The following is a 55,962-nucleotide window of genomic DNA, read 5'->3' as shown; positions in this document are numbered from 1 at the left end:
GGTAGATGATAACCCCTTCTCCTTCCCGTATGGCCATATCATGATAGCCGTCGGCCACAGGAACGCCGCGCATCTTGCTTACCTCGATCCGGCGACGGACCCCGCCATATTCCTCGAGCGATTTGTCGAAGCGGATGACACCATGGGCAATCCCCTCGACCTCCTCGCCGCTGCGCTCAACTGAGCCGTTCGTCTGTGTATCCAGTAGCAAGGCCACCACCTGCCGCTGCGCCAGGAAAGATTTAAAACCCAACAGTTCGCGTCTAAAGCGCGGGGAATCTCCTGTGATGAGGCGGATTTCCAGAAGCGAGTCATAGACAAGCCTGTGGGGCTTGTGATCTTCAATTGCCTGCTCAACGGCTTTCCGGGTTTCGTCGAGCCGGAGCTCCGTGGTTTGAAAGATCGTTTGATCCGAAGCGCCATTCACAGCATCGGACGCCGACAACTCCTCAACTCTGATACCCTTGAGGCTCCAGCCGTGAGAAATGGCGATCGATTCAAGCTCTGCCGCGGTCTGGGAGAGACTGACGTAAAGGCAGCGTTCCCCGGCCTCGACGCCGGCGAGCAGAAACTGTAGCGCTGCTGTTGTCTTGCCCGATCCGGGAGCACCTTGCAGGATGTAAAAATTGGAAGAAGGCAAGCCGCCCCGGAGGATTTCATCCAGCCCGGCAATGCCGGTTTTCACGACAGATTGTTTCTTATGCGTGACCATGTCGATCGAATCCATTCCGTTGAAATCGAGTAGGGGGAGACGCCAGACGGCTGACTGCAAACGCTTCCCGCTTTATATTCCACATTGACCATCGTCAACATCGCGATCGACGGCATCCGCATTCATATGACCTCGAGCCGCTATCGAGCCACCTCCATTAATTCACCATTCCCATCTCTCGTACGGCCTCTATGATGTGTTTGTGGTGGTAAGGCTTTCCAAAAAAGCGGCCCTCGACCGGAAGTGTGTCGTCGGACATGTACCTATGTCCCGATGTAACGATGATCTTTATCGGTGGCCACCTGTCCCGCACCGCGGCCGCCAGTTTCAATCCATCCATGCTTCCGGGCATGTCGATATCGGTGAACAGCACCCGGATATCATCGCGTTCACTCAGGATAGCGATTGCCTCGTCGGCATCGCCCGCTTCCAACACGCTAAAGCCGGCGGCTTCCAAAGCGTGGGCGATGTCCATGCGGACGATGACCTCGTCTTCTACAACGAGGATTGTGATCGAGTTCTTCTTCATACGAAGTCCCTTTCGTAGCGCTGTCCGTCTCATCGTGGGCTGCTTTCCAACGCGTGCGCTCTCAAATCGATCCGAAGAAAATAAATAGTGGACCAAAGCACGGTAGCGGACGACCACGGCCGCAAGCGCGGAATGGGCGCAAACGCTTGCGAAGAACGAATATTTTCACCTGTCCTGTCCTGTCCTGTCCTGCCCTGCTCGCCTGCAAATTCAGTGCACCGACCCTGCAAACGCGCTCCTGAAAATCCTGGGACGACAAAGATGCAAAAGCGAAGCATCGGTTCGCCTTGAACGATGCGCTTCTTCGCGACCGTCGTGCGCGCGGGAAAGGGCGACCATCCCCCAACCTTATGATGCTGACAGCGACACCGCGACCGGAGGGGGCGCCGCATTGACATCTTGGTGTGTGGAGGGGTACACGTCTAGCGTCGATGTTTGCTAGTTTGACTTTTGTTATCGCGCGCTGGCAACGTGCCCTGGACGAACTTCCCCTTCAAAGATCGAGATCATCATCCGCCAAGTTCTATGTCGGCGGGTCGTTGCAATTGCTATGAAAGGGTTCGTTATGACCACTGGCACAGTTAAATGGTTCAATTCCACCAAAGGCTTCGGCTTTATCCAGCCTGACAACGGCGGCACCGATGCGTTCGTTCATATCTCTGCGGTCGAGCGCGCCGGTATGCGCGAAATTGTCGAGGGTCAGAAGATCGGCTACGAGCTGGAGCGCGACAGTAAGTCGGGTAAAATGTCGGCCTGTAATCTGCAGGCTATGTAATCGGTAACCGCTTTGCCTTGGCCACGGCTATATTGATACTGTCGAAGGCAAGTTAACCAAGTGGGTCAGGCATCTGCCTGGCCTTTTTTTATGTTCATGAACTGTCGGAAGCCTCCGAGCCGGATAGCATTGCTCCGCGGCCAGCCGGCGCATATTCGGAGATTTGAATGACAGAGCAGAGCAATGAGCTCCAGGCGATCAACACGGCCTGGCAGATTGCCATTCAGGAAATCCTACGGATGGTCGTGCGGGATATGTACAAAACGGGCGATGAAACTGTGTTCAAGTCGCATATCAAGCGCATCGAGGAGGCAGCGGTCGACAGCATTTACTCGGGTCTCATGCTGCGAGGGACAAACGAATGGACAGAGGTGCTGGTCAAAGAAAAAGCGAGTAACTTCGTCACCACTCTGCTTACCTCCTTTACCTTCGATCGTGCATAGCCTGCGGCTAACGTGTGTACCCGGCGTGCCGCCGCATACGAATGCAGGGACCATGATGAACCTAGATCGATACCACTGTGTCTTTTCTCGGCGGCATGGATGGCGCGACCGTCGCTGCCGCAAAAGCCATCGGCGCCTCTAGTGCCGGCTTTTCAACGCTATGAACGCACCCGAAATCCGACGAACTCCTGGCTCTGTCGTAGCGCCATAGGGAAGGCTCACTCCTAGACTAAATCGCTTTATCCGAGCGTCCAGCAAGTCAATCTCGATGTTTGTAACGGGCAGACATCGCGCCAAAAGCTGTGGCGCGATGTCATGGTACCGGGAACCAGAATTTAGTATCCGGTACTTCTTGCGTCATTCATTTCGAGCGCTGCCGATGGTGAAATGTCGGCGATCATGGCTTCCGCTGTGATCAATAGCCCGGCAATCGAGCCGGCATCCTGAAGGGCTGTGCGGACCACTTTGGCCGGATCGACGATGCCAGCCGCAATCATATCGACATAAAGTTCGGTCTGCGCGTTGAACCCCTGATTGGGTTTCTTGCTGTCCAAAAGATTGCCGACAACGATCGAACCTTCGACACCGGAATTTTCGGCTATCTGTCGGATCGGAGCTTCAAGGGCTTGCAGCACAATCGAAATACCGGCGGTCACGTCGGCATTTGCTCCGGTAAGGAGAGCCAATGATGCCTTGGCACGCAACAGCGCGACACCGCCGCCCGGAACAACGCCCTCTTCCACCGCAGCACGCGTGGCGTTCAGCGCATCGTCAATACGGTCTTTCTTTTCCTTGACCTCGGTTTCGGTTGCACCACCCACACGGATCACCGCAACGCCACCGGCAAGTTTTGCCAGTCGCTCCTGCATCTTTTCCTTGTCATAGTCTGAAGTGGTTTCCTCGATCTGCGCTTTGATCTGCTGGACCCGCGCTGCGATGGCGGCCTTGTCGCCTCCTCCCTCGACGATCGTGGTGGCTTCCTTGTCGATGAGGAGGCGTTTTGCCCGTCCGAGCATGTCGATCGTGACATTCTCCAGCTTGATGCCGAGATCTTCGGAGATCAGCTGACCACCGGTAAGGATCGCAATATCCTCCAGCATGGCCTTGCGACGATCACCAAACCCCGGGGCCTTGACCGCAGCCACTTTGAGACCGCCGCGCAACTTGTTGACGACAAGGGTCGCCAAAGCTTCGCCTTCCACATCCTCGGAGACAATCAAAAGCGGCTTTCCGCTCTGGACCACGGCTTCGAGGATCGGCAGCAACGCCTGCAGATTGCCGAGCTTCTTTTCGTGAAGCAGGATGTGGGCGTCCTCCAGTTCCACCCGCATCTTGTCGGTATTGGTGACGAAATAGGGCGAGAGATATCCGCGATCGAACTGCATCCCCTCGACAACTTCGAGTTCGGTGTCGGCGGTCTTTGCCTCTTCAACGGTAATAACACCCTCATTGCCCACCTTCTTCATTGCCTTGGCAATCATCTCACCAACGGTGGCATCGCCATTGGCGGCGATGGTTCCGACCTGGGCAATTTCTTCCGAAGTCTTGACCTTCTTTGCCCGCGCCTGAATGTCGGTGACGACAGCGGCCACGGCAAGGTCGATACCGCGCTTTAGATCCATTGGATTCATCCCGGCTGCAACGAGTTTTGCCCCCTCGCGCAAAATCGAGGCGGCCAACACCGTCGCCGTGGTGGTTCCATCCCCGGCGAGGTCATTGGTCTTTGATGCGACCTCGCGGATCATCTGTGCGCCCATATTCTCGAACTTGTCGGCAAGTTCGATTTCCTTGGCGACAGTGACGCCATCTTTGGTTATGCGCGGCGCACCAAAAGAGCGGTCGATGATGACATTGCGCCCCTTTGGGCCCAGAGTCACCCTGACGGCGTTGTTCAGTATTTCGACACCGCGAAGGATCCGGTCGCGGGCATCGGTGGAAAATTTGATTTCTTTGGCAGACATGTTTATTCGTCCAGTTCGTTCTTGAAATTGAGAAGTGCGGCAATTGCCCATAGGGCATTCTTCGTTCCGCCTACTGGGTCTCGACGATGCCCAGGATGTCCGTCTCCTTCATGATCAGGAGATCGTCGCCGTCAATCTTGACGTCGGCACCGGACCATTTGCCGAACAGAACGGCATCGCCTGCCTTGACATCGAGTGCGATCAGGGCGCCGCTTTCATCACGGGCTCCCGGTCCCACCGCAATCACTGTGCCTTCCTGGGGCTTTTCCTTGGCAGTGTCGGGAATAATGATCCCGCCCTTGGATTTGATATCGCCTTCAGCGCGTCGAATGACGACGCGGTCGTGAAGTGGCCGGAATTTCATGAGGAACTCTTTCTGCAGCCAGACAATGTGGCTCACATGCCTTCATACCCTCATTGGCACTCGAATGATAGGAGTGCTAGCTGGCAGCGCCCAAATCGGAACCTGCAAATACCCTCGGCGGTTGCTTTCGCCTACGCGGGCGGTAGTGGATCACTCGTTGCCATCTGCGCAATCAGGGCCGCGAGATCTCTGAGCAAGTCCGAGACGGTTTCGCCAGCCTGTCAGGCTGCACCCGGCCAGTTGCAGTCAGTTATGACGGGCATTGATCGCGATGCGCTTGGTCTTCGCCTGTGCCAACGCGACGAAGCGGAAGATCGGGGGCATTGAGCTCCGGTCAGTTTTGCCGAATCTCTGGCTCATTGCATCGGGTCCAACCGGCATGACCAAGCGGCCGCCAATGGCCAGGCGCTCCTTGATGCTCGGGTGGCTCCGGAGCCGCTTCTGGCCCTTCCCGCGTGCCGGCGCCAGTGCGCAGGTCGATATCGTCGCTGTTTCCGAACAGATGTTTTCTGCTGCCCGCCACGACAGGAATGCGACAATTTGCATAGACTGTTATGCATGATTAAGGATTGCCTCAAATTTGACCTAAGGTAGTCTGGCGTCGTTGGGTTCTTCTCCTCCCGGAAACCCAGCTCAAGTGTGCTGCACCTCCTCCCGCGGTACATTTACAATCAGGACCGCTGCACCTCCTCCCGCAGCGGTCCTTTTTTGTTCATGACGCTCCGTACCCGATCGCCGGAGGTTGACATATTCCTGCGGCGGCGCCGGCGGCCGTCGCTGTCAGCCGAGAACCTATCTTGCTCTATTGGAGCATCGGCAGCGGGAAATTAGCCCGCCAGAGCAGCGCAGGATGGGTGTCCGCGTGATCGACAGGCCCGGTCCTTTTGCCTCGAAATCTCAAATATATGCGTGCCTTGGCGCAGGTGTTTCCCGACGAGGAGATCGTGCAACAACTTGCTGCAAGGTTGCCTTGGGGCCAAAGCGTCAAACGCATTGAAGCTTTGAAGAGTACTGAAGAGCAACTTTGGTATGTCCGTCATGCGAAGAAACATGGGTGGAGCCGCAACCTCCTCGCATATCAGATCGAAAGCGGCCTTTATCGACGGCAAGGCAAAGTACTTACCACTTCGCACGGACCCTCCCTGCTCCACAGTCTGCCTTGGAGGAGCAAAAGCTTTTTGCGAAGACTAGCAAATTCGAGTTCGTGTCCTGGCGCGATTTGGCGGCCGGGATGGGGCCGAAGGCATGGTTCTGCGATCCGCAAGCCCGCTGGCAGAAAGGCTCTGTCGAGAACATGAACAAAAGAGTGCGCCGCTACCTGCCGCGTGACACGGATCTCTCCTGTCGCTGCCGCAGCAAACCGTGCGATCAATCAGCGAGCGTCTCAACACGACCCCGGGAAAGTGTCTCGACGACAGGACCCGACCGAAGTGTTCAGAGAACAGCTTGTTGAAATCGTATCGCTGCCGGACTGACCTGCCCCAGACCGCCGTTGCATTTGAATTAGAACCCACACCCGCTTGCATTGTGCCGTTATCTCAAATTGGGATAGTTGCCGAGGTTAAATCGGCGTCGATGAACAGTGTAGACAAGATTTTTTCTACAATGCCCAGAATTGCACCAAGGTTGAGGTCATCAACCTGGTTCAACGTTTGACCGCATAGAGAGCCCGCGAGCGCTCGATATGAACAACCATAGCCCGTTCCGCCGCGTCGGCATCACCACCTTTGATGCAATTCAGGATTGCCGCATGCTCCTGAAGTGTCACGTTTTCCTGACCGGTCCAGATCAACATCTCGATGTGATACTCGAACAGCCATTTTAGCAGCGACTCGCTCAATGCCTCGAGGATGGGATTACCGGAAATCGAAGCGATTTTACGGTGGAAAGCAATATCATCCGCGATGAAGCGCTCAGAATTGCCGTAGTGGCGTTTCTGGCTGGCCAAGATTGACTCGAGCGCGTCGATGTCACCGGGCGTCGCCCGCTCGGCCGCTATGCGGACCAAACCGCGCTCATAGAACAGCCGGGTGCCTTTGAGATGTTCAAGCGATTCCGGGGAAGTCAGCATCAACATGCGTGCCACCACATCGATCTGCTTGAACATCTTCCGCGGCGTCAAAGCGCTAACCCTTGCCCGCTCGCCGTGGGAAATGGATATCAACCCCATAGTGTGCAGCGATTGCATCGCCTCGCGGATCGCGGGCCTGCCCACGCCAAATCGCTCCATGAGATCCCGCTCGGAGGGCATCTCATCTCCGGGACCGATTTCGCCGCTGGCGATAAGGTCGTGCAACCGATCGAAAACCTCATCGGACAGCTTTCTTCGGACGATTCGATCATCGAGATTTTTCATAGGCCAAAAGGACTCCCGAACCTTCATTGCAAATCAGTGTGGTGCGGACGAAGTCAGCACTGTCAAACGTTATAACGCAGGAGTGCTACCGCATAGGGCTTCAATAAAAGCTCGATCTGATCTTCGCCAAAGGGCAATCTCCTCCTCGCCGCTCCTGGGAAACTATCCTCGTCCAATATGGCGACCGACAGCCTGGACGGGCGGGCGGACAGATCAAGGGTGGCCGTATGTACTTCCCCCGTGATATTGGAGATCAAAACGCTTACATGTCCTGCATCGTCCTTAAAGGCTGCGAGCAGTATTGAGGCCTCTTCCTCCGAGCTGCTCTCGAGCACAGATTGCCCGGCGAGGCAGCATAGCCACTTGGCGACAGTGCACGCCGGATAAGGGGTCTCGGCGTCGCCGACAAGGCCGGCGGCGCCGAACAGGCCAGCGGGAACGAAGGAAGCAATGTTATGTTCGGCAACGCGCGCGGCGTACCCGGCCATGAATGAAGCAGCAAATACACCGCCCTGTCGCGGGTCGGCTTTCGCCATCGCCTTGCGTTCGCCCAAATCGTTCTCGAAGGCGCGCGAACCATAGGGGTTCTGGCGCATCGGAATGAAGGATGGCCCCAGGCGATACGTCTGGACGTCGCCCATGATCTTCCTTGCAGAACGAAAGATGAAGGGCAGCGCCTCAAGCGTCTGCATCACACTTTCGTCGTCGGCTGCATGAACGATTGGATTGGTGCCATGCGTGACGAAATCCAGTTTTTCAACAGGCGGCCGCTTGCGATTGAGTTCGGTAAAGTAGCTTACCATTCCACCGCCAATGGCAAGACCCGCAAAGTTCTCGTGCGCCGCGTCGTAAAGAGCGGACAATGGCGGGCATTCAGGCCAGCGGCTTCCTGGCGGCGTAGACTGCCTGTCCACCAACGGGCAAACGGTCAGCCCGGCAAGCCGAAGCGCGGATCGCTCGATCTGCGCTGCCAGCGCCCGAAACTCGCCATCGAGGTCGGTGCCAGCAAGGGCGACATACTCCAGCAGGATCGGGCAGTTTGTACGATTGCGGAGTTGGGCATAGCCGGTCAATTCAGCTTCGCCGTGGCCGGCTGATGGGTCGAGATGACAAAGGAGAAAGCCGGGACCAATCTCTTTGACTGCCGACGCACCGTCGAGTGCCTGCTGCAACGTGTCGGGCATGACGAGCAGTCCCGTTTCCGCCAGCCTATGGCCCGAAGGCTTCCCGGAAACCGTCACGCGGACGGTGTTTCCGTTCCTCCTGCGCGTCGCCGCCGATGGTGCTACCCGCAGCGACAGCTCAACCTCCTGCATGTTCGCGGTGCCGGCGGGCATGATGTAGGGCCATGGCAAGGCGAGCGGGCGCACATAAGTCTTATAGGAGGCATCCGACCAGTTGCGCTGATCCTCCATCTCGAACGCAGCGCCAAGCAGGCGGCAGGTCGCTTCTATCCCCTCAGCCGGATTATGGCTCAGGGAACGGATCGATTTGAAGGGCTGCCAGGGCGCGATCAGATCCGGGAATATTGCCTCTTCTGTCGCCCCGTCGCAGTGTTCGACAGTGACGGGCTTCCCGGCGACCCCGACGATTGGATGCAGTACGCAGAACCCGCACCGATTGGTCTCGAAGTCCCGGTCCGGCGTTGCCGTGACGGAGAATTTCAGCGTTCCGTCGGCGTCGCCGCCGATTATCGCCGTATAGCGCAATCGACCGCCGCAGCTGGCGAAATAGCGCACTTCAAAACGTTTCGGCTGCATATCGACAACGAGATCGCTGATAGCCGGATCGAACGTGCCCCAGTCGCGATCCCGCACGACATAGGCGATGGCGCGGAGTATTTCGTGCCCCTTGAAGCGGATCGCGCGCAGGTTCCCCTGTACCAACTCCGCCTCCAGATCCCCCGCCCTCAACAGTTGCGCGTCGGCCGGGGGAATGTCCGTTCCAAAGAGCCTGAGCGAACGAGGTGACGGAGCCGTCATGTCAATGTCGCGACATCGACTGGCGCAAGGTTCCCCGCCGCCGATTGATAGGCGGCGGCCACGAGCGTCATGGTTTTAAGATTATCGTCTCCTGAGGTTTCCGGGACGGTCCCGCCGGCAAGGCAATCCACCCAGTGTTTCTGTATGGCGTAGACACTTTCCTGGATATTGTGCCAGGGCCGGCATGCCCAGTGGTGAAGGACCGGGGCGACCGTCTGCCTCTCGGTCACGCCATTGCTGTGCACGATCAATTCGTAGTTGGCATTGAGCCGGATCGAGCCCCGACTGCCATCGATTTCCAGCAGTGTCTGCGGGAAAAGCTCTTCTGCCAATGCTGTCGCGTAACTGCAATCACAGATACTGTTCACGCCGCTTTCGTGGAGCATGAGCACGGTCGCAACGTCCTCGCCCCTGATCTTGGGATTGACCCGATTGATGACCGCAGACAAGCGGCTTACATCGCCAAAAAGGAAGCGGGCAATGTCGAGGATGTGGATGCCGAGGTCCTCGAGGATGAACCGCTGCGATGTCGCAAGATAGGGTTGGCCCGAGAAGACGTCATAGGCCGATCGAAACGACACTCTTGCCCAAAAGACGGTTCCGATCCGGCCGCTGTCCAGGACAGCGCGGACGGCGCGTATCGGCGCCTGCCAACGGAAATTCTCATGCACCATCAATGGCACACCTGCCCGGGCACAGGCATCGACCATCGCGCGGGCGTCGCTGAGACTTTCGGCGAAGGGCTTTTGGCAAATGACAGGCAGACCTGCGCCAGCGGCCGACTCGACCAGCGGGCGGTGCGTCGCGACAGTTGTTGCGATGTCGACGAAGTCGAGGGACTCGCGGGCCATCATTTCTGCCGCATCGGTATAAAGATTGCTGATCCCGAACTTCTGGCCGGCATCCCGCAATCTCTCCTCGTCACGATCGCACAGGGCCGTAATCGCGCTATCACCTATTTCTTGCCAGGCATGGAGGTGGTTATGGGCAAAGAAGCCACAACCGATCAGTCCGCCTCTCACCATTGTCAGCCTCCGATCGCTGCCTGCTGTTGCAGCGCAAGTCTTTGTTGAAGCCTTCTCTGAAACTGGTCAACGACAACGGCCGCGATAATCACGACACCCTTGATGACAATCTGCCAGAACGAGCTGACGCCCATCATCACCAGGCCATCGGAAAGGATACCGATCACAAACGCGCCGACGATGGTGCCGCCGATCTTGCCGCGGCCGCCCGACATCGATGTGCCGCCAAGGACGGCAGCAGCGATCGCATTGAGTTCAAAACTTTCGCCCGTGGCGGGATGGGACGCCACCAATTCGGATGAAATGATCAGGCCAACGATCGCGGCACAGAAGCCAGAGAACATATAGACGAACATCTTCACGCGATTGACACGCACGCCGGACAGCGCCGCCGCCCGTTCATTGCCGCCGACGGCATAGATAAAACGGCCAAGTGGCGTGCGTCCGGCGATATAGGCAGCACCACAGCCGATGATGACCAGCAGCCAGATCGATACGGGGATGCCCAAAATCACGCCCGACCCGAGAAACGGAAACCCGGTCGTGCCGAGTTCAGCGTTACCGACGAGGTTCGGGAACGTCCGTCCGTCCGACGAAAGGAGGGCAAAGCCCCGGGCCACGTAGAGGGTGCCGAGCGTCGCAATGAATGGCGCTACATTCAATCGCGTTATCAGAAATCCGTTGAGGGCCCCGATCAGGATGCCGACGGCCAGGGTAACGAGAACGACCTCGACCACATTGAAATAGATCGTGTAGCCTATTGGTCCGAGATTGAGCCCGTTCATGATCAGTCCGCCTGCAACCATACCCGACAGGCCGACGATCGATCCGACCGAAAGATCGATGCCTCCGGTGATGATGACGAAGGTCATGCCTACGGCAAGGAACGCGTTGAGCGCCACATGTTTCGACATGATCATCATGTTCGCCGTGCTGAGGAAGTTCGGCGCGGCAAAGGAGAAGAAGATCAGGACCAGGAACAGGGCGATGAAGGTCCGCATGTGCAGGAGCGCCATCACTGCCGAACTGGAGGTCAATCCGGGCGCCTGCTTGGTAATCGTAGCGCTCATGATCGAGCCTCCATGGTTTGGCCGGTAATGTCGTGGCCGACGCTCGATGCGGCGACCACGGCTTGTTCCGTTGCCCCAACGCGTTGAAAATCGCCGGTGATGCGGCCTTTGGACATGACGATGATGCGGTCTGACAGCGCCATGACCTCTTCGAGGTCGGACGTCACAAAGAGAATGCCAAGGCCGTCCGCCGCAAGCCTGCGCATGGTGCGGAACACTTCCGCCTTGGCACCGATATCGATGCCACGGCTCGGTTCGTCCATAAGCAGGACTTTCGGATCCGTCATGAGCGCCTTGCCGATGACCACCTTCTGCTGGTTTCCGCCTGAAAGCGATGCGACCTCATTATCCGGATTGGCGATCTTGATCGCGAGTTTGCGAACGTATTGCGCGACTGTCGCGCGCTCCTTCTTGCCGTCGATCTGCACGCCGCGCACATAGTTCCAGAGGCTCGCCAGGGTCATGTTGTCGCTGATCGACATGATCTGGATCAGCCCCTCGGCCTTCCGGTCCTCCGGGATCAGGGCAAGCCCACCATTGATACGCTCAAGGACATCCGCCTTGGGCAATGGCCTTCCGCCAACGAGGATCGTCCCCCCGGCATGCTTGTGCCGCCCCATGATACAGTCGAACAACTCGGTTCGGCCCGCCCCCATCAGGCCGTAGATGCCGATGATTTCCCCTGCCCGCAACGACAGTGAGACATGGTCAACCATATAACCGCCGCCTTGCCTCGGCAGCGTAATATCCTCGATTTGCAAAATCTCGTTGCCGTATTTGTGCTCTGCGGTCTTGGCATAGTCCTTTGACGACGCGCCGATCATGCTTCGCACGATCCAAGGCACATCGATGTCCTTCATCGAACTCGAGCCGGTTATGCTGCCGTCTCTGAGGACAGTGATGAAATCGCCGATGCGCACGAGTTCCTCGAGACGATGGGAAATATAGACGATTGCCACCCCCTGCGCCTTCAGCTCGGCAATCACGCGGAACAGAATTTCGACCTCGGTGGCGCTCAATGCCGAGGTCGGTTCGTCCATGATCAGAATCCTTGCGTCCTGTGACAGGGCCTTGGCAATCTCGACAATCTGCTGCTGGCCAATGCGCAATTCTCCGACCGGCCGGTCGACCGCAATATCATGTTCAAGACGCCGCATGAGTGCCCGGGACTTCTCTTCCTGCGTCGTGCGGTCAATATCGATGCCGAAACGGCATTGTTCGCGCGTAATGAAGATGTTCTCGGCGACGGTCATGTTTGGGAACAGGTTGAGTTCCTGAAACACAATACCGATGCCATTGCGGATAGCATCCTGCGTACTGGTCATGCGAATGGGCTCGCCATGCAGCAGTATGGTGCCCTCGGTTGGCTGTTCGACGCCGCTGATAATCTTCATAAGGGTCGATTTGCCGGCGCCATTCTCCCCGACAAGCACATTAACGGCGCCTTTGCGGACATCGAAGTCCACGGATTTCAAGGCGATCGTCCCCGGATAGACCTTGGTAGCACCGCGCACGCTGAGGATGACTTCCTGATCGGCGTTCATGGCTGGCCGCCTGCGATGGTGACGTCGGACGGCGCAATCAGGATTTCAGCTCCCGCACTCGGGGCCACGAAAGCCCCCGTTACACTCACATGTTTTCCAACAAGGTTGTCCCGGTCGAGTTTGGAGAGTTTGGCCTCGTAGACATGCGCATTCAGCGCACGGCCAACATTGGCATATTCAATCTGGTTCTTGAAGGCGCTGAAAGGGATGAAAGGCAGGACGTCACGCAGCGCCGTGCCACGGATGACCGGGCCAAGCTGCACCTTGGCATCGCTCTTGCCGTCGCCATTCGTATCCACCGCGATATAGGCGGCCCTGGACTTGGTGTTCGAGTCGACCACCTGGCCGTCAAGCCTGACTATGAAACTATAGGGGTTCTGGGCAGGATTCTCGCTATATCCATACTGCGGCCCGGCACTCCTGGCGTCCTTTGCCAACGCCGATTGGACCTCGGCAAATCGATTAGCCTTGTCGCGCATGAAAGGCTCGACCTTCGGCGTCCATATATCGGCAACCACCTTCTCGGCATTGAAGTCCGAGGAATCAAAGAATATTTCGAGCTGGCCGGAGGCCTTGGCGCTGGCGGCTTCATTCTTCTTGATCTTGCAGCCCGAAACGCCGAGCACCACGACGGCGACCGAGACGGCAACAAGGACGTTTACTTTGATTGTCATCCATTTCACTCGCGAGCATAAGGATCAGGGCATCGAAGAAGGCATGGCGGATCTTGCGTGATCCGCCATGCGCCTCTTGTGCTCATTCCTTCATGGCAAAGGTCTCGAGCTTTTTGGCATTGTCGGCAGTGATCAGGACGCAATCCATCAGCTGCTTTTCCTCTACGCCGGTGGAGCCGGTTTTCAGATATTTGTCCGCCTGCTCGACGGCCATTTCCGCTTGCCGGTAGGCCGGCTGCAGGACAGTGCCCTTGATGCCACCCTCGCTGATCGAATCGCGCACGTCATTGCTGCCGTCAAAGCCCACGAGGATGACGTCGGTGCGGTTGGCGGCCTTCAACGCGGCCCATGCCCCCATGGCCATGGTGTCATTGCCGGAGATTACACCCTTGATATCCGGATTGGCTTGCAGGATGGATTGCATCTTGGCGAAGGCCTCGGTCTGGCTCCAGTTCGCCGACTGGCGCGAAACCATCTTCATGTCCGGATACTGATCGATGACGTCATGGTAGCCCTTGGAGCGGATGCCGGCATTGATGTCCGCCTCGCGTCCGACGAGCTCGACATAGGTCCCCTTCTCGCCCATCTGTTCGACAAAGAATTCAGCGCCCAAAGTTGCGCCCTGATAATTGTTGGAGACGATCTGCGACACAGCGATACCGGTCGCATTGATCTCGCGGTCGATGAGGAAGGACGGGATCTTTGCATCCTTCGCCTTCTGTACCGCAGCGACCGAGGCATCGGAACCTGCGTTGTCGAGTATAATCGCCTTGGCACCCCTTGCGATGGCGGTATCGATCAACTCATTCTGCTTGTTGGCATCGTCATCATGCACAAGCACGATCGTTTCGTAGCCCAAGGCCTCAGCGCGAGCCTTTGCACCCTCCGCTTCCGATTTGAAGAAGGGATTGTCGTGGGACGGCGTGATAATTGCCAGCAGATCAGCGGCACTGGCAAAGCCAGGCGAAGCTGCCAGAAGCGCGGTTGTTGCTGTTGCAAGCAAGAGCTTTTTCAAGAATGTCATGGTTTCTCCTCCCGAGTGACACTTTTATCGATCGCTTTTCAATGGTGTATCGCTGTCCTCCAACAGGGATGGATCACCGTCGGATCAGGTGATCCGCCGGATGCTCTCCGTGATCTCGTCGTGATTGAAGACGTTCAGCCAGTCCGGCTGCATTATCCGCGGCTTGCCGTTTTCGATTGCCTTGTTGCAGGCATCCGAGAATACGCCGTCGACCTCCCCCATGATGACGGCACCCAGAATGTTCATGTGCCCGAGCAGGAAGTCGCGGGCCGCGACCGGGTCAACGCCCCGGCGAACGACCTCGTCCAGGGCATCCTTCATGGCCGCCAGCAGTGACGCACAGACAGTCTCCGAAAGGCCGGGTTCGAGCAGCGCCATCTGCTCGACAGTAACCCTGTGCGAGCGCAGGATGGGCTTGTAAATGAGTTTCGCCACCTCTTCGCCCTGGGCGAAGTGTTCCTCGGGCCCTTGCATCAGCGCGCTGACGATTGACTGCGCCGCAGCGACGCCGCCGAAGAAATCCCGTTTTGCGGACATTTCTGTCTCGTCATTGAAGATCGGCGGATGACAAGGGTGCGTGACGAAATAGGTGATGTCCTTGCGTTCCGGCAGGTGGCCGGCAAATGGTGCGGCCGCATCGAGGATGACAACCATCGTGCCGGGCTGGAGCCTGTCGACGATCTGATGAGACACTGCCCGGATCGCTGTATCGGGAACCGCCATAACAACGATGTGCGCCCCTTCGAGGCCTTCCTCCGGAGTGACGCAGTCGACACCCAGCACATCCTTCAGGCGGGCTTTTGCCGCCTCATTGACCTCTACATGAGCCACTTGGAATCGCGACCCCGTAAGGTTCTTCGCGAGCCGCGTCCCCATTTTTCCGCCAGCACCGAGCAGCGCGATTTTCATGAAGAATGCCCTCCCTTGAATTCCTCGCCGCAATGTGTCGGCAAGATATCATGTTGTCAACTGGTATAATGAGTTGATCAGTTAATAATGCGCCTGTATGTATGCTGGCAATCAACGGGAGGTGAACGTGAACCGAATTTACGCTGATTACGATCTGGAGACGCCCGGAAACCTTGCCGATACGGCGGCCATCATCGCCGGGGAACAATCCTCAGGCACGTTCATGCAGCTCGAAGGCGAGACCGACGAGCTGAAAGAGGCCTATGGGGCGCGCATTGAGTCGATCGTCGAGACTGGTGCGGCCAGCAAGCCTTCCCTGCCATGCAGGGTAGCCGGCAGGAAATTTACGCGCGGGCGAATTCGCCTTTCCTGGTCACTGGCGAACATGGGACCGTCGCTTCCCAATGTGCTGGCAACAGTTGCAGGCAACCTTTTCGAATTGCGCGAGGTCTCTGCGCTTCGTCTGCTTGACGTCGAGCTTCCACCGGAGTTTGCGGCCGCCTATCCCGGCCCGCGGGCAGGCATAGGCGGAACGCGCAAGTTGGCCGGTGTACCTGTCGGTCCATTGATTGGTACGATCATCAAGCCGAGCGTCGGACTTGATCCTCTACAGACTGCCAGCCTCGTCTCGCGACTGGCGGAAGGCGGAATTGACTTCCTGAAGGATGATGAGTTGCAGGCCAATGGCCCGCACTGCCCGTTTGCTGAACGTGTCAAGGCCGTAATGAAGGTGCTCCGCGACTTTGCTGACAGAACCGGCAAGAAGCCGATGTATGCTTTCAACATCACCGGCGGGATGGATGAAATGAAGCGTAACGCCGACCTCGTACGCGATGCGGGTGGAACGTGTGTCATGGTCGGGATCCACAGCGTCGGGCTTCCCGCTGTCACAGCGCTGCGACAGCATACGGATTTACCGATACATGGCCATCGGAACGGCTGGGGCCTGTTCTCACGCTCGCCCGATATCGGGATCAGTTTCATCGCGTGGCAGAAATTCTGGCGGATTGCCGGGGTTGATCATCTTCATGTCAATGGGCTGCGCAACAAGTTCAGCGAGGATGGCACGTCGTCGATCGCGTCGGCAGGCCAGTGCCTCACCCCCCTGTTTGACGGTGACAGGGATTTCAGGGTGATGCCGGTATTTTCTTCGGGGCAGTCGGCAGAACAGGTGGAAGACACCTACAAGGCGCTCGGCTCGACTGACCTCATTTATTGCGCTGGCGGCGGCATAATGGGGCATCCGCATGGTCCGGCGGGCGGGATAAGGAGTTTGCGCGAAGCCTGGCAGGCCGCAGTGGAGGGCATCAGTCTCGAAACCTACGCAGTCACGCACCCCGACCTTCGTGCGGCAGTTGAAACCTTCCGGTCGAGGTTGTCATGACGGAAAAAACGCAGATCGCATTTTACGGCGATGACTTCACCGGGTCTACCGATGCGATGGAAGCCTTGAGCTCGAACGGCATCGAGACCGTCCTTTTTACCGAGATTCCGGATGATGCGCGCCTCAAAGCCTTCAACAACGCTGCGGCGGTCGGCCTGGCGGGAACCAGCCGCAGCCAAACACCTGAATGGATGGACCGCGAATTGCCGAGGATCTTTGCATGGCTGCGATCGTTGCGGGCTCCCATCTGTCACTACAAGGTCTGCTCGACATTCGACAGTTCGCCCGCGCAAGGCTCAATCGGCCGGGCAATCGATATTGGCCTTGAAACCTTCAAACAAGAGGCCGCGCTGCTGATTGTCGGGGTCCCCCAACTCGGACGCTACACCATGTTTGGTGAACTCTTTGCCCGGTTTCGCGGCGAGGTCTTCCGGATCGACAGGCATCCGGTGATGAGCCGGCACCCCAGCACACCGATGCATGAAGCCGATCTGCGCAGGCATCTGGCGCAGCAGACGCGCACTTCGATAGGCCTCGTCGAGCTTCCGGCACTCCTCGCTGGCGACGGATCGATGGCTTTGCGCAAGGCGTTGGACGAAGACCACAAAATCATCATGATCGATGTCGCCGATTTGTTGAGCTTGCGCTGCGCAGGTGCCCTCATTGACGCGAACCTTGGCAGCGCTGCCCCGCTCATATTCGGATCGTCGGGTGTCGAATATGCGTATATTGAAACCCTGCGCGCCGGGGGCAATCTTGCACCAGCGGCCTCGTCATCGCCGCTGTTACCCCAGGAGAGAATCGCGGTCGTCTCCGGAAGTTGCTCCCCGACAACGGAAATGCAGATCAGATATGCCAGCAGTCATGGCTTCGAACCGATCGAGGTCGACTACGCGGCGCTTGCGACCGGTGCGGGGTCGGAACGAGCCGAAACTGCAGCTTTCGATACGGCCACAGCGGTCCTGACATCAGGAAGGAGCCCGCTGCTTTTCACGGCGCTGGGCAAACCATCAATACAGCCGATCACCGACAGGCGTGCCAATGATCGTGTTGGCCGGCGGCTTGGCGCCTTGCTGAATCGTCTGACGGCTGCGAACGGCCTGAAGAGAGTTGTCGTTGCCGGTGGTGATACATCAAGCCATGCCCTCAGCGAGCTCCATGTCGGGGCACTCACTCTGCGTCATCCGATTGCGCAATCCCCGGGCTCTCCGGTATGCCTGGCTCACCGATTTGATGGATCGGCACCGTTGGAACTTGTCCTTAAGGGCGGCCAGATCGGCAACGAAGACTTCTTCGTTCGCATCCGGGATGGACGGCTGGATTGACGTGCGCCAGCCCCGGCGACCAACGCCGGAGCAACGTGCTGATGCTGCGTTCAAGGCAACGGCACGCATGACATTTGCCAGGCATCTCGGCTCGTTGCATGCTTTGCATCTCGACGATCTTGGCTCACGCACAATAGACGGCGGTACGGGGGGGCGCAAGTGGGGCGCGGTATGGCTGCATCGCCACCGATTTTTGCCAACTCGACCGAAAGAAATTGATTGACGCGTCCACCTTTCAAAACAATGTCCGATGTGAACGTTGTTGCGCAGTTCGTCGGTTTCCCATAGCAGCAGCTGCAACCGGGTCGATGGCATAGCGGCAAGTGAATTCGGTGCGAACGTAGGTCATTATATCCTGAAAATTATCGTTACTCGCGGTCCTGGCGCTTTCAAGGGCCGGATTGATGAAAGCCATGCCGCGCCTGAAGGCGTTCGAGATATCGCTTTTGGCTGGCACTGAGGTGAACGCGCATTGCGTGACGGGCAGCTTCGGCATCGCCGGCGGAAATGGCCTTGAGAATGGCTAAATGTTCACGATGCAGACCACGCTGATATTCGTCCGATTGCGACGTTTCCGTGGACCACGGAGAAGTCACGTCACAGGGAATGGCGCGGCGGCCAAGGACATCCAGCATTTCGACATAGATCGGATTGTTGGTTGCACTGGCGATAGCCCGGTGAAAAGCCAGATCGGCCGGCCCGGTGGGATCCCCATTTCGCAGGAGCACGTCGAACTCGACATAGGCCTCCTGGATTGCCGCCTCTTGCGCCGCATTGCGCCGTGTGGCGGCCAGCCCCGCCGACTCGATCTCAATGGCCAGCCTGACTTCCAGAACGTTGAGCGCTATGGAGTTCTTCGTGCCCATCTCCGACGTCAATGCACCGAACGCCGTCGAAATCTGCTCGATCACAAAGACACCTGCCCCTTGTCTCGGCTCGACGAGGCCGGCGGCAGCCAACTGGGCGATGGCTTCGCGGATGACGGTGCGGCTGACACCAAAGGTTTCTGTGAGCTGGCCCTCGGTCGGAAGCTTCTGACCTGGCTGCATAAGCCCGGTCTGCAGCTGCTCGCGGATGGCCGCGACCACTGTTTCCGACAGCTTCGGCCGTCGTTCCACTTTTAGATCAGTCACAGTTTCCATTGCCGGTGCCACCTCTATTTGAACACGCTCGGAAGCCAGAGCGAGATGGCCGGAATATAGGTGACAAGACCCAGAACCACAATTCCGGCGCCGTAGAAGGGCCATATGGAACGCATGGCTTGCCACACAGTGATCTTGCCCACGGCACACGCGACAAACTGGACGGTGCCAACGGGCGGAGTGTTCAATCCGATACCAAGATTGAGAATGAGGATGACGCCAAAATGGACCGGGTCGACTCCATAGTGCTGGGCCATCGGAAGGAAGATCGGTGTGCAGATGATAATCATGGGGCCCATGTCCATGAACGTACCAAGAAGCAGCATCAGGACATTCAGCAGGAGCAGAACGACCAGCGGGTCTGTGGAGATGGCATTCATTCCTGCGATCAGCGCCAAAGGAACTTTGAGATAGGCCATAAGCCAGCTAAATGAAGCCGCAGTGCCAATTATCAGCAGCACCATTGCTGTGGTGCGCACCGCACCTTGCGTGGCATGGACGAAATCGTCCCAACGCATCGATCTGTAACCCAGCACCGTCACCAGCAAGGCATAGATAACGGCGATACAAGAGCTTTCTGTTGCGGTGAAAATCCCTGAACGCACGCCGCCGAAAATGATGGCGATCAACAGCAGGCCCGGGACGGCAATGACGGCGAAACGGCCGACCTGGGCGAAGCCCTGAAAGGGCTCCGTCGGGTAGCCCCGCTTGCGGGCAACGATATAGGCTGTGACCATGAGCGAGACTGCCAGCAGGAGGCCCGGGAGAATGCCGGCGGTGAACAGATCGGCGATTGAGATCTTTCCACCGCCGGCAATGGAATAAATGATCATGTTTTGGGAAGGCGGCAAAAGCAGTGCGATCAGTGCTGCCATGGAGGTAACATTGACCGCGTAGTCTGCACCATATCCCCTTGCTTTCATTTGCGGAATCATCAGCCCGCCAACCGCGGCGGCTTCGGCAACGGCCGAGCCCGAAATGCCGCCAAACAGTGTTGCCGTCACGATGTTGACTTGTCCGAGCCCGCCCCGCAAATGCCCGACAAGCGAACCGGCAAAGGCGATGATGCGATGGGCGATGCCGCCGCGAACCATGAGGTCTCCGGCGTAGATGAAAAACGGCACGGCCATCAGCGAAAAAACATTCATGCCGGAATTCAGTCGCTGGAAGACGACCAGTGGCGGCAGACCGAGGTAAAGCACGGTGGCGAAGCTGGCTGCGCCAAGGCAAAAGGCGATCGGCGTGCCGATAAACATCAGGAACGTGAAGAAGCCAAAGAGAATCCACAGCTCCATGACTCAAGCCTCCTGCACGACAGGCATGTCGGGAACGTCTTCAAGGTTGATATCCTTGTCCACGCTGATCCCGGCCCATCGCATCACGATGCGCTCCAGCGAAAACAGGCTGATCAGAATGCCGCCCGTGGTCAGCGGGAGATAATCGAAGCCAGCGGGCAGACCAAGCGATGGAATGGTGGATTGCCATGTGAGCATCACAAGCTTGCAGCCGTACCAAACCATGCCGATACCGAAAGTAAGAACGATCACATCGGAAAATGCGCGCAGAGCCCCTTTGCTTCCCTGTGGCAGGACGTACAGAAGCACGTCGAAACCCATATGGAAATTCTCGCGAACGCCGATGGCCGCGCCGAGGAAAATGAACCAGCTCATGATCATGATGGCGCTGGTTTCTGTCCAGCTCGGTGACGAGTTCAGAATGAAGCGGGAGAAAACCTGATAGGCGACAAGGACGGTCATGACGACGAGGCCAAAGCCGGCAAGGTACAGGGCTCCATCGCTGACTTTCGTCAGCATCGCGCCGATGCGAAGCAGGCGCGTTCTCCTTGCCGCGGAAGCCAAACCTTGTTGCGAATTGTTGTTGCCGGTCATCTACAGCTTTTCTTTCCTGTCAGGACACAACGGCAGTGCGGAACTGCCGTTGTGGTCACAAGGATTACTTGGTTGCCTGAATGCGGGCGGCGAGGTCTTTCAACTCCGGCGTCGACAGATATTTTTCGTAGACGGGCTTCATCGCGTCGATCAGCGGTTGCTTGTCGATCTCGCTCACCTTCACTCCCGCGGCCTCAACGGTTGCGCGGGATTTCTTTTCGCGAGCGTCCCAGAGCTCCCGCATTTTGGCAACACTGTCCTTTGCCGCCTGACGCACGATGGCCTGGTCCTCGGGAGTAAGCTTGTCCCAGCTCGATTTCGACATGACGAGGACTTCCGGGACCATCTGGTGTTCATCTAAAGTGATGAACTGGGCAACTTCGTAGTGTTTGGCGGATTCGAAGCTCGGCCAGTTGTTTTCGGCTCCGTCAATGACGCCGGTCTCAAGAGCGGAATAGACCTCGCCATAGGCCATCGGCGTAGCATTGGCTCCAAGGTTGTTGACCATGTCGACAAACACATCGGACTGGATGACGCGGAACTTCATCCCCTTCAGGTCGGCGAGAGAGGTGATGGCTTTCCTGGAGTTGTAGAAAGATCGGGCTCCGGAATCGTAGAAAGCCAGGCCGACGAGATTGTGCGTATCGAACGCCTTGAGGATTTCAGCCCCAATCGGTCCGTCCATCGTTTTGCGCATATGGTCTGCGGACCGGAATATATAGGGCAGCGAGGGTATCTGCGTCACCGGGACAACGCCGTTGAAGGGGCCCATTGACACGCGGTTGAAATCAAGGACGCCGGCCTGCGTCTGTTCTATCGTATCCTTCTCCTCGCCCAGCTGCGCGGAATGATAGACCTCGACCGAGTAACGCCCGGCGGTGCGCTCCTTGATAAGTTCGCCCATATATTTGACCGCTTCAACCGTCGGATAACCATCAGGATGGGTATCGGCCGAACGAAGTACGGTCTGAGCGCTTGCAGCTCCGATCATCAGCGCACCAATGGCAATGGCTGTCGTTGTCGGCTTGGAAAAATACATGATGAGTTCCTCCCCATTTCGAAAATCGACGGGTTATTGACCCATCGGAGCTGGCAGAATCCACGAGTTCAGCCGCTGTGCACAGATTATGACCGTCAGCACTGGACCAGGCCGAAGGCTGCACGCGGTGTTCAATCGTCCTCCCGAAGTTGCTACCGCTATTAGCCGAATGAGATCATGTCAAGATACAAATTTCAGTTTTTTGTATTATGACTTTGAGCTGTTATCAGGAGAGTGGGGGGAACTCAGGTAGCTGCGCGCGCCCCGAAGATACGGATAGTCTCGCGCGAACGGTGATGACCCTGTTCGATCAGGGCCTCCCAAATACAGAAGTCGTCGCTTGCACCCGGCCAACCAGAAAATATGAATTGCTAAAACCGTCGCGATGCGAAGCGCGACAAGGCCCTTCATGCAGGATGCGGTGAACCAACGCATCCATAGCAAACTCGAATCCCCTAAGTGCCAAACCATCTGGTCACTGCATAAGGATGTAGAGCCGAGCACCTATCGTTTGTTGCTCTTGCGCAGAAACACATGGGGACGTGGGATAATCTGGAGGTAGATTTTTACGCGCAAGGCGGCGGCGATGGCGTGTTCGAAATGCACGACGGCCAAATCATTCGAAAGGCTGACGCCATGCAACTTGATTTTGATGATGGTCCAGACGGTCGCCCGCGGCATCGGAATTTGCGTCACCCTCAACACCGTCTCGCGGCCGGTGGAAACGTGAAGCGCCAAACCATAATACCCGGATTCCTTTTGGCGTTCCTCGTTCTGGCGAGCGCGAATTCGGCCGGAGTTATGCCCATGGTCTTGTTGACCTTCGGTGCCGAACGATCTCGCTGGGCACTGCCGGGAGGAATGCTAGCGGTCGGTATGAAGACTTCGCTTTATCAATTTCATATGCGGGTGCCCAAGCCGTTGCGTTCGTCGTCGGCGAGACCATTTTTGTCGCGATGTTCCTTTTAGGCGGTGTGTACTGTTTGAAGTGAAGCTTCCAAGATTTCCGAAATAAGCGGCGCACGTTGTACGCATCGCCGTGAGATAAATCCAGCTGCTCTGGAGAAACGGCAAGCCGTCCCAGCGCTTCTGAATTTATTCCGACCCGTACGATGATGTAATCGACTTTTAAAAGGCCTTTCTGATGCTATTCCGGATCTTTGAGGAACGTGGTGGTGAAATCTCAAATTGCTGGGGCGACGGACTCTCGGCGATGTTCCCACTGAGCAACCCAATGGCATGCGCCGATCTCCTCAAGGCAATCGGCGAGGCGCAAATTGCATGGCCACATTGAATAAGAGCATAGTCGAGCCGAGCGCCCACCGCTCGACTATGGTATTGTCGTTGATACTGCGATGTCATGCATGGCAATATCGGCCCGGCTTCAATTTGAACTGGAGACGCTTGCCGCTTAGAGGCGCGGACGTGCTATCCGAGCGGTGCTCCACCGTCACGTTGGGACATCGAGAACGATTTTTCCGCGGGGCCGGGGCAAAATGCCTTCCAGCATTTCATGGGCGGTCCTCGCTTCAGCCAAGGAGAGTACCGCGCCGACCTGTGTCCTCATCTTCCCGTTGTCGATGAAGTCAGCGATTTTCGCAAGGCGATCGCCGGTCACCTCCACGAGGAAGAAAAAAGCTTCGACGCCATGACGTTCGGCCTCTTCCTGATCGGGTTGCGAGACAGCGGAGACAAGCTTGCCGCCACGACGAAGCAGATTGAAAGAACGATCTTGCGTCCTTCCACCGACGAGATCAATAACCACATCGGCCTGCCCCAAATGCTTTTCAAGATCCTCGCTCTTGTAATCGACCGCTTCATCCGCGCCAAGGCTGCGAACATAGGCAAGGTCTGCGGCGCTGGCAGTCGCAACGACACGAATACCGGCCCGATGCGCCAGCTGCACCGCGTAGGCACCGACACTTCCTGCACCACCGTGAATAATGACTATCTGGCCGGCTGCAAGTTTTCCATGCTCAAAGAGCGCCTGCCAGGCCGTAACAGCCACGACCGGAACCGACGCCGCTGCATTGTAGTCGAGTGAGACTGGCTTCTTCGCGATCATCTTGGCTGACGCGATGGCGTATTCGGCATAGGCACCAACGAACTGACCGTTCGTTACGCCAAAGACTTCATCGCCCGTTGCAAAATTCCTCACGTCAGGGCCGACCGACTCGACAATACCCGACAGGTCCGACCCGAGGGTAAGGGGCAAAGGTTGCGGCAAGGCGCTCTTGCCGGCTCTTATCCAGCCGTCCCAGGGGCCGACGCCGACGGCGCGCACCCGGATCAGCACTTCGCCGGGTCCCGGCTGCGGGCAGTCGATCTTCTCGAACGCCATGACATCCGGTGGTCCGAATTCATGAACCCGCCAAGCCATCATGAAGTGGTCCTTGCGGCCCTTGGCCGGTGCAGCCTTTTGCTCATTCGTGCTCATTGTCACTTCCTTTCGCCTTGATTGTCGATTTCATTTTCTTTCAAGGAGTTCGAGTGGATTTTTGAAGCCTTTACAACGGTCGAATCCCAATGGAATTCTCGATCCCAGAACCTGCACTTACGAAAGATGCCGACATAAGCAGTTCCTACCATCGCCATGTTGCGGTCTGGGCCAATCAGCGTGGATCGAGACGGCGGACAGAAGCGAGATTACGTAGCTGACTTCGCGACGATGCAGGGCCACGCCCCACGCTCGATTTTCTTGCGGCGATTTGCGTTGTCTCGGTTTTTTTCCAGGATTTCCGTCGCTGCCCGGTAGGCAGCAACCGCCGCCATGCCGCCCGGTAACCGGGAAGAATGCGCGCACAGCGTCGCCCATGAACCTCAGCACTTCATCGCCCTTGCCCGCAATTGCGAGGACCACTGTGTCGAAATAGCCATTCAACAGCTGCATGGCTTCATTGGCAGGCAGCGGTTGGAAATCTCGGTGTAGTCGCCGAAAAGATCGAAGCCGGTTGCCGTTTGCGGAAGCGGAGCCGCCATACGGGCGGTGCCGATGAGTTCCGGAACCGCAGCCTCGGCTCTGGGCGAAAAGCTGCATTCAACTATTCCATCTTGAGGCAAGGATGACGCTGCACATATCAATCCGCCGAAAGTTGGGATCTTTGAACGCCAGGACATCATCGTTGAAGGTGCCGAAGGTGCTGTCGGGGCGATGTTTCATGCCCTGATAAAATGCGTCAATGATTCCGTCGTTGCAGCAGGTCTCTCGGGGAAAAGCGGCTGTAACGGCCTCGCGCTGCGCATCGGTAAATTGATCATAGCCACGGCCGGCCACATCCATGCCAGCCCCCGCCTGCACCAGCGCAATCTCGGGACGCATATATTGGGGTACGCCAGGAGTAGTGTGGAGAGCGACGGCGTTCCAGACCGTCTCGATATCGCTTTCGGAGATCCCGTGCCCCTGAAGAAATTCGCGCGCTGCATTCGCGCCATCCACTTCAAAGCGTAGCTGGCTGTTTTCATAACGTGCGGTGAGGCCGATGTCGTGAAACATGGCGGCCGTGTAAAGCAGTTCCGGATCAAAGTTCAGCTCCATCCGATTTCCTGCCAAGGATCCCCAGAAATACACCCGGACCGAGTGATGGAAGAGCAACTCGCTCTCGGTGTCACGAATGAGCTGTGTCACTTCGCGTCCGATCTTACTGTCGGGTATGCGCACTCCCGCTATTTGTTTGAGCATCATGGTTTTCCTAATCGTTGCTTGATCGCTGCTGGATACTCTGGGTCATTTTCCGGCAACCCACCGAGAGTTTCGCATCAGCGTGCAAAAATCCCTTCGGTGAAATTGGGGATCTTTGTCGGCCAACCCCAGTGGCCTCAGACCAATGCTTCAAGCCATCTTAAATGGCCGAGCGCCTTGTGCCCTTTGGGAGCGGTCTGGTCGTAATCGAGCCTCTTGGTCATCGTTCTTGTTCCTTCGGTCTCATTTGACAGGGGTGGTGAGCGCCTTGTCGTCAGAGTCGACGACGAAGACCGCGAGCAACTTCGCCGGCTCGGTCTTGCTCGCATTGCGGCTGATTGAATGGCTGGCGTTTGGCGGTTCGGACCAGCTCTCGCCAGCTTTGTAGATGCGGGACTCGCCATTGTTCACCTTCGACTCGATCGCGCCCGAGATCACATAGGCGTAGATGAAGGCGGACTTCGCGTGTGTGTGCGGCGGGGAAGCTGCGGCAGGTGCATAGTCGACTTCCACAGCGACGAGCGACTTGCCGGGGATGTTCGGGATCGCCTGATCGAATTTAGGCGTGACCGTTTCGGCTTGACTCTCATGAGCCGGGGTGGAGCCGGTACCCGCCAAGGCGAGCACGGCGCAGGTAGCAACAATGGTACGGACCTTCAAGGGCTTTCTCCTTTTTGTAACATAAAGATGCGTCCTGGTGGGCCAGAAAAAAAGCACCAAGAACGCGACAAAATGCTGTACTACGGCAGCATGAACAAGCGGCTGAACCTGACTGTCGACCGTACGGCAAAGATGCCTCTGGCCGAGCAGATCCGACGCGGGGTGACGACGGCCATCGAGAATGGTGTGCTGGAGCCCGGCGCACGCCTACCCTCATGGCAGGACCTCGCTGCCCAACTCGGTGTCGCGCGGGGTACCGTGCGGACCGCATATGAGAAACTGGCCGCTGCCCAGTTGATCGAGGCCTCGCGGGCGACTGGCACGCGCGTCGCCCAACGTCCTCGGGCCGTCGTAAAGAAAGAGCAGCCGGCAGACGCAGGCTCGTTCATGGAGATTTATCTGGAGATGACGCAGGGACCTGCGCTCTTCCAGATGGGTGTGCCGGCAACCGAGACCTTTCCTGCAACGTTGTTCGCACGTATTCGTGCAAATGCCGTGCGCGCCGAGGCGAGTTCTCCCCCCATCTATCCCGATCCGCGTGGCGAGATCGAATTGAGGCGGGAAATCGCCGGTTATCTTGCTGTTGCTCGCGGCATCAGCTGCTCGCCATCGCAGATCATTATCACCGGAGGGTTCAGCGCGGGACTGGGTCTGACGCTCAGCGTTCTTGGCTTGGGCGGACAAAGTGTCTGGGTCGAGAATCCAGGCTTCCCCTTCGCCAGGAAAGGGCTCGAACTCGCACACTTGTCCATTGCTCCGATCCCCGTTGACGCAGACGGTATCGATATCGATCATGGCATGCGCCACCATCCTGATGCGAAGCTCGTCGTGGTGACCCCCGGTCAGCAAGCGCCGCTCGGCCCCGCCTTGTCACTCAAGCGGCGTCTTCGTCTGCTCGAATGGGCAGCAGCAAACCAGGTTTGGGTGATCGAAGATGACTATCTGAGCGAGCTGCAACTGATGGGCAGGGCTGCGCCGGCGCTCGCTTCGCTCGACCGGGATGGACGCGTCATTCACATCGGCTCGTTCAGCAAGACGATCAGTCCTACGCTTCGCCTTGGCTTTCTGGTCGCACCGCGCGAACTGATTTCTCCGTTCGCGGAGGTCGCAGCCTGCCTCGCGCCGCCACCTGGCCCCGCGCTGCAGCTTGCAACCGCCGAGTTCATGCACGAGGGGCACTATATGCGCCATCTCCGGCGCACCAAGCGCGCCTATGCCGCCAAGCGGCAGGCGCTGCTGGATTGTTTTCGAGCATCCGTTGATGCCAGTAGCATTGCCGCGCCGGGGCTGGCTGTTCTCCTGAAATTGCCGCGGGGAACACCGGACTTGGCCGTTGTACGCGAAGTCTCGGCGTTGGGCATGTCGCCGGCGCCACTTTCGCCCTGGTATGTGTCGCCTGATAGCGCCGAGTCTGCGCTCCTGCTTGGTGTCGCCACCGCGCCAACGAAAAACCTGGCTCGATCCTGTGATCAGCTCTTCGAAGTAATCCGTCGGTTCAGCTGATCAACGCCAAGGCTAAATCTGATGAGACCATCTTGTCCAAGTGTGGTTCAAGCGATTGAATTTGGCCTCCAACTGGCGGCGACGGTCTGCAACGCTCTCTGGCTGTTGTTTTACCGTGCAGCGTGCTTGTGCAGGTCTGTCTGGAAGTGCGCGCGCGTACCTTCTTCGTCGATACGGCTCAGACGGCCATAGCCGACGACATCTGCAATTAGGATGGCTGCAAGGTGACGCTCCACTTTGGGTCCTTCTTGTTGACCGCTTTTCCAGCCTACAGCAGCTCGCCTGTGGAAGCCACGTACTTTGCGGCGCGCCTGCTTTGAGGTCGCCGCACCCTTGCGGATAATATGAAAGCATCACCAGAATGTACTTATCTTTCTGGCGAAGGCTCATGCCAAGGCAGGGCTTCCATAACGGCATGACGAAAACGGCGCAGCTTGCCATATCGCGCGGCTTGGGGGTGGCATCAAGGATGTCGTCTGCAGCCATACCGAATTTGGAACTCAAGCCAAACAAGAACGTTTAGTGAACAGGAACTATGGAGAGATCAGCTATGGAGAGATCAGTATGAGTAACGGCCCAAAAACTGACATATCTTCCAATAGGCAGAAAGATCCCGACGATTGGATCAGCGGCGACGAGCCCATGACCGGCGCTCAACGCTCCTATTTGAAAACCCTCTCCGAACAAGCGCATAAACCGGATGCTTTCGCGGAGGGCATTTCCAAAGCCGAGGCCTCGAAAAGGATTGAGGAACTCAAACAGGCGCTTGATCTCGATTGACATGAGTACGGGCTGGACGCTGGAATGGCGGGACGCACCTTGGACACCGCATTGATCGTTGGTTACCTCGCTTCTGCTTGTTCGGTAGCAAGTTTCGTTCCTCAAGTTTGGAAGGTCATGAGGACAGACGACACCGAAGCGATCTCGACCCGTATGTACGCTCTCACCGTCGTGGGGTTCGCTCTCTGGTCCGCCTTCGGAATGATGCGGGGCGAGTGGCCGATCATTCTTACCAACTCAATTTGTTTCTGCCTTTCCGGTGTCATCTTCATCAAGAAGCTTCGGTCGTGATCTACGAATGAAAGTGCCACAAGCATGCCCTTCCTGCTCCCGCTTCACCATTTCTAACCGCCACTTGTCCCTCGCCTCGACGGTTATCGCGGCGATAGTCGCCGAGGCGGTCGGATCGACTTAGGCATGCCGTAGGGATCGCGGCGACTGGGAACCATTGCGCGGGCCAAGCTTGGCGACTGGAACGCCATCAAATGGTATAATGATCGTGTCTCAACACATCGGAGTTCGCGATGAGACAGCGTTACCTTGTACTCCCCGCGTTGGTTGCCATGTTCTCACTACTGGCGGCGCTGGCGTTTTGCTCGAGCGAGGACGCACCGCCCAGTCTAGTCACCCCTGATGAGGCGGTTGATCTTAGATAAGCGCGGGTTGCGGCGGGTCAACTCGAACCGACGATGTTCGTAAGACCGGCGCGATGCCACTTCCACTTCGGATAAAACGTAAAACCAAGGTGGCAAATGAAGACTGCAACTGCGGCCGATACGGATACATCATGCCGCGCGAAAACGCCAAAGACCGCCCTGCGCCGTAAAGCGTGAGGTGGTTTTTGTCGGCGGCCAATAGGAGGGGTACAATCAGACCGGGCAAAGAGGATAATCCGGCGTCCTCGCGCGACGCACCGATACGCCGACCATCGAAAAGATAAACAAATGGGCGACAAACGGCTTATAGGCCATTGCTGGGACGAGTCCGAGTGCACCGCAAGCAGCACCACAACACTTTGGATTTACCAACAACCGACAACCGCTTTCATCGATTAGAGGAATATACAGATGGGATGGTGTGTTGTCGGCTGATCCATCCAATTTCCGACCCTCTTGAAACAATGAGACTTCACGTACCACAAAATGTTTCGAGAACGCGCTCGTGGATTTCCGGCGGCTTTGCATAATGCGCGAATTCGGCCTGGTCCTCGAAAGGTTCGCCGACAACCGTCAGGAGTTCTTCAAACGGGCGGAAATCATTATTCTGGACCGCTGCAGCTATCACCGCTTCGACCCGGTGGTTTCGGGGAATGAAAAGCGGATTGACGTGACGCATTGCAGTCCGGCGCTCAAAACCTGTTTGCGGTTCGTGAGCGATGCGCGCCCGCCAGCGTGCCAGCCATTCCCTGAATGCACCAGGTTCTGTAAACAGGTTGAGCACCTTCTCATCGTCGTTGACGGTCTCGGCACAGTGACTCAGATATCGGAACGTCAGAGTAAAGTCCGCCTGGCTCTGCGTCATTGTGTCGAGCAGTTCCTTAATGAGTGCCAGGTCGGTTTCTGCCTCGGTAAACAGGCCAAGCTTCCGTCTCATCCCGGTGATAAACACTGTTTGGAATTGGGCGTCGAAAGTGGCTAGCGCGTTTTGAGCCAAGGACACCGCCTTGTCCTGATCGCCCGCAAGCAACGGCAGCAGGCTCTCCGCCAGACGCACCAGGTTCCACAAAGCGACCGGTCCTTGGTTGCCATACGCATAGCGGCCCGCATGATCGATAGAACTGAAAACCGTCGCTGGATCGTAATTGTCCAGGAATGCACATGGACCATAGTCAATGGTCTCGCCGGCGATGGACATGTTGTCAGTATTCATCACACCGTGGATAAATCCGGCCAACATCCACTGCGCAACTAGCGAGGCCTGGGCTTCGATCACAGCCGCCAGGAGCGACAGGTAGGGCATGTCGCCTGCTGCCGCCTCGGGATAATGCCGGGCAATGACGTGGTCTGCGAGAGTACGGATGCCCTCAATGTCACCCCGGGCGGCAAAAAATTGAAACGTCCCTATTCGTATGTGACTGGAAGCAACGCGGGTGATAACGGCACCAGGGAGAGACATCTCACGCGCAACAGTTTCTCCGGTCAGTACGGCAGCGAGCGCACGGGTGGTTGGAATCCGCAGGGCGTTCATTGCTTCACTTAGGATATATTCGCGCAGGACAGGACCCAGCGCTGCACGTCCATCTCCGCCACGCGAAAAGGGCGTCCGTCCCGCCCCCTTTAACTGTATATCCCGTCGGACACCGTCTCGATCAATGACTTCACCGAGCAAGATCGCCCTGCCATCGCCCAGTCGCGGGACGAAATGACCAAACTGATGCCCCGCATATGCGGTGGCGATAGGGTCAGCGCTCTGCGGGACATTGTTTCCTGCGAGCAGGTCTATACCCTCGGCGCTGCTCAACCACCGATTATCTAGACCCAGCTGGAAAACGAGGTCAAAGTTCAGCTTGATCAATCTCGGAGACGCAACAGGGGTGGGCATGGTGCGGATAAAGAATTTGTCCGGCAGCCGGCTATAACTATGGTCGAATGCGATCTCGGTCATTCCAAACCTGCTTTTTTGCTGTTTCAGCGTAGCCAAGCGTTTGCCGGAGCACAAGCTGGCGTCGATCGTGAAAAGAACGCACGTTTTGTCCAATCGCAGCATCGCAAATCAATTTGTCAAAAGTTTATGTGATCCGGTCGAGGTTGATTTGCGCCCGAGTTGCTGCCATGACATCGGCCAAAAATGGTGCGCGACCGGGCATCCCTTCACCTCGGCCAATCTCTCAAGGGAGATCTACACCCGGACCGACTGGCCCGGCGCAATGACCTTCTTTGACCGTGGTTTGCGCGATTTCGATTTGATAGCTGCCAAGGCTGCCAATGCAGAAGAGAAATTAGAACCGGACTCTCGTGTAACATCGGTACAAACTGAGTTGGTCCAACACATTCTCGTTCTCTGCGTCGCAGCCATTCATTGCGCGTAAAAGTCCACGACTTCGCCATGAAGCAGATATAAGAATCGATCCGATTGAGGAGCCCGCGTTGGACGAGATGGCGAAACAATGATTGAGCGAGCTCACGCGTATTAAAGTTTTGCTGGCCTTGCCCGGTGCCAGTAGAGGTCTGGCGCTGATTCAACGACGACAGAATCGGCGCCATACCTTGTTTATATTTTTAGTTCCGAGGTGCAAAAAGGCCTATGTTGCGATGACCCTACGATGACCGAAACCAAACCATGACTGATTCTTGCGCTTCGCTCTCGAGTTTGGGATGGTCGGAATTTTTTAGCGATCAGCTTGTGTCAAACGAGACAAACCTCCTCCCGATGCGCATTGATACGGTTCACCGCGCGCGTCTCACAGCGATTTTTCAATCAGGAACAGTCAAACTAACCCATCCCGCCGAAGTGACGACCGCAGATTTTGCCGTAGGTGACTGGATTCTCGTTGATCCGAGCACGCACCTGGTGCAACGCCTTTTGAAGCGAAAAACCCTGCTGGAACGTCGCAAAACGGGTAATCGACCCCCACAACTGGTTGCTGCGAACATCGATACACTGTTCATCGTTACCTCGTGCAATTCCGATTTCAATGCCGCCCGGCTGGAACGTTACCTTGCATTGGCCAACCAAGCCGGAACAAATCCTGTCATCGTCTTGACCAAGGCTGATACGGTGTCAAACGCTTGGGAATTCGAACAGCAGGCGGCTGCACTGCAACGCGGTTTGACTGTCGTGACCCTGAATGCGCGCTCTCCTGACGCCAAGACTGCGCTCTTTGCCTGGTGCGGAGTCGGGCAGACAGTGACCTTGGTAGGGTCCTCCGGTGTAGGCAAATCGACTCTGGTGAACACGCTGGCGGGCCCGGTCCTAGAACTGCCCCAGCAGACGGGCGGTATCCGCGAGCATGATGCCAAGGGTCGTCACACCACCACATCCCGGTCTCTGCACGCGATTGCCGCCGGCGGTTGGGTGATCGATACGCCGGGAATACGAACGCTGGATGTCAGCCACGTGGGTAATGGCATTGACACCGTGTTCGCGGAAATCACAGAACTTGCCCCGCATTGCCGGTTTCGTGACTGTAGTCACGTTCATGAACCCGGCTGCGCGGTGCAAGCAGCAATGGCTGCAGGCAAGATTGATCCCGAGCGTTTGACCCGCTGGCGAAAGCTGCAGAACGAAACCGACGATAACAGCGTCAATCAAGTCAGACCGCGTGGCACAAGTTCCATGCCTCGGCGCAAAAACAGGGGATAAATGGAATTAGGCAACCCATCTTCCAAGATTCAGCCGACGCTGGCACGGATCGAGTGCCGAACTTCGTGCGGCCAAGATATCCGATGGTAGCCGCTGAATAACGCAACCATTGGCAAGCCCATGTAAAACTGGCGGCAATCTCAAATTCGCTTCTTAATATCCTTCCCGTTTCAATGATATCCTCACTACCCATGCAGAAATTATGAAGGAGTGGGTGCTAAACTGAAACCGAATACACCCCTGCTTATGGCACACCTCCACACCGGTTCATCGATGTCGGCGCTTTGCGGTTCCATTAAGAGGTTCCATCGATAATCTCTTGTTTGATGCCGAGCATGAGACGAAGAATCCGGATTTTGTCAGCCGCTTCAAGCATGATTTCGCTTGTTTCGTCGACGTACTTGAAATCGATATGCTCAGCAAACTGCTCGAGTTCACAGGCGATATCGGACCCGGTGTCCTGCTCCGGGGACCCTGAAAACGCAACTAGCTCTCTGTATATTCTGATCAACTCAGCGGCATTTCGGAGCAGGACTTGTTTTTCCTCACGGGTGAGATCCGTCGCGCCGTTTGCTTGTTTGATCAGCGCAGAAAGGATTCCCATTTTCGCTGCCATGTTTACTCCATCTTGGGACGCCCCCTTTGAATCTTTGGTGGACCATACTTCGGGTAGCAACGATAAGGGTCTGACTCCATACCAAAACTCTATCCACTAACGATCAGGATGACTCATGGAACAGCGGTGGTCTCTTGTGTCGAGTACAGCGATGGAAGCAAGATCCATCGATATGATCAATAGCGTATCGGCTCAAGAGGACATATATTGGCAAAAAAACGGCGGATCACATCATGAAAAATGACCGTCTCGCCTCCCTTTCTCGGCTTCCCCGATCACCTCGCCGACGGCCGTGAGCCCTGTACGGTGATCTTCGGAGCCGGCCACGGCAGCATCTATTTCGGCAAGGACAAGAGTGGCTATGCCTTGTCCCCCAACGCCATCCGCGCTGCGAGCGAACGATGGTGGGATCATGAGCGAAACGATCTGCCTTGAGAGCTTGGTCAGCGGTTTCCTGGGCGCAACGACGTCGACGATCCTGGAAGCGGGCTTGGCGAGACGAGAGGATGCCTTGTTGGCCCGTGATCATGATCCTCGGCATCGCGCCGAGAAGAGCATACGCTGCTCCAGTAGAAAAATTCAAAGCGCCGGGCCGGAGCGTCGTAAGGCAGACACGGGTTTGCCAGTCAACCGTCCATAGGTTGCGGCCATGAAAGCGGCCGCTTGTTCGTGTCGGGTCAAGATGAGCTGGATTGAAGAATTACGGATGGCTCCGACGACGCGGTCACCTTTGCCGGGTCTCATTCGTCATGCGCGACGCCGGCGCAGGCTCCTTCGGCTGTGGCTGTTCAGCCAGTTTTCTTAAACACATCAATTTCTTCGCCGGCGTCCGCGAGCCGTTTCTTGCTGTAGGCAACTGCCAATCGACACCTTAACAGGCCTACGTCGCTGACGCGCCTACGGAGGCTTCGAGCAAGCCCGGTCCGCCTCCTATTTCGCGACGCAATTCCACGAGAATGTTCGACGCTGCCATGCTGGAATATGTCACCGGCCGCGCCCAGCTGGAACAGGCTGTGCGTATCGGCGTCAGGAACCACGAGACCGTTCCGTTTTTCCAACCTTTGGTGACTATAGGCGACGGCAAGCTTGTGAGGGTTCGAGGCACGCACCGCGCCTGACGTGTTTATCGCACTTGCCGAACAGGTCGGGCTTATCATCGAATTGTCGAAGAGCCTCTTGCGTCAGGCCCAACAGGCGCGCTCGGTTGTGCGAATGGCCTTACCCTGACGATGTTTCTCCCACCCAGCTAACCGAGCAGCGCCTTGGATTGCGTATTAGCGGGATCCTTTCCGAAACCGAGCTCCCGCCGCAGAGACCCGATCGCCTCCTTCGAACCAGCCGAGATCGGGCATGGGCCGCTCGCCGAGCAGCCGTATGCGACGCCTTGCGTTCCCCGACACTAACGCGCGCTGATGGTTAGTCAGGACGTACCGAAAATCGGGCAGGACAACGCCAGTCCCCACCTTGGCTTCCTCCATGCTTATCTTCCGTTCTTCTCCCGCCACACGGCGAAATCAGCCTTTGGCTTGTCACTTGTGGCCGGATAGAGGCCGATGATCGACGCACCGTTCATGACTTGCTCTGTGACAAAATCCTCATAAGCGGTCATTTCCAGCGTCTCGTCGGCGATCTCGTCCGCCAAATGCCGCGGAATAACGATGACGCCTTCATTGTCCCCGACAAGCACATCGCCCGGAAAAACCGCGACATCGCCACAGCCGATTGGGACGTTGATATCGTAGGCTTGGTGGTGGGTAAGGTTGGTTGGAGCCGAAGGACGATTGTGGTAGGCGTGAATGCTTAAATTGGCAATCTCAGGACTGTCGCGGAAGCCTCCGTCAGTAACCACACCCGCCGCACCCCTCACTTGCAGCCTTGATATCAATATGGAGCCGGCCGAAGCTGCCCGGGCATCCTTGCGGCTATCCATCACCAGGACGGCTCCCTCCGGACATTGTTCCACCGCGGCGCGCTGCGGATGACCCGGATCCTTGAAGACCTCGATCGTGTTAAGGTCTTCGCGGGCCGGTATGTAGCGCAGTGTAAAGGCTTGCCCGACCATATTGGTCTGCTTCGCCGACAGCGGTCGCACATCTTGGATGCACTGGTTGCGCAGCCCACGCTTGAACAGCGCCGTCGCAATCGTTGGCGTGGCCACGCCCATCAGCTTTTTGCGCGCTTCTTCACTTAGATCATAGTTTGTCATTCGTTGTCCTCGGCTATCAGTAGATATCTGGTTCAGGAGCGGATGGTCCGAAGCGTGTTTCGAGAAAGTCAAAATCCGCGCCCGTGTCGGCTTGGCTCACGTGTCTGGCGAACATCCAACCGTAGCCTCGACCAGCCTTGTCTGCCGGTTTCCTCCATTCAGAGCGACGGCGTTCGATTTCACCATCGTCTACCAGCATGTCAATCCTGCGTGCCTTCAGGTCGAGCCGCACGATGTCGCCCGTTTTCAGAAGAGCCAGCGGGCCGCCGACATGCGATTCCGGCGAGACGTGCAGAACGCAGGCTCCATAGCTGGTGCCGCTCATGCGAGCATCGGACAGACGCAGCATGTCGCGATATCCCCTCTTGAGCAGGACCTTGGGCATCGGCAACATGCCCCATTCGGGCATGCCCGGGCCGCCCTGCGGCCCGGCCCCGCGCAGCACCAGGACATGATCGGGCGTGACGTCAAGATTTTCGTCGTCGATCGCCGCTTTCATCTCCGGGTAGCTGTCGAAGACCAATGCCGGACCTTGGTGTTGATGCAGCCTCGGATCACAGGCGGCTGGTTTCATAACCGCGCCTGTTGGCGCAAGGTTGCCTTTAACGACAGCAAGCGAGCCTTCCTGAAAGACAGGATTGTCGAGGGAGCGGATAACGTCGTCATTGAAACATTTGGCCCCCTCCAGCGTCTCTCCGAGCGTATGGCCGGAGACCGTGAGCACCGAAAGATCGAGCTTTGATGAAAGTTTGGCCATAAGCGCGCGCAGGCCTCCGGCGTAGTAGAAATCTTCCATCAGATAGGTATCGCCAGTTGGCCGGATGTTCGCGAGAACCGGGGTCGTGCGGCCTGCACGATCCAGATCGTCCATTGTCAGGTCGACACCAGCCCGGCGTGCCATGGCGACGAGGTGGACGATGGCATTGGTCGAGCATCCGGTCGCCATGGCCACGGCCACGGCATTGCCTATGGATGCATCGGTCAAGATCTTGCTCGGAACGAGGTCTTCCCAGACCATGTCGATGATGCGACGCCCCACGGCAGATGACATCCGGATATGAGTGGAGTCGGCAGCGGGAATCGAACTTGCGCCCGGCAACGTCAAGCCGAGGGCTTCCGCGATCGCCGTCATGGTGCTTGCCGTGCCCATGGTCATGCAATGGCCGTAGGAGCGGGCGATTCCGGCTTCCACCTCGACCCATTCATCCCTCGACAGATTGCCCGCGCGCCGTTCATCCCAGAATTTCCAGGCATCTGAACCGGAACCCAGAGCTTTGCCTCGGTAGTTGCCGCGCAGCATGGGGCCCGCCGGCAGATAGATCATCGGCAGGCCGGCGCTCACAGCGCCCATCACCAAACCCGGCGTGGTCTTGTCGCAGCCACCCATCAACACAGCGCCATCGACCGGGTGGGAGCGCAGCAGCTCCTCGACTTCCATCGCCAGCATATTGCGATAGAGCATCGTCGTTGGCTTGACGTAGCTTTCCGACAATGAAAGCGCCGGCAATTCGAGTGGAAATCCGCCGGCTTGAAACACACCGCGCTTCACGTCCTCGACGCGGTGTTTAAAGTGTGCATGGCAAGGGTTGGCGTCCGACCAGGTATTGAGGATAGCAATGACCGGCTTTCCGCTCCATTCTTCCGGCGCATAACCCATTTGCATTGTTCTTGATCGATGGCCGGAGCTGCGCAGGTCGTCGGGAGCGAACCACCGGGCGCTTCTTAATGTGTCAGGGTTTTTTTTCATAGCCATTGCTCAATTGGAAAATGCGACGGAGAAGGAAGCCTCAAAACTGCTCATTCCTTCATGCCCCATTTTTGTATCGTGTGGCGCTCAATGGTCTGAAAGACCAGGTTCTCGACGATGAGACCTATGATGATCACGGTGAGCAGCCCGGCAAAGACGGCAGGAATGTCCAGAAGATTGCGGTTCTCAAAGATGAACCAGCCGAGCCCGCCCTGCCCCGAAGAAACACCGAAGACGAGTTCGGCGGCAATCAGCGTACGCCAGGCGAACGCCCAGCCGATTTTCAGGCCGGTCAAGATCGACGGGAACGCAGCGGGAACGAGAATCCGCGTCACATAGGATAAACCCGTCAATCCATAATTGCCTCCGACCATGCGCAGCGTTCGCGACACGCCAAGAAAGCCCGCATGGGTGTTGAGCGCCACCGCCCAAAGCACGGAATGGATCAGCACGAAGACAAGGCTGGAAGCGCCGAGCCCAAACCAGATCAAAGCAAGTGGCAGCAATGAGATGGCGGGTAGCGGATTGAACATCGCCGTCATTGTTTCCAAAAAATCGGTGCCGATGCGCGTGTTAATGGCAAGGATTGTCAAAATGGCCGCTAGCAAAGTTCCTGCCACATATCCCGTGATGAGCACCTGAAGCGTCGTCCAGATGCGCGACGGCAATGTGCCGTCGACAAAACGATCGTAAAGGGTGGTCAGCGTGTCGCTGAGTGTGGGGAAAAGCAGGGGATTGTCGAGATAGCTTGCATAGACCTGCCAGATGATGGCGAGGACAATAATCAGAACCGTCTTACGCACGGCGCTGATACCCAAGATCAGTTCGAGGGAACCGAGCCTCTGTTCGACCTCGGCTACATTGGCATGCTGCCTGTTTGTCGTAACATCGGCTGCAAGAATGATTTGCGGACCAGGCATTGTCGTCACTCCCTGTGGCCGGACTCGGAAAAGAGCAGATTGTGGATATCGCGTTCGAGCGCGACCGCGCTGCCATCGTCCTGACAGGGGCGATCAACGTCGATGACTTCAGCCTTCACGCGCCCCGGATGAGGCGACAACAGCAGAATGCGGTTGGAGATCTTGATGGCTTCGGCAATCGAATGTGTGACGAAAATGACCGTAAACCTGGTGTCTTCCCAAAGCTGCAGCAGTTCGTCCTGCATCTGACGCCGGGTCAAAGCGTCGAGCGCCGCAAACGGCTCATCCATCAGCAAAATGTCGGGCTGCATGGCCATGCCGCGGGCGATGGCCACGCGTTGCTTCATGCCACCCGAAAGCGTGTGCGGATAACTGTCGGTGGCGCGTGTCAGCTTCACCTTATCGATATATTCCTTTGCCCTTGCCTCGGCCTCCCTGCGCGGTAGTTTGCGCGCAACGACGAGCGGAAACATGACGTTTTCCAGTACAGTCTTCCAAGGCAAAAGCTGGTCGAACTCCTGAAATACCATCATACGATCGGCGCCAGGCTTTTTGACCGGACGCCCGTTGATATGGATTGATCCACTCACCGGGGCCATGTATCCGCCGACGGCCTTCAACAGCGTGGACTTGCCGCAACCGGAGGGTCCGAGAAGAACAAATCGGTCGGATCGTTCGACAGAAAAACTGACGTCTTCCGTCGCGGTTATCAGCAGATTCGGGGTCTTGTAGCGAAGCGTCACCTTGTCCACGGTGAGAAGCGACTTGGCCTCACTTGCCGCTTTGACATCGGGCAGACCTGCCGTTGGATCCATTTTTTGCTGTATGGCCTGTAACATATGGGCCTCCATAGGATAGTCGGAAGACCCGGCGTCTCTGCCAGGTCGTTGGCTCGTTGCCGACAGTTAGTTGCCTTTTAGATCGGCGGATTCTGGCAGATAATAGTCTGTCCATGCCGCAGGCATCGTCTTGAGCGTTCCGATCTTGTGCAGATGCGTGGCAAACTTCATCGTTCCCTGAGGATCGGTGCGAAACTCCATCATGTCCGGCTGTCCGAGGATCTTGACCAAGGTATCAAGATCGGTTTTGTCACCGGAAACCTGCTTGTAGGCGCTCAAGGCGTCTTTCGGGTTGTTCTTGATCATGTCGATTGCCTCGACTGTGGCTTCGCGCACGGCCTTGATGATGACAGGATTTGCATCGGCAAAAGCCGTTGTCGTGAAGAACGTCGCTTGCGTTAAAGGACCGCCAATGATGTCCTTGGAATTGGCCACGACATGGTTGCCGGCATCGATCTCCAGATATTGGAACGGCGGTGCGGAGAAATGACTGGCCACCTCGTGGCTCTTGTTCGCCAGCGCCGCCATCGCATCGGGATGTCCGAGCTGCACCGTATTGACATCGAAATGCTTGAGGTCGCCGTCTCCGTACATCTGACCTGCCGCCATTTGCAACAGGATCGCCTGCGTCGAAACGCCGACAGTGGGGACCGCGATCTTGTCGCCCGGACCGATGTCCTTCAATGATTTGATCTTGGGGTCACGCGACACCATGATGACCGGTTGCGCCGAACTGGTGATGATCCCTTTCACCTTGCCACGTGTTCTGTCCCACAGCAGAAGCAGGTTGCCCGTTCCGGTGTTGACGATGTCGACATTCCCGGAAAGAAGCGCATCGGTTTGTGCGCCGCCGCCGCTGAAGGTGCGCCAATTGACGGTAATATCTTTGAGGCCATCTTCCGCCGCGTGCTTCTCAATGAGCTTTTGCGTTTCCATGACATGGCTCGCCAGATACAGAATGCCTGGCTGGCGTGTAATGGAAATGTCAGTCTTTTCCTGAGCCTGGCTCACCGTGCCCAGACTCAGGATCATGCCCAAGGCGGCAATACCATTTGTAAGCAATCGCATGTTTTCCTCCCATTTGATTCAACTGCGCCCGCCGGCACATCCGGCGAAGGTCCTCCGACTTCGCCATGCCTTTAAAGCACTAATACATCAGTGCATCAACCAAAATTTTGTGCTATCGGTCGTCAATACATGAGCGAAAGAACCTAATATGAGCGGAAGAGTGAATGGGAGTGTTCTGGATCGAACACGGCAGGTGGCGCACCAGATCCATGAAATACTGCGAGACAGAATTCTTTCAGTCGATCTTGTTCCAGGCACGATACTCTCGCGCGCATCGCTGCAGTTGGAGTTTGGCGTCAGCCAAACCCCTGTCCGCGATGCCCTCATGCGCCTTGAGGAAGAGGGAATCGTCGAAGTCTTTCCTCAATATGCAACGGTCGTTGCAAAGATCGATATTGGCCATGCAAGACAAGCCCAGTTCTTGCGACTGTCAATTGAACTCGAGGCCGTACGGCGTCTGACCCAAGAGGCTCCGCAACAACTGGCCAACGAACTTGAAGAAATTCTGGCGCGACAACGTCATGTGGCCTCGCCTCAAACCTACGATTCGTTCGACAGGCTCGACAAAGACTTTCACCGCAAAATTTACGAATATGCGAACATTCTCAACCTCTGGTCGACGGTGCGCCGGCAGAGCGTCCATCTTGACCGGCTGCGGCGACTTAATTTGCCTATGCCGGGCAAGATGCAAAATGTCCTCAATGATCACCAAGATATTATCGATGCGATAAAATCCGGACACGCGGAAGCCGCGGCAATTGCGTTGCGCAAACATCTGTCTGGAACGCTTTCAATCATTGATCTCATCAGCGAACAATTTCCGAATTATGTTCGCAAGTGAGTAACGTCAATTTTGATTCCGGGTTGCGACCTTGTTCGAAACGAACGGGATCGAATCGTTTGACCTCGTCGTCGGGGCCAAATTTTCTCAAACCTGAAGCGTCTGTTAAATATCGATGACGTTCTGAGGCTGCGGCTCAGGTCTCAAGCCATCGGGCCCGCGGCTCGGGCTACACTCCCAGGTTTGGTCGCTGGACGACCGGTTGCTGTCTGCGGGCATGACGTGTCGCACTCAAGCGTTGATCGCATCAGCCGCGAAGTGCCCGATCCTTCATCGTCAGCCATCCACCGAACGGCTGGTGCCGTCCGTCTTCGAGCGTACCGAGATCGACCGCGGCGTAGCCGAGGCTCTCGACATGATAACCCCCTGATACGCAAGGCCCAAGCGCGCGGTGCCTGCCCTGCCGAGGATGTCGACCGCTTTTACGCAAGCAAGGGAAGCCGGCATTATGCTTTTCGCATGGTCTGATACGCCCTACCTTGCGGAAATCGAGCATCTTCGCAAAGGCATCTGCAGAACATTCATTCCCGCCGCGATTGTCCTTTGCAAATATCTGCCGGTTTTGGCCCAGCCTATAGAATGTCGCACGCCCTGCTGCGGTTGCGTAGTCTTTGTCTATAAATGGAGATGTTATATGCTGTCTAAGGGCCCCCTGAGAGCCCTTGTCGGGCTTGCTCTGTCGATTTGTGCGCTGAGCGCCACGACCGCTTCGGCCGATGCGACGCTGGACCGGATCAAGGCCCGGGGAACGCTGACGGTCGGCGTCATCCTGTCCGGCGCGCCGTTCGGTTTCATCGACCCGAAAACACAGGAGCAGAAAGGCTTCAATCTCGACATCGCCAAGGGCCTTGCCGACGATCTCGGCGTGAAGCTCGAGACCGTCACGGTGACGCCGCCGAACCGCGTTCAGTTCCTGCAGCAGGGCAAGGTCGATATCCTGATCGCCAACATGCAATACACCGAAGAACGCGCCAAGATGATGCCGGTGGCGGCAAGTGTTGCGCCGACAGGGGTAAAATCGAACATGGAGAAGCTCTGACCAACCATGTCTGCGCGCACGCGCGAGACCACGATGTTCGGCGAGGTACCGATCTGCGTCATCAGGCCGCCAATAAGGGCGCCAAATGCCATGGGCATTAGGAACACCGAAGCCGACACGTTCGATCGTCGCGCGAACTGATAGGCAATAGGGATCATGATTGCCAGCGCACCGATATTTTTCACAAACGCCGACAACACGGTGACAATGATCACCAGTATGGCGAGCTGCGCCCTGACGGACGACACCTGTGGCACGAAACGTTGCACCGCCGCGTCCATCAGCCCGGAACGCGCCACTCCGGCGCTGACAACGAGTGCACTGCCGACGATGATGACAATTTCGTCGCTGAAGCCGCTAAACGCCACCTTAACGGGAGACGACTCCAACCGCGACCGCCACGAGGGGGGAACACATCGCCACTATATCATAGCGGACCCGGCCCCAAACGAATGCGGCCATCATCAAGCCAATTACCGTGAAGGTCAGGAATTGTTGCGTTGTCATGAAGCCTCCCGTTTTTCACGCAATCCCGATAAAGCAGGATCGTTCCCTCCTCAATAAGTTTCCATGGCCTACATAAATGTCTAAGCGGCAGCAATGAGATCGGGAAGACGTTTTAGGAGACTGTCGATTTGCACCATATCAATGTGCGGGCAGCCTTGGTTGGTATGCATCTACCTCAGGACGACTTGATAACGCGGTGGTTGCCAAGATATCGGCTTCAACAATGACGCCTCCAAAATCGAACGAGCATTTTTCCACTCTAAGTTCTCTTGACTCTCTTCAACCTCTCTAAGTTCTCTTGACTCTCTTCAATCTCCGGAACGAAACTAGAACGCGAAGCCAATATTGGCGAATTCAGTTGATTAAATACGGGGGAGGATCTTGCTGGGAGGTGGATATGAACGAAGCTCCAGAACAACTGCCGGTCACTGCGGCTGGGTGGTCAATCCCGCCGTTCCCGGCCACATCAGCCGAGTACATCACGGTGTTGGCGCATTATCACCGCGCCGAGATGGGCCGCATGGCGGGGTGGCGCGACCGGATCGACCGGACAACCAACTGGGCCATTACCGGCGTTGCGGCCATGCTGTCACTGTCGTTGTCATCGCCGACGTCTCATCATGGCGTCCTTCTGTTCGCCATGGTGCTGGTGCAACTTCTGCTGATCATCGAGGCGCGACGCTATCGGTTTTTCGACGTCTATCGCGGACGAGTACGCCGATTGGAGAAACACTATTTTGCGCAGGTCTTTGCACCCCTGCCGGAGTTGGATAGCGACTGGGCGCGCCTGCTTGGTCAAGATTTGCGCAAGCCGCAATTCCTGATCTCCATCCGAGCGGCGATGTCGCGGCGGCTGCGCCGTAATTATTTATGGATGTTCCTTGTCCTGCTTCTGGCTTGGATATTGAAAATCTCGACGCCTAAATTGCAGGATGACGGGGTGGCGCTGGATGTTGCGCGATCACTCCATGAGATCGTCGCAAACGCAGCATTCGGACCAATACCGGGCTGGGCCATATTGCTCGGGGTAACTGCCTTCTACTGCTGGCTCGCCTACGCCGCCCTGCTCGCTGTCGACTCTGACAAGAAGGAGCACGGCGAGGTACATGTCTGATGGAGGAAAAGCGGAGCGCACTTGATGGTGCAAAGATTGAGGCCTCATCCAGACAAAATGAAACCGGAACTCATCTGGAACATCGCGAAGGGTGTTAACTACTCATGGCAGACGCGTCTTCCGACGGGGAACAAGGTGCGCTGACACGAGACGACTTTCAGAGAAGCTAAATTGGCGCATTACTTTCCTTGTTGGCCTTATCCACTTAGTTCGCCACGCCATACGCGCACAACCGCTTTGAGATAAAGCTCAAATACGCCAGTCCCATCTTCGGCGTTTTTCATCATCTTTGCCATCAACAAAATTTCCTATAAATGTCTCGCATGGATATCCAGGAGAAACCAGATTCGGCTGCCCTTACTCGGGTCGACATACAAAATGATCCTTTGATTATGGCTGAAGTCGAGCGGCTTTTGGGCGGCCGTACCCGCGACATCCGTCTAAAGGGCAAAATCAGCCGCGTGTTTCGGGACCGCATCTGGTCACAAACTGCCAAAATTATCCGCGCCTGGATGATATGGGTGGCCCTGCTGGACGTGTTGACGCTGGCGCTCAACCTGCTCATGCTTCCACGAGACGTGGCGCTGTCCATGCTCTTGCCTGGCTCATTTCTCCCGCCAGTCGCACTGGGCGTCGCCTTTGTCTGGCGCAAACCTCGCGCGCACTGGCTGCAGGCGGCCGTTTTGATAGTGGGCATATTTCTTATCCTCCTATCCATTGCATTGGTGGGCAGGAGCGCGGGAGGAGAATTCCACGAACGGCATCTGAATATTATGCTGTTCGTGGCGATCACAGCGATCATCATCTTCGCAATTCCGCTTTCTTCTACGATAGCGATCGCGGGTTTTGCGCTTGGCCTTTATCTTGCTTTTCAGCTGCAGAATCCAAACCTCGAAATTGCGAGCAGTCTGGATGCCACGTTGTTTTTTGCAATCGGTATCATCGCGACGATTGTCGCACGACGGACGATGACCATCCTCGCCCAGAAGACTTTTCTTCTAGAGCTTAGAGACAAGCGGCGAGTCAACCAACTCGCAGACGCCAATGCCCGACTTGAGCATCTTGCAAGGACTGATCCCTTAACCGGAATTGCCAACCGGCGCTGGATGATGGAAACGCTTGACCAGCTCTGGAGCCGTAGCAGGAAATACAGTGGGCAGGTCGCAATGCTGATGTGCGACATCGATGACTTCAAGAACCTTAATGATCGGCTCGGTCATGCCGAGGGCGATCGATGTCTTATCAAGGTGGCCGGTATTATCCAAAGCCACATGCGAAGAGAGAGGGATCATGTCGCTCGCTACGGGGGTGAGGAATTTCTTGTCGTTCTTCCGGAGATGGAGGAGCGAGAAGCCTCCGCGCTGGCTGAACGTATTCGAGAGAGCATCGAGGCTGCCGCCCTTTCAAATCCTTCAAGCAGCATCTCCAATTGCGTCACGCTCAGCATCGGCGTTGCAGTTCAGGCACTTGGCGACAGCATTTCGCCGGAACAGCTTCAGCGCCGGGCAGATATGGCGCTTTATCGTGCCAAACAGACCGGTCGCAACCGAGTGGAACTCCACAGACCGGGTGACTGACTTTCGTACAAACGCCTGTGCCGAGCCCATGAAAATCATTCACCGTCTTGAGCCCCAGCGGAGGTGAAGGCGTTGGTGTTGTCTGCCGTTCAGGCTCCTCATTCGATTCGCTGCGTCGCTCCGGTACGTTCTGCTGATACAGGCGGTGCTCGGTGGGCCCGGTCTACTGAACATCATGAGCCTGCCTAAAAGTAGCAAGATCGGCTAAGCGACCTTTTTTCGACCGCATCCACCCGGAGCTGTTCCGCGCTCATACGCAACAGCTTTTCGCCTGGGTCAGCAACGGTTCGCTGACGTTGAAGATCGGTTGCGTCTATGCGCTTGCTGAAGCGGCTCGGGCGCCTATCGACATGGAAAGCCGCGCCACAATGGCAAGCGGCTGTCGATACGACTTCGTCGCCTCCTAAGCTTCAATATTTTCTGTTTGGTCAGCGGGAATTCCAAATACACCGATTGGTCTTTCAAGGCCTTTAAGCGTATAGGACCCCAAGCTCTTCACTTGGTTTTTAACCCCGGCCAACTTCACGAAAGCCTCCGAGAGCAGAACGGAATATCCTATCTGCTTGGTAAGACTCTCCAGGCGTGACGCAATGTTAACAGCTGGCCCAATGACAGTGAAGTCAAGCCGTGATCGCGAGCCGATATTGCCGTACATGACATCGCCTGCGTGGACACCGATGCCGTATGCCAGCGGTTCGCGCCCCGCTGCAGAATGCTCTTTATTCAATGCGGTGACCGCTGTCTGCGCTTCTCTGATCGCCTGGAGAAGATCGGCGCATGCTGTGGACTTGCTAAGTGGGAAAATCGCCAGAAGTCCGTCGCCCATGAATTTGAGAATTTCCCCGCCATGCTTCTCAATAGGCGCGGACATCGCGTCAAAATAGCCATTTAGAAGCTCGATCACGTCGTCGCGTGGCCAGGCGTCCGATATGGCAGTGAAATTGCGTAGATCGCAGATCAAAATCGCTGCTCCCACGGTCGATCCGCTGCCACGGCTGGTAGCGCCGGCGAGTATCTGTTCGCTCGCGTGTGGTCCAACATAGGTTTCTAACAACGTGCGCGCCAAACGGTTCTTGAGTCTGATCTCACTGACGAGAGCCAGCGCAGGCAGAACGTCAGCAAACAAGACCAAGTGATCCTGGCTGAATCCTTGCGGCTTGTCGCTGACGAAGCTGACTACGTGCCGCTTGTCCTGAGTGTGGATCAGCGGCCACGCAACATAATCCGTAAGGCCTTCGTTACTTAGCTGCCGCCAGAGTGGATACCGCGATGCGGCCTGGGTACCGTCATCGATACGTTGCCGCAACTCGCTTGCCCCCATTCTGATCTCATATACCGGACTTTCAAGATATTCTGCAGTCTCTTCAACACCGTGTTCAAATGTATCGATTTTCGCCTCCGTGATCCCCCTATGCCATAGGATTCGGGCACCGAACCATTGGGGATGCTGGATAGCAAAGTGGAGCGTTGCCCGGCCAAGGGGGACGCCTGAATCGAGTAGCCTCTCGCACATCTCTACAAAGATGTTGTCAATGAAACGTTCGTTCTGGGTATCCATCATCAGCCAGTCGAGAACTTTTCTCCTTTTCGCCGGCCAGGCGCCGCTATCATCCGGCGATGCCAAATTTACTAAAGGCTGCATGACACACGCTCCATTGATCTGAGTCTGAAAGGAAAAACTTGTGTGTTTAATCACATCAAAAGTTCGAAACACATGTGGCTCCTCCAAGATTAGATTATAAGATGCTGACAGTGACAATGCGCAGAAAATGCCAAAGCCTGTGATCGCGTCGCTGGAGTTGGTCTGATACTTTTTTACTTGGAAAGAAGCGCTGTTTCGCACATGCGAACAGGAAGGCGACGGTCCGATTGCCATTACAAGGCAACCACCGATGCGCCCACGGCAATAGTGCCGATGTTGACATCTTCGGCCCGGCGATTCGTCAAAGGTCTATGAAATCGCAGGAACTATTGCTCGCGTCCGAGCTCATCACAGGTTTTCCAAAAATCCGCGCAATCCTTGCGACAGATTTACGGGCACGAAACTCATGATCGTTCCCACGGCGGCTTACGGCGAAGGATGGAAGCCGGATTACGAGGGCCACTACCGCCCGTTTGAAGACATCGGTTTTGAGGTTATTGACGATGATCTCGTCGGCAAGACGCAGCGATCATCTCGGGCGTAGCATCGCGGATTACGGTAGGCTTGAACAACACCCGCCAAGTGCGTGACGTTTGCGTCTCCGTTCATGGGCCATTTCATTCTCTCAGACCTGACCAAGGCCAGTTGCTGCCGGACTGCCGACCTTGGTGACCGTCACCGCTCTCCAAGGTTGATGCAGGCAGAGCAGCGATCATGTCATGCTCAGCGCGCGAGCAAGTCGGCTTCGGTACGAAACCGTTGGACCACTACAATGCTGGAAACCGCTTGTTCGCCCAGTTGGCAACGTAATCGTAAAGATTGCGCGTTGCATTATCGTAGGACACACCGGTTTGCTCCGAGCAAGGTTTGCACGGCGTCATCCCGTGAACCGCGCCTTCGACGACGACGAAATCCTTGTCTTTGCTGGCCGACAGAGCGAAGATCGTCTCGCCGTCCTTGATGAAGTAATGCCCGCCCATCGCCATAACCAGCATCGGCACGCTGATCGACTGGACGGCGCACAGTGTTGAATTGTTGCTGGAGCAGATATCGATGTCGTTTAGCGCGTCCTTCGACCGGATGGCATTGGCACTGAGGAACGATTTCACCGTCAGGAACAATGCGCCGCCGTTCAGGCTCGTATCTACCCTGGCGTTTTTCGGGGTCGAAACCCGTACAGAATGCACCATTTCCGTCGATATGGAGCCGTCGTTCTTCAACAATTTCTCCGGTCGCTCCGTGCAGCACCAGACATCCGTGGAAATATCAGAAAGTCTTGCCCTGTCGCGGAAGGCGATGAAAGGTGCATCGTCGCCGCGCTGATCCTTTCCGGATTTGAGATCGGCTTGCATTTGCTGGGCCTTGTCGATCAGCCGGTTCATACGCGCCGACTGCGCCTTGGAGTAGCGATCGATGAATTCTGCCGAATAGTGTGAATCACCTTTCGCGTTGAAGCCATTCTGCGGACTAAAGGGATCGAGGGTGGGATCAAGATCGTCAGGTTTGCCTTCGTTGGTCACGGCCGGATTGAGGCTACGCAGGGTATTTATGGTGTTGCCGGGATGCGCATCGAGAAGCACCATGCCATCGGCCTTCGGCAGAGCGGCGACATCGTCATTGCTGCATTTGGAGAGCTTGTCCGGTCCATTGCAGTAGGATGGTCCTTTTTCTGCCACGGCCTGATAGTAGGTCGTGCTAGGACCGCCCCCCGAGTGGCCGATCAGAATCACGGCCTTGATCCCCGGCTGCTGTTTCAAAAACGCCACGCCCTGCCTGATATCAAGGGCGATTTCCTCGAAATTGACGGCAGCCTCGTTGTTGTCCGAGCGAGGGTTCATGCCAAGCACCATGAAACCGCGCTGCGAAAGTTCCTTGGTTGCGATTATGCTCATGAAATTTGATGTACGGTGGATGGCAAGGAATGCTACTGGCGACGTCTTGCCGGAGTCCGGCTTGTAGAGCGCCCCCTTTGTGGCGGTCGGGGAAAACTGGATATATTCCGGATGGCTTTGTGCATCGGCAAGGCTACAAGCGGTCAAGCCAGCGGCAAGCACCAGGGCGAACTTCAGCATTCTATTGATGAAAAGCATGTGTCTCCTCCAAAAAATCGCCTAACACCAACTCCCATCGTTCAGTTCTGGGCAATTGGGATTCCAGCAAACCAAGCGTTGATGACGTCGAGACCGCCGACGTCACTTGTTGTAAAGCGCGTCGATAAAGCCGCTCTTGTCCAACTCGGTAACGAAGCTGGCATCGTAGAAATGCTCAGCCTCGTAGCGCCGCAATTCGCGGTGGTTGAAGAGGCTCTTCACGAGCTTGATGCCGTCAACCGCTGGATAGGGCTTTTCCGGTGAGGCGACGACCTGCGCATACATGTCGTCCTGCTGCTTGGTATCGTGAATGCCGTACCATTTCGCCAGCGCCGCCCGGACGACGTTCTCATCCGACTTCATCAGCGCGTAGGCTTCGACCGTCGCCTTGACGAAGCGCATTACGCTGTCACGATTGGCGGCCAGCCACTTACGCTCGACATTGATCCCGGAACCGGCCAGCGGGATATTATAATCGGTCAGATTGACGAGATCCCTGGCACCGTTTTTGTCGGCCATCGTATAGTAGATCTCGCTACCGATAAACGCGTCAACCTTGCCCTCCTTGAGAGCCGCATAGGCCATGCCCTCACCCATCAGCGAGATGTCGTCATCTGCGCTCCAGCCTTTTTGCCGCAAGAATGCCAGGGCCATCAGATGACTGACCGAACCGTAACTCGAATAGCCGAGCCGCTTGCCCTTCAGATCATCAACCGAGGTCAACGCCTTTGACGCGATGATATGGAAACGCGCCGTGCTGTCAGTGGTGGCGATGATAATCCTGTCGGTCGAACGGGCGTCCGTGGTCATGGAAACTATCAGCGGACTGCCGCCGCCAATCGAGATTGGCGCACGCGCGTCCTCTTCATCCGTGCCGATGAAACTCTGAGGCACATTGATGCCGCTGCGGCTGATGCGAGAGGCGGCATTTTTGGTGATGAACTGATGGATAGTCAGATCATATTTGGCGTAGATTCCGTTGTCAGCAGCGACAAGGAATGCGACTTTGTTCAAAGAGACATCGCCAAGCGCAACATCAATCCTTGTGAGGTCTTCTGCCCGGGACGCAACGACGGCCGATGCCGTTGCGACCAGGATCAGAAGGAAACGCAAAACCGCTGTCATGAGACCTCCTTATCATTTCATTGCCGGTTGACGCGAATGACGCTGGTGATGAGCCGATCGCAATTTCTCGTCTTGCGTCACGCAGCAAGAACCACACGGGACTGTCACACTCCTCTTCCATCGCTCCGTTCCAACGCCCTCATTTGTTCTTCTATATGGAACCTTGGTCCGCATCTAGAAACGTATTTTCGTCTTGGACGTCTGTCAACACGCGGTGACACGCACTATTGCGTTATTTGGCGATTTGATGGTTTACCGTCTGACTGGAGTGGCCGGCGTGCCGCGTGAGAACTTTCAAGGTACGCGGCTTTTCTGAATGGCAGCCTCGGACCAGAAGGACGTCGGGCATATTATCCCCGTGAATTCATCGAGTGAGCAAACTGGAGAACGCGTCCTCTCGCCAAGTCAGGCAATCTTCCGCCGCATGTGGCTGGCGCTTAGCCATACCGCCGATACGAGGAAATAGAAGGCGCCGCGGCCAGAGGACGACAGTTTCGAGGTGAAGGCGCTGGATCGAACGAAGTCCATGCGGATCCACGAGGAAACCCGAAGGCCGCAGCCGAACGGCCTGATCTCGACTTCCGTGGCTTCGGGCTGACAAACGGTCGAACTGGGGAACCTTCTTGAGGACGAAACTGGCACCTGGTGATTTCGACGAATTCGATACGTCCCGTCGTCAAAGTAGCACCCGAACACGGGAGCCGCTCCGCACGCAGATGCCGGCTATTGTTGCGATCGAACCATGAGCGTTGCGGAATCCGTGGCTGATCGGGACGTCAGGTACTGAGTAAATTCCCCATGCTTGAACGTGACAGATCACGAGTGGTCACTGGATACATGCCCATTTAACGCTAATGGGTGACAATGCCTTTGGAACGGTTCTTGTCCGCGTGCGCTTCTCCATTGCAAACCACACTTGATGGGCGACTGAAGTTAAGTGAACAACAACCGTCTGCTCATGTTATCTTTACGGATAAGACGTAGTATTGCATGACCGGTGCGAAAATCCCTTTAATGTGGAAAATCTGTATGAAGCCTGGCGTCAGTGATCTCCTGCTCCATATTCAGAATGAAATTCTCGAAGCTGTGACCTCGGGTGATCCATTGCGCGACATCGCCGATTTGCTGTGTCGTAGGATCGAGAATCTGGTTCCAACCATCGTATGTTCAGTGCTCACAGTAGACCCGGACCAAAAGCTTCACCCGCTGGCCGGGCCAAGCCTGCCTGACGCCTACTCTGAGGCGCTCGACGGGATCGAAGCCGGCCCCGCAGTCGGGTCGTGCGGAACGGCAGCCTACCTGGGCGAAGCCGTGATCGTTTCAGATATAAAATCCGACCCGCTCTGGGCTAATTTCAAGGCTCTGGCCCTGCCACTGGGGCTTCGAGCCTGCTGGTCCACTCCTATAAAGTCGCGCGATGGACGCGTGGTGGGTACATTTGCTTTCTATTACAAAACAGTCCGGACTCCTGATGAACTGGAGAGGCGAATCGTTCAGACCTGTGTTCATCTGTGCGCAATTGCCATTGAGCATGAAGAGGTGCAGGCGCGCGACTATAAGCTCGCATACTTTGACGCGCTGACCGGGCTGTCCAATCGAACCCGCTTTGATGAAATGCTCTGCGCGCGATTCATGACGGATCCGATTTCGGGCTTCTACTGGTAGATATCGATCACTTGAAATCTGTCAATGATACCATGGGACACCTGGTCGGAGACTTCCTGATCCGAAGTGTGGCTAACATGATTGGCGAGGGCCGACCGAGGGAGACAGCATTCCGGCTGGGCGGGGACGAATTTGCAGTAATCATTGATGGTGTCACAACTGCAGACGATCTGACTGCCGCCGCTCAAGACGTTCTCCACAGAACCAGCGGTTCCGTAACTGTTGGATTGGACACACTTTTTCCCAGCGTCACGCTCGGCGGCGCCCTGTTCGGAGCCGATGGCGTTGAAGCAAATACGTTGCGGCAGAATGCGGATTTTGCGCTTTACCATGCCAAGGAGACAAATAGGGGAGGCTACGTTCAATTTCGTCCCGAGCTTCGCACGTCGATTGTCGACCGTATCCGTGCCATCCGCAATGTCGACGCTGCGTTGGTCGAGGGCCGCATAACGGCATATTACCAACCAATTGCGCAGCTGGCGTCATCAGAAATTGTGGGCCTGGAAGCTTTGGTACGCATGACTGATCCACAAGGCGCCGTGTCCCCTGCGGGCGATTTTGCTGCGGCGTTCTCCGATACCAAGATAGCCTCGCGTGTTACTGAGAGAATGTTGCACCAAGTTGCATCTGATATTCGCGAATGGTTGGACCTTGGAATACCGGTGGAGTACGTTGGCATTAATGTGACGACCGGGGACTTTCAATACGGAAATCTCCAGGCGAAGATCGAGGCATGCTTTGCGAAGCAAAATGTCCCGCTCAAGCACATTGTACTGGAGGTTAGCGAGTCTGTATTCATGGGCGGCAGCGACCAGTTCGTGGCAAAAGCGGTAAAGCGGCTCCGCGATAAAGGACTGCTTGTTGCACTTGACGATTTCGGCACGGGGTACGCTTCCCTTACTCATCTGATAAGCTTTCCGGTCGATATTATAAAAATCGATCGGTCCTTCGTGGAGGCTTTGACCAATGGAAAAGCAAGTTCAGTCATTGTCGCAGCTATCATCGACATGGCTAACCGGTTGAACATGCGTGTGATTGCAGAGGGTATCGAAACTATTGACCAGGAGCGGCAGCTGAGCGAGCTCGGTTGCCAGTTTGGCCAGGGATATCTTTTCGGCAAACCGGTCTCGGCGACAGACATCCGGGAACTCTTGCTGGAGCAGCATCTTAGAGCGCATACGCGATCCGGCAGCTACCCATTCTGGCTTTAGCGCAGAAATTGTACAATGCGGCAGGCATCGTCGAACGACAGAAACGGAATCAGGCCGTCCTGCGGGAGTAGCAAAATCTGGATGCTTCACCCAGTGAAGGTCTTCCCGGTATAAAACAATGTCGGCGGGGGCGTACCTCGTGGCTGAAGACCTGGACCATTGCCGCATCGAATTCGCCACGTTAAAGCCTATGCGCGTTGACGCAGGGTAGCCTTGCGTCACCGATGACCCGTGATTTCGCGGTCGGGATGATCTGGCTGGTTCTGATCGCAAGGTTCCTCGCCTACGCCGTCTACTACACCAGTCTGCGGCTTTACCCCATGGCCAAGGTCAGCGCGGCGATCTACCTCAGTCCACCTATAACGATGCTGTGGGCATGGTTGCTGTTTTCAGAACCTTTGACAGCCGCGATGTTCGCGGGGCTGGCGGTGACGCTGGTTGGTGTGTGGATGACATCGCGCGGCTAGGCGTTGGCAGACTTCGGAGGCCAACAAACATGTGCGTAGAACAAAAGGCGTGATGCCGACTCCCCCAACTGCCATAACGAAGATTTTATTGGGCAGCTCTGATGTAAACAAATGGAACCTCATTCTGTTCGGCCCAAACAAGTGACGCTGTAACTGCCTGATCAAGCGTATCGAAGGGAGTTGGTTTGAAAAATGAAGCCTTGCGGGTTCCATTTACTGGTCCACTAGCGATAAATTTTTCGCCGTCTCGTTCAATCAATACCCAGTCGCCAACTTCAGGGGGTGTAGCAAGGTTGTCGATGTCCCTTAGTTCTGTCATCGTTTAACCCCACCTCTAATCCTAATTGCCGGGGTGCCTTGCGGATGGCGTTCGTTCGCTGACAAAAATATCGGCTTCCTTCAAGGCCGCAACGAAGGTGGATCGAGCGTGTCTTGCGGTGCCGGTTCCATTGAGTGCGTCGAGACACGTTTGTCGAGCAGCTCTATATTTTTTGCCTTTGTCGTCCGGCCAATTCGATAACAGGAAATCTGCCGCAGCGTTGACGGATGATATGTGCTCCACCGTTCCGCCAGGTTGTTTTAGGACTGTCACGTGTTGAAATGGCAATTCGCGCATGGTTGGAAACGCGGTAGAATACGGTGTGGTTCCAATAACGCTCAAATAATGGATCGGTTGCCAAACAAAATCCATGACTGACGGACTTTCGAGTATTGCAGCTCCGAGAGGAGAACCGTGCCGGATATGACCTAATCATAGTTCGCGACAATCTCAGCTCGGTAAATTTAGAAAACTGGGTTACGCTTCAGGGCGCGCTTTGTGTTGCAGCGCAATCCAGAAGCATCAAGTGAAGTTATGCATGATTGACTGCGTTGCTCACGTCGACACGTTTCCTCACCCTTGGGAGCTGTAAATTCATGCTCGCCTCAACGCATATGATTGGCAAGCTCTCGCGGCTACCGTCGTCGTTGTTACAGCGTCCTTTGATTTCATTTTGCTTTCCCGTCTCAACGCCCATCTGCATGACGGCAGGTCGGTGGTCAGGAATGGTACGCATCGAGTTGATTTAATAGGGCTCGCACTTGCGGAAGAATCAACATTCGAGCACAAGTCCTTCGGACGGTTAAAGTGCCGGCGTGACAGGCCGATAGATTGCGCTTGCTAAGCACCCAAAGTTGGCACGCTAGTGTCCAGCGTGTTCTGCGTTCCGCTTGCGGGTCGCTGCGGCTTTTTTTGCCGAAGCCGATCGTTGAGCCGCAGATCGGCGGGATGCAGCAGAACCACCCTTGCGACCGCCTTTTTCCGAAGACTCGTGGGTATCCTTCTTGCCGCGTCCTGAACCTGATTTGTTGCCGCCTCCGCTCTCCTTGTTGACCGTCGCCCAGGCGCGCCGTTCCGCCTCTGAATCGGAGACGCCGCGTTTTTCATAGCCTTCGGCAATGTGATCTGCTTTGCGCTCCTGCTTGTCGGTATATTTTGATTTGTCGCCTCTTGGCATGGTCGCCTCCTGCATTTGGGGTGGATCCCTGGAGAAAGCGCGCTTGCTATTTTTGTTCCGTCATTGTTGCCATTATCGCTGTTCAAGCCGCAGGTAGACACGGTCCGACTTTCAAACCTTAAGCGCGACGAGCCTTGTTTTGTCATCTACCGCACAGTTTTAAAATTACAAAAAATTCAGGGAACCATTGCGGCAAAAACCTGTTTGTGCGGGCAACGGGGTTAACCTGAAACCAATGGAGGAAAGTTATGCCGAACAACAACAATCGCGAACAGCAGGGTGGCGGTTCAGACCGCGGATTTGCATCGATGGATGATGACAAACAGCGGGAAATCGCCAGTGAAGGCGGACAGAAGTCTGGTGGTAATTTCAAGAACGATCCGCAGCGGGCAGCCGAGGCCGGCAGAAGCGGTGGCCAGCAGTCCGGTGGCAGCTTCGAGAATGATCCCGATCGAGCGGCTGAAGCTGGCCGTCAGGGCGGACAGCACTCCGGCGGAAACCGCAGCGGCGGCCAGCAGTCGGCGGAAACCGACGAAAGCCGCCAGCAACGCGGTGGAAATTTTGCAGACGATCCGGAGCGTGCGCGTGAAGCGGGCCGAAAGGGTGGTCAAAGCTAAAGGTAAGCATAGGTGGCGGGCCGGGGCACCCCGCCGCCCACCAGGTAGAAGGGGTGGGCTCAAGAGAAAATGTTGGTTTGGTGAGCCGGTGGGGTTGCTGTCAT

Annotated in this window: 56 protein-coding genes and 7 pseudogenes (1 of these 63 only partly in view); 23 read left to right on the top strand and 40 right to left on the bottom strand. The window is 56.5% G+C overall.

Features of this window, described 5'->3' with window-relative positions; all coding sequences use genetic code 11:
- Positions 1–712, bottom strand: the beginning of a protein-coding gene (locus PHA01_RS26790; protein WP_271899318.1) for a DUF7125 family protein. Its footprint begins 731 nt before the window's first position; only the first 712 of its 1,443 coding nucleotides appear in the window; its start codon is at positions 710–712; its stop codon lies beyond the left edge, outside the window.
- A gap of 157 nt (positions 713–869) precedes the next feature.
- Complete coding sequence (locus tag PHA01_RS26785; RefSeq protein ID WP_271899317.1) at positions 870–1,241, bottom strand: response regulator; 372 nt, start codon at positions 1,239–1,241, stop codon at positions 870–872.
- Positions 1,242–1,806: 565 nt separating this feature from the next.
- Between PHA01_RS26785 and PHA01_RS26780 the strand changes: the two genes are divergently transcribed.
- Together PHA01_RS26780 and PHA01_RS26775 are read left to right on the top strand one after the other, a co-directional pair.
- The gene (locus PHA01_RS26780; RefSeq protein ID WP_224514387.1) at positions 1,807–2,016 is read left to right on the top strand and encodes a cold-shock protein; all 210 of its coding nucleotides are present in this window, start codon (positions 1,807–1,809) and stop codon (positions 2,014–2,016) included.
- Positions 2,017–2,183: 167 nt separating this feature from the next.
- A complete protein-coding gene (locus PHA01_RS26775; protein WP_224514389.1) occupies positions 2,184–2,459 on the top strand; it encodes a hypothetical protein in 276 nt (91 codons plus the stop codon).
- Between the two features lie 335 nt (positions 2,460–2,794).
- Here PHA01_RS26775 and groL read toward each other — a convergent pair whose 3' ends face one another.
- The 3 genes from groL to PHA01_RS26760 all read right to left on the bottom strand — a co-directional run bounded on the left by groL (position 2,795) and on the right by PHA01_RS26760 (position 5,330).
- The gene (groL, locus tag PHA01_RS26770) at positions 2,795–4,420 is read right to left on the bottom strand and encodes a chaperonin GroEL (protein WP_271899316.1); all 1,626 of its coding nucleotides are present in this window, start codon (positions 4,418–4,420) and stop codon (positions 2,795–2,797) included.
- Between the two features lie 70 nt (positions 4,421–4,490).
- Complete coding sequence (locus tag PHA01_RS26765; RefSeq protein WP_271899315.1) at positions 4,491–4,784, bottom strand: co-chaperone GroES; 294 nt, start codon at positions 4,782–4,784, stop codon at positions 4,491–4,493.
- A 246-nt stretch (positions 4,785–5,030) separates the two neighbouring features.
- Positions 5,031–5,330, bottom strand: a complete 300-nt coding sequence (locus PHA01_RS26760; protein WP_271899314.1) for a hypothetical protein — start codon at positions 5,328–5,330, stop codon at positions 5,031–5,033.
- A gap of 359 nt (positions 5,331–5,689) precedes the next feature.
- On the opposite strand from PHA01_RS26760, the gene PHA01_RS29545 reads away from it, so the two are divergent.
- Entirely contained in the window at positions 5,690–6,082 is a 393-nt protein-coding gene (locus tag PHA01_RS29545) for a DUF1016 N-terminal domain-containing protein (RefSeq protein WP_417021046.1), read from the top strand.
- Positions 5,980–6,259 (top strand): annotated as a pseudogene (locus tag PHA01_RS29630) (transposase); the annotation flags it as partial. The gene PHA01_RS29545 and the pseudogene PHA01_RS29630, both read left to right, overlap by 103 nt.
- A gap of 170 nt (positions 6,260–6,429) precedes the next feature.
- On the opposite strand, the gene PHA01_RS26755 reads toward PHA01_RS29630, so the two are convergent.
- From PHA01_RS26755 to PHA01_RS26720, 8 genes are all read right to left on the bottom strand, one after another.
- Positions 6,430–7,140 carry a transcriptional regulator NanR gene (locus tag PHA01_RS26755; protein WP_271899313.1) on the bottom strand — a complete coding sequence of 237 codons (711 nt, stop codon included), beginning with the start codon at positions 7,138–7,140 and terminating at the stop codon, positions 6,430–6,432.
- A 62-nt stretch (positions 7,141–7,202) separates the two neighbouring features.
- The gene (apnL, locus tag PHA01_RS26750; protein ID WP_271899312.1) at positions 7,203–9,122 is read right to left on the bottom strand and encodes a D-apionate lactonase; all 1,920 of its coding nucleotides are present in this window, start codon (positions 9,120–9,122) and stop codon (positions 7,203–7,205) included.
- On the bottom strand, positions 9,119–10,153 hold the full coding sequence (locus tag PHA01_RS26745; RefSeq protein ID WP_271899338.1) for a Gfo/Idh/MocA family protein: 1,035 nt from the start codon (positions 10,151–10,153) through the stop codon (positions 9,119–9,121). Before PHA01_RS26745 ends, apnL begins: the two co-directional genes overlap by 4 nt.
- On the bottom strand, positions 10,150–11,220 hold the full coding sequence (locus PHA01_RS26740; protein WP_417021050.1) for an ABC transporter permease: 1,071 nt from the start codon (positions 11,218–11,220) through the stop codon (positions 10,150–10,152). The genes PHA01_RS26745 and PHA01_RS26740 overlap by 4 nt, the downstream gene beginning before the upstream one ends.
- Positions 11,214–12,761, bottom strand: a complete 1,548-nt coding sequence (locus tag PHA01_RS26735; RefSeq protein ID WP_271899310.1) for a sugar ABC transporter ATP-binding protein — start codon at positions 12,759–12,761, stop codon at positions 11,214–11,216. The genes PHA01_RS26740 and PHA01_RS26735 overlap by 7 nt, the downstream gene beginning before the upstream one ends.
- Complete coding sequence (locus tag PHA01_RS26730; protein ID WP_271899309.1) at positions 12,758–13,435, bottom strand: DUF2291 family protein; 678 nt, start codon at positions 13,433–13,435, stop codon at positions 12,758–12,760. The genes PHA01_RS26735 and PHA01_RS26730 overlap by 4 nt, the downstream gene beginning before the upstream one ends.
- 82 nt (positions 13,436–13,517) lie before the next feature.
- Positions 13,518–14,459, bottom strand: a complete 942-nt coding sequence (locus PHA01_RS26725; protein ID WP_271899308.1) for a D-ribose ABC transporter substrate-binding protein — start codon at positions 14,457–14,459, stop codon at positions 13,518–13,520.
- An 84-nt stretch (positions 14,460–14,543) separates the two neighbouring features.
- Positions 14,544–15,368, bottom strand: coding sequence for a phosphogluconate dehydrogenase C-terminal domain-containing protein (locus PHA01_RS26720; protein WP_271899307.1), 825 nt, complete (start codon positions 15,366–15,368; stop codon positions 14,544–14,546).
- A 127-nt stretch (positions 15,369–15,495) separates the two neighbouring features.
- On the opposite strand from PHA01_RS26720, the gene PHA01_RS26715 reads away from it, so the two are divergent.
- Positions 15,496–16,752 (top strand): ribulose-bisphosphate carboxylase large subunit family protein, encoded by a 1,257-nt coding sequence (locus tag PHA01_RS26715; RefSeq protein WP_271899306.1) that lies wholly within the window; start codon positions 15,496–15,498, stop codon positions 16,750–16,752.
- Complete coding sequence (locus PHA01_RS26710; protein ID WP_271899305.1) at positions 16,749–18,077, top strand: four-carbon acid sugar kinase family protein; 1,329 nt, start codon at positions 16,749–16,751, stop codon at positions 18,075–18,077. The genes PHA01_RS26715 and PHA01_RS26710 overlap by 4 nt, the downstream gene beginning before the upstream one ends.
- 389 nt (positions 18,078–18,466) lie before the next feature.
- Here PHA01_RS26710 and PHA01_RS26705 read toward each other — a convergent pair whose 3' ends face one another.
- The 5 genes from PHA01_RS26705 to PHA01_RS26685 form a co-directional block, all read right to left on the bottom strand.
- Positions 18,467–19,219, bottom strand: coding sequence for a FadR/GntR family transcriptional regulator (locus PHA01_RS26705; RefSeq protein WP_271899304.1), 753 nt, complete (start codon positions 19,217–19,219; stop codon positions 18,467–18,469).
- 14 nt (positions 19,220–19,233) lie between these two features.
- A complete protein-coding gene (locus PHA01_RS26700; protein ID WP_224514426.1) occupies positions 19,234–20,514 on the bottom strand; it encodes a TRAP transporter large permease in 1,281 nt (426 codons plus the stop codon).
- Between the two features lie 3 nt (positions 20,515–20,517).
- Positions 20,518–21,033 carry a TRAP transporter small permease gene (locus PHA01_RS26695; protein ID WP_271899337.1) on the bottom strand — a complete coding sequence of 172 codons (516 nt, stop codon included), beginning with the start codon at positions 21,031–21,033 and terminating at the stop codon, positions 20,518–20,520.
- A gap of 139 nt (positions 21,034–21,172) precedes the next feature.
- Positions 21,173–22,150, bottom strand: a complete 978-nt coding sequence (locus tag PHA01_RS26690; RefSeq protein WP_417021049.1) for a TRAP transporter substrate-binding protein — start codon at positions 22,148–22,150, stop codon at positions 21,173–21,175.
- A gap of 501 nt (positions 22,151–22,651) precedes the next feature.
- Positions 22,652–22,885, bottom strand: coding sequence for a hypothetical protein (locus PHA01_RS26685; RefSeq protein ID WP_271899301.1), 234 nt, complete (start codon positions 22,883–22,885; stop codon positions 22,652–22,654).
- Between PHA01_RS26685 and PHA01_RS29540 the strand changes: the two genes are divergently transcribed.
- Positions 22,784–23,116, top strand: a complete 333-nt coding sequence (locus tag PHA01_RS29540; protein WP_417021048.1) for a putative sulfate exporter family transporter — start codon at positions 22,784–22,786, stop codon at positions 23,114–23,116. The genes PHA01_RS26685 and PHA01_RS29540 overlap by 102 nt on opposite strands.
- 481 nt (positions 23,117–23,597) lie before the next feature.
- Here the strand turns inward: PHA01_RS29540 and PHA01_RS26680 are convergent, their stop codons facing one another.
- From PHA01_RS26680 to PHA01_RS26670, 4 genes and pseudogenes are all read right to left on the bottom strand, one after another.
- Positions 23,598–24,584: an NADP-dependent oxidoreductase gene (locus tag PHA01_RS26680; protein WP_417021045.1), complete on the bottom strand. Its 987-nt coding sequence runs from the start codon at positions 24,582–24,584 to the stop codon at positions 23,598–23,600.
- 347 nt (positions 24,585–24,931) lie between these two features.
- Positions 24,932–25,090 (bottom strand): annotated as a pseudogene (locus PHA01_RS29535) (adenylate/guanylate cyclase domain-containing protein); the annotation flags it as partial.
- Between the two features lie 94 nt (positions 25,091–25,184).
- Positions 25,185–25,826, bottom strand: coding sequence for an HD domain-containing protein (locus PHA01_RS26675; protein WP_271899334.1), 642 nt, complete (start codon positions 25,824–25,826; stop codon positions 25,185–25,187).
- Between the two features lie 243 nt (positions 25,827–26,069).
- Positions 26,070–26,486 carry a cupin domain-containing protein gene (locus tag PHA01_RS26670; protein ID WP_271899300.1) on the bottom strand — a complete coding sequence of 139 codons (417 nt, stop codon included), beginning with the start codon at positions 26,484–26,486 and terminating at the stop codon, positions 26,070–26,072.
- A gap of 90 nt (positions 26,487–26,576) precedes the next feature.
- On the opposite strand from PHA01_RS26670, the gene pdxR reads away from it, so the two are divergent.
- On the top strand, positions 26,577–27,989 hold the full coding sequence (gene pdxR / locus PHA01_RS26665; RefSeq protein ID WP_271899332.1) for a MocR-like pyridoxine biosynthesis transcription factor PdxR: 1,413 nt from the start codon (positions 26,577–26,579) through the stop codon (positions 27,987–27,989).
- Positions 27,990–28,099: 110 nt separating this feature from the next.
- Here the strand turns inward: pdxR and PHA01_RS26660 are convergent, their stop codons facing one another.
- Entirely contained in the window at positions 28,100–28,225 is a 126-nt protein-coding gene (locus PHA01_RS26660; RefSeq protein ID WP_271899299.1) for a hypothetical protein, read from the bottom strand.
- A gap of 328 nt (positions 28,226–28,553) precedes the next feature.
- Here PHA01_RS26660 and PHA01_RS26655 point away from each other — a divergent pair, with 328 nt between their 5' ends.
- Both PHA01_RS26655 and PHA01_RS26650 read left to right on the top strand, forming a co-directional pair.
- The gene (locus PHA01_RS26655; RefSeq protein ID WP_271899298.1) at positions 28,554–28,769 is read left to right on the top strand and encodes a DUF3072 domain-containing protein; all 216 of its coding nucleotides are present in this window, start codon (positions 28,554–28,556) and stop codon (positions 28,767–28,769) included.
- Between the two features lie 24 nt (positions 28,770–28,793).
- Positions 28,794–29,060, top strand: a complete 267-nt coding sequence (locus PHA01_RS26650; RefSeq protein WP_224514437.1) for a SemiSWEET family sugar transporter — start codon at positions 28,794–28,796, stop codon at positions 29,058–29,060.
- Between the two features lie 837 nt (positions 29,061–29,897).
- Here PHA01_RS26650 and PHA01_RS26645 read toward each other — a convergent pair.
- Positions 29,898–31,373: a protein adenylyltransferase SelO gene (locus PHA01_RS26645; protein ID WP_271899297.1), complete on the bottom strand. Its 1,476-nt coding sequence runs from the start codon at positions 31,371–31,373 to the stop codon at positions 29,898–29,900.
- A gap of 85 nt (positions 31,374–31,458) precedes the next feature.
- Between PHA01_RS26645 and PHA01_RS26640 the strand changes: the two genes are divergently transcribed.
- Both PHA01_RS26640 and rsgA read left to right on the top strand, forming a co-directional pair.
- Positions 31,459–31,797, top strand: coding sequence for a hypothetical protein (locus PHA01_RS26640; protein WP_271899296.1), 339 nt, complete (start codon positions 31,459–31,461; stop codon positions 31,795–31,797).
- A gap of 251 nt (positions 31,798–32,048) precedes the next feature.
- The gene (gene rsgA, locus PHA01_RS26635) at positions 32,049–33,071 is read left to right on the top strand and encodes a ribosome small subunit-dependent GTPase A (protein WP_271899295.1); all 1,023 of its coding nucleotides are present in this window, start codon (positions 32,049–32,051) and stop codon (positions 33,069–33,071) included.
- 295 nt (positions 33,072–33,366) lie between these two features.
- Here the strand turns inward: rsgA and PHA01_RS26630 are convergent, their stop codons facing one another.
- Positions 33,367–33,687, bottom strand: coding sequence for a hypothetical protein (locus PHA01_RS26630; protein WP_271899294.1), 321 nt, complete (start codon positions 33,685–33,687; stop codon positions 33,367–33,369).
- Between the two features lie 240 nt (positions 33,688–33,927).
- Between PHA01_RS26630 and PHA01_RS26625 the strand changes: the two genes are divergently transcribed.
- Positions 33,928–34,122 (top strand): hypothetical protein, encoded by a 195-nt coding sequence (locus PHA01_RS26625; RefSeq protein WP_417021051.1) that lies wholly within the window; start codon positions 33,928–33,930, stop codon positions 34,120–34,122.
- Here the strand turns inward: PHA01_RS26625 and PHA01_RS26620 are convergent.
- Positions 34,098–34,407: pseudogene (locus tag PHA01_RS26620) on the bottom strand (thiamine pyrophosphate-binding protein); the annotation flags it as partial. The gene PHA01_RS26625 and the pseudogene PHA01_RS26620 sit on opposite strands and share 25 nt — an antisense overlap.
- A gap of 236 nt (positions 34,408–34,643) precedes the next feature.
- Here PHA01_RS26620 and PHA01_RS26615 point away from each other — a divergent pair.
- The gene (locus PHA01_RS26615; protein ID WP_271899293.1) at positions 34,644–34,805 is read left to right on the top strand and encodes a hypothetical protein; all 162 of its coding nucleotides are present in this window, start codon (positions 34,644–34,646) and stop codon (positions 34,803–34,805) included.
- 362 nt (positions 34,806–35,167) lie between these two features.
- Here the strand turns inward: PHA01_RS26615 and PHA01_RS26610 are convergent, their stop codons facing one another.
- The 5 genes from PHA01_RS26610 to PHA01_RS26590 form a co-directional block, all read right to left on the bottom strand.
- Positions 35,168–35,893, bottom strand: a complete 726-nt coding sequence (locus PHA01_RS26610; protein ID WP_271899292.1) for a ribonuclease activity regulator RraA — start codon at positions 35,891–35,893, stop codon at positions 35,168–35,170.
- 16 nt (positions 35,894–35,909) lie between these two features.
- Positions 35,910–37,646, bottom strand: a complete 1,737-nt coding sequence (araD, locus tag PHA01_RS26605; protein ID WP_271899291.1) for an L-arabinonate dehydratase — start codon at positions 37,644–37,646, stop codon at positions 35,910–35,912.
- Between the two features lie 44 nt (positions 37,647–37,690).
- Positions 37,691–38,560: an ABC transporter permease gene (locus PHA01_RS26600; RefSeq protein WP_224514444.1), complete on the bottom strand. Its 870-nt coding sequence runs from the start codon at positions 38,558–38,560 to the stop codon at positions 37,691–37,693.
- Positions 38,561–38,565: 5 nt separating this feature from the next.
- Positions 38,566–39,375, bottom strand: a complete 810-nt coding sequence (locus PHA01_RS26595) for an ABC transporter ATP-binding protein (protein WP_271899331.1) — start codon at positions 39,373–39,375, stop codon at positions 38,566–38,568.
- A 90-nt stretch (positions 39,376–39,465) separates the two neighbouring features.
- Complete coding sequence (locus tag PHA01_RS26590) at positions 39,466–40,467, bottom strand: ABC transporter substrate-binding protein (protein ID WP_224514445.1); 1,002 nt, start codon at positions 40,465–40,467, stop codon at positions 39,466–39,468.
- Between the two features lie 148 nt (positions 40,468–40,615).
- Here PHA01_RS26590 and PHA01_RS26585 point away from each other — a divergent pair, with 148 nt between their 5' ends.
- A complete protein-coding gene (locus PHA01_RS26585) occupies positions 40,616–41,308 on the top strand; it encodes a GntR family transcriptional regulator (protein WP_224514446.1) in 693 nt (230 codons plus the stop codon).
- A 276-nt stretch (positions 41,309–41,584) separates the two neighbouring features.
- Here the strand turns inward: PHA01_RS26585 and PHA01_RS26580 are convergent, their stop codons facing one another.
- The gene (locus PHA01_RS26580) at positions 41,585–41,755 is read right to left on the bottom strand and encodes a hypothetical protein (protein ID WP_271899289.1); all 171 of its coding nucleotides are present in this window, start codon (positions 41,753–41,755) and stop codon (positions 41,585–41,587) included.
- Between the two features lie 187 nt (positions 41,756–41,942).
- Between PHA01_RS26580 and PHA01_RS26575 the strand changes: the two are divergent.
- A pseudogene (locus PHA01_RS26575) lies at positions 41,943–42,290 on the top strand (transporter substrate-binding domain-containing protein); the annotation flags it as partial.
- Here the strand turns inward: PHA01_RS26575 and PHA01_RS26570 are convergent.
- Positions 42,284–42,854 (bottom strand): annotated as a pseudogene (locus tag PHA01_RS26570) (SLC13 family permease); the annotation flags it as partial. The pseudogenes PHA01_RS26575 and PHA01_RS26570 overlap by 7 nt on opposite strands.
- A 397-nt stretch (positions 42,855–43,251) precedes the next feature.
- Here PHA01_RS26570 and PHA01_RS26565 point away from each other — a divergent pair.
- Complete coding sequence (locus PHA01_RS26565) at positions 43,252–43,968, top strand: DUF2270 domain-containing protein (protein ID WP_271899288.1); 717 nt, start codon at positions 43,252–43,254, stop codon at positions 43,966–43,968.
- Positions 43,969–44,291: 323 nt separating this feature from the next.
- Complete coding sequence (locus PHA01_RS26560) at positions 44,292–45,545, top strand: GGDEF domain-containing protein (protein WP_417021047.1); 1,254 nt, start codon at positions 44,292–44,294, stop codon at positions 45,543–45,545.
- 403 nt (positions 45,546–45,948) lie between these two features.
- On the opposite strand, the gene PHA01_RS26555 is transcribed toward PHA01_RS26560, so the two are convergent.
- On the bottom strand, positions 45,949–47,187 hold the full coding sequence (locus PHA01_RS26555; protein ID WP_271899330.1) for an adenylate/guanylate cyclase domain-containing protein: 1,239 nt from the start codon (positions 47,185–47,187) through the stop codon (positions 45,949–45,951).
- Between the two features lie 406 nt (positions 47,188–47,593).
- On the opposite strand from PHA01_RS26555, the gene PHA01_RS26550 reads away from it, so the two are divergent.
- Complete coding sequence (locus PHA01_RS26550) at positions 47,594–47,731, top strand: hypothetical protein (RefSeq protein WP_271899286.1); 138 nt, start codon at positions 47,594–47,596, stop codon at positions 47,729–47,731.
- Between the two features lie 223 nt (positions 47,732–47,954).
- On the opposite strand, the gene PHA01_RS26545 is transcribed toward PHA01_RS26550, so the two are convergent.
- Both PHA01_RS26545 and PHA01_RS26540 read right to left on the bottom strand, forming a co-directional pair.
- Entirely contained in the window at positions 47,955–49,277 is a 1,323-nt protein-coding gene (locus tag PHA01_RS26545) for an alpha/beta hydrolase family protein (RefSeq protein WP_271899285.1), read from the bottom strand.
- A 102-nt stretch (positions 49,278–49,379) separates the two neighbouring features.
- Positions 49,380–50,402, bottom strand: a complete 1,023-nt coding sequence (locus PHA01_RS26540) for an ABC transporter substrate-binding protein (protein WP_271899284.1) — start codon at positions 50,400–50,402, stop codon at positions 49,380–49,382.
- A 1,029-nt stretch (positions 50,403–51,431) separates the two neighbouring features.
- On the opposite strand from PHA01_RS26540, the gene PHA01_RS26535 reads away from it, so the two are divergent.
- Both PHA01_RS26535 and PHA01_RS26530 read left to right on the top strand, forming a co-directional pair.
- Positions 51,432–52,067 (top strand): GAF domain-containing protein, encoded by a 636-nt coding sequence (locus tag PHA01_RS26535; RefSeq protein ID WP_271899283.1) that lies wholly within the window; start codon positions 51,432–51,434, stop codon positions 52,065–52,067.
- Between the two features lie 11 nt (positions 52,068–52,078).
- The gene (locus tag PHA01_RS26530) at positions 52,079–53,278 is read left to right on the top strand and encodes a putative bifunctional diguanylate cyclase/phosphodiesterase (protein WP_271899282.1); all 1,200 of its coding nucleotides are present in this window, start codon (positions 52,079–52,081) and stop codon (positions 53,276–53,278) included.
- Positions 53,279–53,298: 20 nt separating this feature from the next.
- Here PHA01_RS26530 and PHA01_RS26525 read toward each other — a convergent pair.
- A pseudogene (locus PHA01_RS26525) lies at positions 53,299–53,459 on the bottom strand (LysR family transcriptional regulator); the annotation flags it as partial.
- Between the two features lie 7 nt (positions 53,460–53,466).
- On the opposite strand from PHA01_RS26525, the pseudogene PHA01_RS26520 reads away from it, so the two are divergent.
- Positions 53,467–53,745: pseudogene (locus PHA01_RS26520) on the top strand (EamA family transporter); the annotation flags it as partial.
- 85 nt (positions 53,746–53,830) lie between these two features.
- Here PHA01_RS26520 and PHA01_RS26515 read toward each other — a convergent pair.
- The 3 genes from PHA01_RS26515 to PHA01_RS26510 form a co-directional block, all read right to left on the bottom strand.
- On the bottom strand, positions 53,831–54,064 hold the full coding sequence (locus tag PHA01_RS26515; protein ID WP_271899280.1) for a hypothetical protein: 234 nt from the start codon (positions 54,062–54,064) through the stop codon (positions 53,831–53,833).
- A 21-nt stretch (positions 54,065–54,085) separates the two neighbouring features.
- Positions 54,086–54,361, bottom strand: a complete 276-nt coding sequence (locus PHA01_RS29530; protein WP_417021044.1) for a DUF982 domain-containing protein — start codon at positions 54,359–54,361, stop codon at positions 54,086–54,088.
- Between the two features lie 565 nt (positions 54,362–54,926).
- Positions 54,927–55,241 (bottom strand): plasmid stabilization protein, encoded by a 315-nt coding sequence (locus PHA01_RS26510; protein ID WP_271899279.1) that lies wholly within the window; start codon positions 55,239–55,241, stop codon positions 54,927–54,929.
- A 248-nt stretch (positions 55,242–55,489) separates the two neighbouring features.
- Between PHA01_RS26510 and PHA01_RS29525 the strand changes: the two genes are divergently transcribed.
- The gene (locus PHA01_RS29525) at positions 55,490–55,858 is read left to right on the top strand and encodes a con-10 family general stress protein (RefSeq protein ID WP_417021043.1); all 369 of its coding nucleotides are present in this window, start codon (positions 55,490–55,492) and stop codon (positions 55,856–55,858) included.
- The last annotated feature ends 104 nt before the right edge of the window (positions 55,859–55,962 follow it).

This window comes from Candidatus Phyllobacterium onerii (assembly GCF_028331445.1).
Lineage (GTDB): Bacteria > Pseudomonadota > Alphaproteobacteria > Rhizobiales > Rhizobiaceae > Phyllobacterium > Phyllobacterium onerii.
Note: the sequence above shows the minus strand (reverse complement) of the source record. Positions and strands in the feature narration are given on the sequence as shown.

Coding starts and splice junctions, on each gene's coding strand:
- PHA01_RS26785 (WP_271899317.1), bottom strand. CDS start 1,241: ATGAAGAAGAACTCGATCACAATCCTCGTTGTAGAAGACGAGGTCATC.
- PHA01_RS26780 (WP_224514387.1), top strand. CDS start 1,807: ATGACCACTGGCACAGTTAAATGGTTCAATTCCACCAAAGGCTTCGGC.
- PHA01_RS26775 (WP_224514389.1), top strand. CDS start 2,184: ATGACAGAGCAGAGCAATGAGCTCCAGGCGATCAACACGGCCTGGCAG.
- groL (WP_271899316.1), bottom strand. CDS start 4,420: ATGTCTGCCAAAGAAATCAAATTTTCCACCGATGCCCGCGACCGGATC.
- PHA01_RS26765 (WP_271899315.1), bottom strand. CDS start 4,784: ATGAAATTCCGGCCACTTCACGACCGCGTCGTCATTCGACGCGCTGAA.
- PHA01_RS26760 (WP_271899314.1), bottom strand. CDS start 5,330: ATGCAAATTGTCGCATTCCTGTCGTGGCGGGCAGCAGAAAACATCTGT.
- PHA01_RS29545 (WP_417021046.1), top strand. CDS start 5,690: ATGCGTGCCTTGGCGCAGGTGTTTCCCGACGAGGAGATCGTGCAACAA.
- PHA01_RS26755 (WP_271899313.1), bottom strand. CDS start 7,140: ATGAAAAATCTCGATGATCGAATCGTCCGAAGAAAGCTGTCCGATGAG.
- apnL (WP_271899312.1), bottom strand. CDS start 9,122: ATGACGGCTCCGTCACCTCGTTCGCTCAGGCTCTTTGGAACGGACATT.
- PHA01_RS26735 (WP_271899310.1), bottom strand. CDS start 12,761: ATGAACGCCGATCAGGAAGTCATCCTCAGCGTGCGCGGTGCTACCAAG.
- PHA01_RS26730 (WP_271899309.1), bottom strand. CDS start 13,435: ATGACAATCAAAGTAAACGTCCTTGTTGCCGTCTCGGTCGCCGTCGTG.
- PHA01_RS26725 (WP_271899308.1), bottom strand. CDS start 14,459: ATGACATTCTTGAAAAAGCTCTTGCTTGCAACAGCAACAACCGCGCTT.
- PHA01_RS26720 (WP_271899307.1), bottom strand. CDS start 15,368: ATGAAAATCGCGCTGCTCGGTGCTGGCGGAAAAATGGGGACGCGGCTC.
- PHA01_RS26710 (WP_271899305.1), top strand. CDS start 16,749: ATGACGGAAAAAACGCAGATCGCATTTTACGGCGATGACTTCACCGGG.
- PHA01_RS26705 (WP_271899304.1), bottom strand. CDS start 19,219: ATGGAAACTGTGACTGATCTAAAAGTGGAACGACGGCCGAAGCTGTCG.
- PHA01_RS26700 (WP_224514426.1), bottom strand. CDS start 20,514: ATGGAGCTGTGGATTCTCTTTGGCTTCTTCACGTTCCTGATGTTTATC.
- PHA01_RS26695 (WP_271899337.1), bottom strand. CDS start 21,033: ATGCTGACGAAAGTCAGCGATGGAGCCCTGTACCTTGCCGGCTTTGGC.
- PHA01_RS29540 (WP_417021048.1), top strand. CDS start 22,784: ATGCAACTTGATTTTGATGATGGTCCAGACGGTCGCCCGCGGCATCGG.
- PHA01_RS26680 (WP_417021045.1), bottom strand. CDS start 24,584: ATGAGCACGAATGAGCAAAAGGCTGCACCGGCCAAGGGCCGCAAGGAC.
- PHA01_RS26675 (WP_271899334.1), bottom strand. CDS start 25,826: ATGCTCAAACAAATAGCGGGAGTGCGCATACCCGACAGTAAGATCGGA.
- pdxR (WP_271899332.1), top strand. CDS start 26,577: ATGAACAAGCGGCTGAACCTGACTGTCGACCGTACGGCAAAGATGCCT.
- PHA01_RS26655 (WP_271899298.1), top strand. CDS start 28,554: ATGAGTAACGGCCCAAAAACTGACATATCTTCCAATAGGCAGAAAGAT.
- PHA01_RS26650 (WP_224514437.1), top strand. CDS start 28,794: ATGGCGGGACGCACCTTGGACACCGCATTGATCGTTGGTTACCTCGCT.
- PHA01_RS26645 (WP_271899297.1), bottom strand. CDS start 31,373: ATGACCGAGATCGCATTCGACCATAGTTATAGCCGGCTGCCGGACAAA.
- rsgA (WP_271899295.1), top strand. CDS start 32,049: ATGACTGATTCTTGCGCTTCGCTCTCGAGTTTGGGATGGTCGGAATTT.
- PHA01_RS26630 (WP_271899294.1), bottom strand. CDS start 33,687: ATGGCAGCGAAAATGGGAATCCTTTCTGCGCTGATCAAACAAGCAAAC.
- PHA01_RS26625 (WP_417021051.1), top strand. CDS start 33,928: ATGACCGTCTCGCCTCCCTTTCTCGGCTTCCCCGATCACCTCGCCGAC.
- PHA01_RS26615 (WP_271899293.1), top strand. CDS start 34,644: ATGTTCGACGCTGCCATGCTGGAATATGTCACCGGCCGCGCCCAGCTG.
- PHA01_RS26610 (WP_271899292.1), bottom strand. CDS start 35,893: ATGACAAACTATGATCTAAGTGAAGAAGCGCGCAAAAAGCTGATGGGC.
- araD (WP_271899291.1), bottom strand. CDS start 37,646: ATGGCTATGAAAAAAAACCCTGACACATTAAGAAGCGCCCGGTGGTTC.
- PHA01_RS26600 (WP_224514444.1), bottom strand. CDS start 38,560: ATGCCTGGTCCGCAAATCATTCTTGCAGCCGATGTTACGACAAACAGG.
- PHA01_RS26595 (WP_271899331.1), bottom strand. CDS start 39,375: ATGGATCCAACGGCAGGTCTGCCCGATGTCAAAGCGGCAAGTGAGGCC.
- PHA01_RS26590 (WP_224514445.1), bottom strand. CDS start 40,467: ATGCGATTGCTTACAAATGGTATTGCCGCCTTGGGCATGATCCTGAGT.
- PHA01_RS26585 (WP_224514446.1), top strand. CDS start 40,616: ATGAGCGGAAGAGTGAATGGGAGTGTTCTGGATCGAACACGGCAGGTG.
- PHA01_RS26580 (WP_271899289.1), bottom strand. CDS start 41,755: ATGCCGGCTTCCCTTGCTTGCGTAAAAGCGGTCGACATCCTCGGCAGG.
- PHA01_RS26565 (WP_271899288.1), top strand. CDS start 43,252: ATGAACGAAGCTCCAGAACAACTGCCGGTCACTGCGGCTGGGTGGTCA.
- PHA01_RS26560 (WP_417021047.1), top strand. CDS start 44,292: ATGGATATCCAGGAGAAACCAGATTCGGCTGCCCTTACTCGGGTCGAC.
- PHA01_RS26555 (WP_271899330.1), bottom strand. CDS start 47,187: ATGCAGCCTTTAGTAAATTTGGCATCGCCGGATGATAGCGGCGCCTGG.
- PHA01_RS26550 (WP_271899286.1), top strand. CDS start 47,594: ATGATCGTTCCCACGGCGGCTTACGGCGAAGGATGGAAGCCGGATTAC.
- PHA01_RS26545 (WP_271899285.1), bottom strand. CDS start 49,277: ATGCTTTTCATCAATAGAATGCTGAAGTTCGCCCTGGTGCTTGCCGCT.
- PHA01_RS26540 (WP_271899284.1), bottom strand. CDS start 50,402: ATGACAGCGGTTTTGCGTTTCCTTCTGATCCTGGTCGCAACGGCATCG.
- PHA01_RS26535 (WP_271899283.1), top strand. CDS start 51,432: ATGAAGCCTGGCGTCAGTGATCTCCTGCTCCATATTCAGAATGAAATT.
- PHA01_RS26515 (WP_271899280.1), bottom strand. CDS start 54,064: ATGACAGAACTAAGGGACATCGACAACCTTGCTACACCCCCTGAAGTT.
- PHA01_RS29530 (WP_417021044.1), bottom strand. CDS start 54,361: ATGCGCGAATTGCCATTTCAACACGTGACAGTCCTAAAACAACCTGGC.
- PHA01_RS26510 (WP_271899279.1), bottom strand. CDS start 55,241: ATGCCAAGAGGCGACAAATCAAAATATACCGACAAGCAGGAGCGCAAA.
- PHA01_RS29525 (WP_417021043.1), top strand. CDS start 55,490: ATGCCGAACAACAACAATCGCGAACAGCAGGGTGGCGGTTCAGACCGC.